This window comes from Dokdonella sp. (assembly GCF_044227025.1).
Lineage (GTDB): Bacteria > Pseudomonadota > Gammaproteobacteria > Xanthomonadales > Rhodanobacteraceae > Dokdonella_A.
Genome location: NZ_JBGAFX010000006.1, coordinates 282,391 through 340,061, shown reverse-complemented (window position 1 = coordinate 340,061; position 57,671 = coordinate 282,391). Strand labels below are relative to the sequence as shown.

Sequence of the window (57,671 nt, the reverse complement as noted above, 5' to 3'; positions counted from 1 at the left end):
GCACATCGACCTCGATCGGCGCTGAGCCAAAGCCGTGGTTGCCGGCAGCATCGCTCGCCCGCGCACTGAACAAGTTCGTTCCCCCACTCAGCGGTACCTGGGACGCGCAGAACCAGCCAGGCAGATAGGCCAGATACAGCTCGTAACTGCTGCCGGCGGCAATGCGCCCCGAAGCGGACCAGCTCAATGTCGTCCAACCCATGTAGCCGACCCGCAGCGGTAGCGAAGCGGCGCTGGCCGGATCGACGACATCAAGGCCGTGCGCGTCGAGCACGGCGATGCCTTCGCCGGCGGGCGACCACGCCAAGGCGAACACGGAGTCACGACCGTCCTGCAACGTGGTGTCCGTACTGCCCGCAATATCGAATACGCGCAACTCGTCACTGCCGGTGCCGCTTGCAAGCGCATGGGCGACGCGCTGGCCGTCCGGACTCCATGTCGCGGCGGCAGCAGGCGTGACTGGCAGCACCGCCTGGACCTGCGCGGTTAGCGTGTCGACCAGGTGAATCGCTGCGCTTTCGATGACGAGCAGGTGGGTGCCATCCGGCGACCAACGCAATGGTTGCTGCTGGCTCAACGTGACCGAAGCGATATCGCCGATGCGCCGCGGCGCACCGCCTACCGCGTCGAACAACCACACGCCATCCGTCGGCGTGCTGCCCACAACGACCGTACCGGCAGCCGCATAGGCCGAGCCGCGCGTGTTCGGCGCAAACGCGGTGATGGCGGCGATCGGCGGAATGAACGGCTCGGGAGCGCGACCCAGCTCCCACCGATAGAGCGTGTCGGAGCCTTCCAGGCTGTAGTAAAGCACCTCGCCATGCGCCGCCCAGGTTGCCAGGCGCGTCGCCGGCGGCGAAACGAACGCCGCGACCGCGTCGTCGATGTCGGTCACCACGATGACCCCGTCGTAGTTGACCGTTGCGATACGCGTACCCGACGGCGCGACCAGCGGCGGCGTGCCGTAGTTGGTGATTTGCGCGGTCCTTGCTTCGTACCCGGTGCGCGCGGGGAAGGTTCCCACCGCGGTACCGCTGCGATCGAGATCGACGATCGTGCCGGCCTCAGCCAAGCCGCAGACATCGGTCGCTGCGGAAGACATTGCGATCGGCTCGCCGGCGACCGTCGGATAGGTCAGCACGGGTTGACCCGGCGCAACGTGATCGCGCGGTGTGCCGCTGGCCGGCGCACTCTGGCCGCTGGCGTCGCCGGCAGCATCGAACGCTTCAACGGTGTAGAAATAGGTGTTGCCATTCGCCAACGGAAGATCGCGATAGGTCGTGACGAGCAGATCATCGGCGACGACCGCGAACGGCCCGATCGCAGAGGTCGCACGACGCAACGCATAGCGCACGGACGCAGCGCCGCTGCCGGGCTGCCAGGAGATGTCGAGTTCGGCGCCTTGCGCGGGCGCGGTGACGACCAGGCCGACCGGCACGCCCGGACCATCGCCCGTTACAGTCAGCGTGACGGTGTTCGACGGCGGACCCTCGTTGTCGAATGCGTCGTATGCACGCACGACATACGCGTATGTGCCGAGCATCAAACCCGCATCAACGTAGTTCAGGGGTGCACCCGCAGCGATTGTTGCGGTGGGTTGACCGTCGCGCTGGAGTTCGTAACGGGCGACATCGCTGGCGGCGCTCGCGCTCCAGCTGAGCGTCGCCGAATTGCCGATCAGCTCACCGCTGAGGACGACCGCATCCGGGCCCTGCGTGTCGCCGATGCCGGCATTGACCGGATCGGAAGGCGCACTCTCGAATGCGTACGCATTTACTGCCGTGACCTGATAGTGCCAACTGCCATCCAGCACGGTCTCGGCCAGGCTGGTCGCGCTCTGCAGCGGGCGCTCGTTCAGGCGCACGTCGGTCAGCTGATACGTGCGATAGCTGCCGGTGTCCGTGCCTTCCGAGCGCAAGATCAGCCGCACACGCGTCGTACGATACGCTTGGCTGAACGTGATCGTCGAAGTCAATTGCGCGGTGCCACGCACCTGCGCAACCCGCACCCATGCATGGCCCGACCAAGCCTCGATGTCGAAGCGGCCATCGGCCAGGCCGAGCGACGACCATGCGAGGTTCGCGCCGACGACGATGCGCGGCTCGACCCAGGCGAGTTCAAGCGCAGGGTCGGTGTCCGAATCCGCCGAGCGGTCGTACACGCCGGCCTCCCAGTAACTCTGAGGATCTGCATCGACCGCCGCCGCGGCATTGCTGCCACTGGCGCTGCTCGCGACCGTCAACTCGCCGAGCAGATGATCGGCGGAAAGAGGCTGGCCGTTGCGGAACACTCGATAGCCAAGCAGATCCGGTTCACTGTTCGGATCCCAGCCGAGCGTTACCAGGTGATCGTCGATGCTCGCGGCGAGACCCGTCGGCGTTGCAGGCAATGCGCCGCGATCGACCCACCACTCGGCCGGACGACTGATGTCGCCGGCGGCGTCGGTGACGCGCAGGGTGAAATGGTTGCTGCGCATGGCGAGCGCCTGCGCGGACAGTGCGATCGCCCCGTCGGCCGACGTCGTTCCCGCAGAAGCATCCGCTGCACCGGACTCCGTCTCGACATGCAAGGCGATGCTGCCGGCACGCGCGCTGTGTCCGAACAAATCGACGCTCGCTTGCGCCGACGGTGTGAACGGCTGCTGCATCGAGACACTGAACACGGTGGCGTCGGCGACGTTGGACGGCGACGCATGTCCGGCGCCGTCGATGGCCGACACGGTGTAGGTGTAATGGCCATCACCGGCGGGTACGTCATCGCTGGTCACCGCCGTTGCCGGCAGGGTTGCCAGTGACGATCCGTTGCGGGCAAGCAGGTATCCGGTGACATCCACTGCACTGCTCGCGTTCCACGTCAGATGCACCGTGTCGCCATCGGCATGCGCGTGCAGATTGGTCGGCGCATCCGGCGCCGTGAGATCCACGCGCACGACACGCACACTGGGCGGCGCCGGGTCGTAGCGACCGCCCGCATCGCGCGCGAGCGCCCGGATCTCGTAGGTTCCGTACGCGATGTCGGAGGCCGGGGTCCATGTGACGCGGTAAGGCGCACTTGTCAGGGCTGGACCGAAATCGGTCCAAGACGACACGCCTTGTGCCCGATAGGCAAACTGGACTTGCGCGATATCGGAATCGCGGCTTGTCGCAAGTACAGTGATACTGCTCTCGAAGCGCGCGTCCTCGGCCGGCGACTCGATCGTCATCGACGGCGGCGTGTTGTCGAGCGGATCGAGCGACGCCGGATCGGAAGCGAGGCTGACATTGCCAGCCTGATCGATCGCATACACCACGTAGGTGTGCTGGCCATCGGGCACGTGCGCATCGAGGTACTGCACGTCGGTCAGCGCGAACGGGCGCAGGTCGGCAGGCAGGTTCGGTCCGGTTGCATTCACCAAGCCGTTGTCGCGATACAGCAGGTAGCCGAGCAGGTCCGCCTCACTGTTTGCATTCCAGTGTACCTGCGCGTCCGCGCCCACGAGAATCGCGACCAGACCTTCGGGCTTTGCCGGTGGCGCATTGTCGATGACGACATCGACGTCAGTCTGCGCGACGTTGCCGTGGGTGTCTTCCGCTTCCAGATGCAGGCGCACACTCGCGTCCTGCTCAAGCGTGCTCGTGTCCCACGCTGCCAGCGTATGTCCCTGCAGCGCGAGCGTGCCGTTGGCGAGCACCTGTGCATCGTGCGGCGGAACGATCGCCTGTGCCGCCAGCGTGTAGCGTTTGAAATCGTCGCTGCTGTAGGCGGTACCCACGATGTCGTAGGTGCCATGCACACGCTCGCCCGCACGCGGCCGGAGAATCTGCACCGTCGGCGGCGTGTGGTCGATCAGCAAGGTCACCGTATTGCTCGGCGCACTCTCGTTGCCGGCCTGATCGACCGCACGGACGCGGTACGGCCAGTTGCCTTCCGGCGCGTCCTGATCGACGTAGTGGGTCGTCGCAACCGCTGTCGGCGTGATGCGCTCGTCGCCGCGATAGACCACATAACCGGCAAGATCGCCGGCAACGACCGCGCTCCAGTCGAGCAGCGCATCGCGATGATTGCCCACCTGTCCACTGAGCCCGATCGGCGCCGGCGGCGGCTGCGAATCGATGCGCACCCGTACCTGGCTGCTGCTGCTGAGACCGACCCGATCGGTAACCGTCAGACGCAGCAGATAGTCGTTCTCGGTCAAGCCGAGGTTGATCGCCGCCAGTCGCCCTGCATCGACCGGCTCGGTGCCAGCATAGATGTCAGACCACTGCCCGCTGCCCACCTGCGCAGCAACGATCACGCTGAGTCGATAGCCGGCAAAATGCGCGTCCGTGGCGGTGCCGTCGACGTTGCTGGCGCCGCGAATGTAGCTCCCATCCGCCGGCGCGCTGATCAGCGCGGTCGGCACGGTGCCGTCGATGTCGATCACATGCACGACCTCGGTCGCACTGCCGGCCTGGTCGGTTGCACGCAGACGCAAGCGATAGCGACCATCCGGCAGGTTTGGCGTCCACGCCAGCAGTTCACCGGAGGGCATACTCGCACTGCCCGCCTTCAAGTCGGTCCAGATGTCTTCGTTTTCGGACGCGACCGCCAGCGTCCACGTCGCCAGATGCGGGTCATCGACGCTGCCGACGACCGATGTCGCCGAGGCGGATGCGATCAATGCCCCATCTGCTGGCGTCTCCAGCGCGACGACCGGTGCCGTCGCGTCGATCTCGAATTCACTGTCGCGAACCGTCTTGTTGCCGGCGCCATCGCGCGCTTCGACATGCAGGGCGTAACGACCTTCCGCAACGCCAGCCAGCGTGGCGAGCACGACGTCGCCGGCTTGCGTGCCGCTCTGCGTCGCAATCTGCACACCGTCGGAGACACGCGTCAGACGTGCTTCGTAACCCGCAAAGTGAAGGTCGTCGAAGTGCAGCTCCACCGACGACGTAGACGATGCGAACGCGCCGGCGGGTCGTCGGACCTCGGCCAGCGGCGGTGTCGAGTCGACGATGACACCGAGGTCAACGGTTTCAGCCGGGGCCGTTCCGTCCTGCGCCTGGATGCGCACCTTGTACGGCCCATCGGACACGATCTGTCCCTGACTGCCAGCGCCATTCCATGCGTAGCCAGCTGCTCCGGCTGGTTGCGGACCTACATACAGAGTTGACAGCAGGCCACCGCCCGCATCGAGCACGCGCAGATCGACGGTCGCACCATGCAGCAGGTTCAACTGCACGCGCGCCGCGTCGAGTACGCCATCCGCATTGGGCGAGAACAGCATCGGCTGTACGTCGGCGCCACCGATCAACACGGAGGGCTCGGCGAGGAGCAAGGGCAGATGGGCTTCGGAGCGGTTGCCCATCGCGTCCGTTGCCGTCAGTCGAATATCGACCGCTCCGGACAGCGAACCTCGCGACCAGTTCCTGAGCACCTCCGGCACGGGCACCGGTGAAGTACCCGTCGCGATGTTCTGCCAATTGTCCGGGGATGCAGCGGTCGCGAAATCGAGCTGCCAGCCGGTCAGGATCACGTTGTCCTGCACGCTGCCGGCGATTGGCACCGCCGCCGTGACAACCGTGCTTCCGGCGGCAGGCGACGTCAGCTGCACCACTGGCGGCGTGGAATCGACCAAGGCGCCGTACACGATGCGGCGCGTGTGGGTGCAGTCGTCACCGCCGTCGATCGCGATGCCGTACAAACCATCGGCGGCGGACTGGCTGTTCAAGTTGCCGTCCCACGCAATGTTGATGTCGCCGCTGGCAGCGTTCCGGGGCACCAATGTCGCGAGACTCTCGCTGTCGAGCTGGAGTTCGCGATCCTCCCCGACGATGTGTGCCCGGTGCAGCGTCGCCTCCACGCTCACCGGCTCGTCCGCGCGCAGGAAGAACAACCCCTGTGCATGCGTGGAGTCCCCATGAGTCGAGATGCCGACAATCGGTGCGTCCGCCCGCAATATCGGCACCACGGTCCGTGGTGGCTGGCGTTCGGCAAGTTCGACGAGGGAATCGAGCACGAACGTCCGCTGCTCGCAGACCGTGCCTCCGGACCAGCCGAGGCCCTTCATCTGCAGCGTCGCGACCCCGTTCAACGATTCGAAGTGACCCGCGAGCCTGCTCGTCAGGCCATCCAGGCCTTGCAGACTGAAGCCTGCAATCTCGCTGTATGAAGGGCACGGGATGACCTGCGGCAGCGTATAGCGCTCTCCCACTGCCAGCTCACAGGCGAAGCGCGTGGGCGCGGGACCAGCGCCAATACCCAGTCGATAACTGGCTTGTGTCGCGCTGTGAAGATCAATGCTGGCCGGAAACTGTTGCTCGTCACCCGTCGGCAAGGCACAAACGCGTTCGCCCGTGCGCGGCAATTCGATGGCGATCGTCGGCGCCTGCCGCGTTACCGGCAGGGGGGCCGGAAACGATTGATGACGCCCATCGGGGTATTCGACGTCCAACGCGGCGGCATATTGGCCTTCCGGCCATCCTTCGGTCGAAACCTCGTACCTTTGGCTCACTTCGTCCGGATTGTCGCCCTCGGCGAGTACGACCGGTGATCCGGAGATTCCGTCTGTGTAGCTGAGGCGGTAGTGCCTTGGAACCGGATACTTCGGTGCCGCAGGCCCCGGCACGACAATATCGAAGCCGAGCGCAATGCGTCCGGTCGGCTGGCCATCACACTGATCCCGAATGACTGGTGCAACGTAAGCTCCGATATAGCGGAAATCGGGGTAGGTGGGAGGCTGTGGACAGGACATCGCCACGTCTTTGGATCGATACGTCCTGCCCGCAGCATCCGTTGCAGTGACCCATGCATTGGGTTGCCCACCAATCCAGGGCGCGCGAAAGAACATCTGATCGTCGGCAAACCGGTCGGCCTCGACCGTGTGCACTCCGTCGTCCTGCATATAGTGCAATGTCGCATGCGCCACTCCGTCCAGGTATTCGAGCGCGTTCACGCTTGCGTATCCATGATCGACGGATGTACACACCGGTTGATCAATGCCGCCGATACGAAGGTAGCCCTGATTTGAATAGAACCTGCGACCGTCGGAATGCTCTCCGCGCAACCGCACCAGCGCGAGCCCACCCGCCGGCAGATCGTGCACATCGAGTGGAATGCGCAGATCACCGGGCACGCGGTGCAAGCAGGGTCCGAGCGGCGCACATGGCACATCCTCGAGCACATGCATCGCGCGTTCGGTCCATTGCTGCGGCGACTGGGGATCGGCGATCTCGACCGCGACGCGAACGAGTCCGGTCACGACATTCGCGGCCGCCAGGTAGTCACCGTCGGCATCGCGGTCGACCGGGATCGCTTGCCAGTCGTGCGTGTCCGGCGCTCCGTCGAATGGCGGCGCCTGGTAGGGAAAGGAAGGCCGGCTGTCCGCCCCGGAATCCGGGCCACGGTCTTCACTCACCCTTTCCAGGGCAAGAACGTCCTCGGCGTTGCCAATGGCGAGTCCGCGCGTATTGCCGGCAGCATCCGTCGCAACCAGACGGAACTGCCGCGTGGCGTAGCTTGAAGCCGGAAGCGGGAGTTGGAGCCAGTAACGAGGATCCGCCGGATCCCCTGACCGACCCATGGAGGTATCTTCGCGACTGTACGCCTCGGACCAATCGCCACTGCCGATGGGCGACGATTGCAAGGACAAATGGACGACGTTCGGGTCCCGGCTCGCAAAGCGCACCTGCGGGCGGACCTCAACTCGAGGTGGGCAATGATCGCCATGATCATTCGGATCGCAGGGCAGCTGACGGACATACGCCGGCGGCACGTCTCCGCCAAGCTCCGGTGCCACGCTGTCGATCGTCACCCATGCCGCGAAGCCATCAATGCTGAGGCGATAGCGGGCATCGGGCACGCGCTGTCCGTTGTCGTTGCGTCCGTCCCAGCTGAATTCCTGTGCCCCAATGTCCGCGGCGCCGTACGTCAGGTCGACCGACCGGACCTGCGCTCCGCTGGCGTCGGTAATGCGGATGGCAAGGGTTGCCGGCAGGCGCACGCGGTACTTCGCGACTACGACGTCCTTGATGCCGTCGCCGTTGGGGGAAAAATAGCGTGGCGCGAGCGAAAAATTGTCGATCACCGAACTGTCGAACGATGATGCGGTAGCCTGTACCGACGTGCGGTTGCCGGCCTTGTCGACAACGGTGAGGCGAATGACAAAGGTACCGGGCTGTGGCGGCACCCACGTCATGAACTCGTCCATCACGACTTCGTCTGGTGTCGATGGCAACAACGCCTGCCAGGCGCTCGGACCCTGATTTTCGATCGGCGCCCAGTCGATGTGGTAGCTGGCGAAGTTGCGGTCCGCGGCGATTCCGCTGAGCTCGATGCCACGCCCAAGCGTGCGTGCATGGAGCACCGCATGCAGGTTCTGCAGCGTCGTGAACATCTTCCCGTTGCTGAGCAGGGTGCGGGCATCGTCGGGCCAGATCTGCTGGATCTGCGCTCCCTGCTGCGGCCACGATTCCGGTAGCACCCCTCTATCGATCGACTGAATACGTCCGTCTGTACGGATGGTTGCACCATCACGCAGGATCAGTTGCGGCCAACTCGCCGCTGGCGATCCGAGGCATGGTTCAAGCAGCGGATAGACCATCTGGTCCGCTTCCGATTGCAGAGGCAGCAATGTCCCTTGCTGGATCACTTCCGCCCCGCCATCGTCCGCATCGAAGCTGAAGTAGGTGCGAATGCCGGGATCGAGAACCAGATTCCAGCCCTCGTTGAACACGTCATGCGCAACGTCCTCACCCAAACCGAGCAGCAGTTGGTTGCGTGCGGGATCGAAGATCCTGCGCTCGACTCCTGCATCGCCGAACGGGCCCGTGCAAGGCTCGCCAGCGAGTCCCGCGAAGGTCGTGGCAAAGATGCTGGCGGGATCGGTCGGGATCGGTGGCTGGCGGTCTTGCAGCCAATATGCGCCGATGCGATGCATCGACGGCAACTCGCGTTGCGACAAACGCTGCCCGCTCTCGGAATGAATCGTCAGCAGTTGCGAAGCCGCATCCATGACCAGCAGTTGGTTTCGGCTGGACAACCAGCCCATGCCAAGGTGCCCGACACTGAGTACGTTCCCGGACAACTCGCCATGGGCGATGCTGGATGGCAAGCTCGCGAGCATCGAGCGCGTTCCGCGGGCGAGATCGACCAGTTCGATGGTTTCGCGCTCTGAGTTGCGCCTGTAGACCGCGACAGCGGCCCCCGATGGGGATACTTGCGCATCGTAGATTTCACCCGCCTCCACCGACTCAGGCTGCAGCCGAATCAGCGGCTTCGCAGGATCACGCGGCAGGAACGCAACCGGGGAATCGGATGTCGCATGCAATATGCCGAGCGGAACGATCGTGTTCACGCCACCGCTTCTGAATTCCTGCTCCAATGGGCGCAGCGGCGAGACGACGTGGCTTGTCACGTCGATTGCATCCAGCATTCCATCGCGATCGGGACCGGCGAGGACCGTGGTTGCATCCGCGAAACCCAGCACCGGCAAGTCTTCGACACCGTCAAATTCTGCAAGAATGATCGGCGCGTCGATCTGATCCACGGCCGTTTTCGCGATCCATATTCCCGGCTCCCAGCCCCTTGTTCCGCGCAGAGCCGCGACGAGATTACTGCCGTCGTGGCTGAATGCAATTGCCTGCGCCTGCAGAACACCGGCGTTGTTCGCGGTACCGTAGGCATCCAGCCAGAAAATGGAAATCAGCGGAATCAGGCGTGGGTAAACGGTATCGGTCCGGTACACGCCACTCGGTCCGCCATTCAGGCCCCATCGACCAAAGATCTGATCGCGCAACGCGCCAGACGCGGGCGGAATGCGCGGATCCACCAGACCGGTCGGCAACTCGCCGTAAACGCCGTGTGGCGTACCCACGGCCTCAAGCAGCGACGAGTGATTGTTGTCGACCGTCACGTGCACATCGCTCAAATGCCCGTCGCCGCCTGCAGCGACGATGCGATAGTCTCCGTCGGGCACGATCCGTCCGCGATCGTCACGACCATCCCACAGCACCTGTCCACGCAGATCGCCGTTCAACGCAATGTCGGAGAAGTGACGCACCGTGTAGAGTGCGCCATTGATGACATCCACCTCGACAGGGTCTGCTTGCTGCATGCGAAACACGATCGCCGCAGCGTCCTGTACGCCGTCTCCGTTTGGTGAGATGTAGCGTTCGCTGGTGAAGAAGTCGCTGTCCTGCACGTCGTACGGCAGGCTGGCGACATTGTTGTCTGCGCTGCCTTCGCGCACGATGTCTTCGGGATCGACGATCGCGCTGACGCTGCGCGAGTTCGCGTTGAGTCCGAGCGTCCAGTTCCACACCAGGGTCGTCGACGCGCCGGCTGGCAGCGTGCCGGCGTCAATATCAGCCCCTGCGGGCACGCCGCTCGCGACATCACCTTCGAGGAGGCGCACCTTCACGCCTTGCGCATCCTGGCCGCCGAGGTTGCGTACGGTCACCCTTGCCTGCACCGACTGGCCCGGCGCCGGCAATGGCGGCGACAGCACCACGTCGGCGACGCTGATGGCGAGATCGGGCAGCGCTAGTACACGCAGGGGCTGCACCACCGTATTGTTGCCCTCGTCGCCCTCGGCGATCTGGTCGTCGGCGTCGATCTGAGCGAACAAGCGCTGGTCGCCGCGCAACGGCATATCCGGCACGCTGATCGACACGCTGGTCTGGCTCGATCCGGCCAGCGATGCAACCGTGCTGCTGCCGATCGCCACCGCGCCGGTGTGCGGATCGGCGGCGTACAGCGCAACGCGGAACGCGCCGGTTGCGACCGAACTCAGGTTGCGCACCCCGAGGGTCGCCGTGAAAGGCTGTCCTTCGAGCGCGGGCGTCGGCAAAAAGACCAGACTCTCGCTGATGAAGGTCAGATCGGCCTGTGTTGGTGCGTCTACTGTGAAGTCGAGTACGCCGACGTTGTTGCCTTCGTCCGTCTCGGCCACCTGGTTCGCAGGATCGAGCACGACGCGCAACTGCACCGGACCCGGCTGCAACGGACGCCAGGTGAAACGACGCCGGCTGTTCTGGCCAGCGGTTACCTGTATCGCCCCATCGAAGATCGGCGTGGCCACACCGTCCTGCACGACTTCAGCGTGCAGCGTGACCGGCGGTGAATCGACCGTGCCGCGGTTCCGCACCGTGCCTTCGAAATCAAGGCTGCGACCGACCAGTGCCGGCGTCGTGAGCAACGCGAGATCGGCATTCGTGGTTTCCAGGTCGAGCGACTCGCCGAATCGCAAGGTCAACTCCGCGTCGTTGTTTGCCTCACTGCCTTCCGCGATCGCTCCGTCGGGATCGGCGCGCACCAGCAGATTCAGCGTCGCCGCCTGCGTCGCGGTGAACGCGAGCTCGATGGGTACGCTGCCGCGCGCCGGTACATCCACGCTCGCTTCTGCCAGTGCGTGACTGAGGTCCGGTTGCGCATACAACCGCAGCACGGCGCCACTGGCACCCTGTGCGCCAATGTTGCGCAGCGTGCCAGTTACGTGGATCGCACTTGGCAACGTCGATACCGACGCCGGAACGAGGCTGAAGTCGGCTGCGGTAAGCGCGAGATCCGGCTGCGTCGACGGCGGCAGCACGGTCGCGCTCAGCTGGCCGCGATTGTCGATCTCGCTCGCTTCCACCACCGCGCCAGCTGCGTCCAGCACGAGCCACAGCTCATGCGTACCGGCCAGGCCCGTCGTGTCCCAGTACTGTTTGACGTTCGCACTGGAACCCGCCGCGAGATCGGGCACGACGACGTCGCCGCCGATCCGCACGCCGCCCAGATCGGGATCGCCGTCGTACCAGCGCAAGGCCGTCGCAGCGATCGGTACATTGCCACTGTTGGCGACGACGGCGGAGAGGGTCGCGCGCTCGCCGTCCTGCAGGGGCACCGGCGCGATTGTCGGCGCTGTCGCCAGCGTGAGGTTTGGGCGCTGGTCGTGCGCGTAGGCGAGCATGGCGGTTGCGGTAAGGTAGGTGCTGCCACCCCAGTCGCCGCTCACCTGTTGCTGCTGTCGCACGAAGTTGCGCACGCCGATCGTGAGTTCCGACGCCAACGTGAGTCGACCGAACAACGCGTAGGTATCCACCGTCGATGCGAGCGCGCTCTGCAGCGGCGTACCGACACCACCGTCAGCGGCTTGGCGCGTCTGCATCCACCCGCTTACCTGCGCCAGACGTTGCGTACTGTCGCTGTCCGACTGTCTGGCAAGCAAGCTGGCGACGCGCAAGGTCGGCAACAGATGGCCGCGCCCGCCGGGCGCGACGCCGAAACTGCCATCCACATTCTGCTGTGAGCCGAGCGCCTGCAACGCGGCGTTGAGGCCCGGCGCGTCGCGACCATGATCGGTCAGCGCCGCAGCGACCAGCGCGGTGTCGACACTGCTCGCATTCCAGCCGGATTCAAGTGCGAAGCCACCGTGGCTGTCCTGCGCGGCGGCGAGTGCCGTGGCATCGCTGTCGCCCTGCGCCCCGATCAGCCTCCAACTGCGCTGGTCGATATTTGCGACCGGGTGATCGGCCAGCCACGCGCGCGCCAAGGCGAGGCCTGGGTAGGCAGGGTCGAGCTCCTCCAGCGCACGCACCACCGCGACCGTATCGCGCAATGCAGTCGCAGGGCGGTCCTGCCAATGGCCATCGGCAGCCTGTTGCGATTCCAGCCAGACGATCGCGGCGGGCACCCCGCCGGGAGCGGCGGTGCTGCCGCTGCCATGCAGGATCGTTGGCGGCGCCGCTGCTGCGCCGCGCGCCTGCGTGTAAATGTGGATCGCCGCGCGGCCGTCGGTCATCTCCGTCAGCTGTTGCTGGAAGCGCACCCTGAAGCGCTCAAGCTGCAGCAGGCGTTCCGTCGCTACGTTCTCGCCCGGACGCTTGAGCAGGATCAGCGCGGCGTTGAAATCTCTCTGCGCATTCGCCGCCGAGGGCACGCGTGCTCCCGATGCCGCAATGATCTGATCGATGGTGATCGTCTCGGCTACGCCATGGATGCTCGCGCCGAGTTCCGGAAGGTCGGTCGCCGCACCCGCGTTGGCATTGCGGATCAGGGTGAAAGGCGGCACTTCCTCGCGCGATGCGAAACCGGCCAGGTACAGATCGAGCGGGCTGTAACGATGGCGGATGTCGACGCTGCGGAACGAGCCATCGGCCTGCGCTTGCCAGTCGCTGCCGTACATGACGGAGGCATCGGTATCGACAAAGTAGCTCCAGTGTGATGCTTGCTGACCAATCAGGTCGGCACTGTCCTGACCGGAGGCATCGATGAAATGGACGGCGACGCCCCAGCGATGCATGAGTTCGTGAGCGAGGGTATCGACTGACTTGTGATAATCGGGAGCTATGGAGTTGAAGCTGTAACGGCTCATCGCCGCCATGTCGATGTAGCCCTGCAACCGGCTTGGGCTGCCGAAATCGGCGCCAAGGTCGAGCATCGGCTGGCCAAGACCTGCCGTGTCATTGCGCACGAGATTGTGAAACGCAAGTGCGGCGCCGGTATCGAATTCAAAGGTCGTGAACACGACGAGGAAGTCGTAACGATCTTCGTGCGTCTGGTAGAAGCGTGTCGCCGCCTGCCTGCGCGGCTCGTTGAAGCCCTTGCGGTAGTCGCCACTGACTTCCATCACGCTGACGTTGCCGATGTCCTCGGCCGCGCCGATCAGAGGCGTACCGGCAGCCGCCTTGCCGGAACGCGGCTCGACCGTCTGCACGCAATCCTGCAACTCGCGCGGCGCTTCATCCGCTCGCGCGTGCACCAATGCGAGCCCGGCACAGACAGCCCATATGAAACGCGACAACGTCGCCGAAAGGTACGTGCGCATGATCCCTCCCTGGAGTCTTGGCTATTTCATTCCCTGACGTACCGTTGGCAAAATGCGCGCGCTGCCTAGGGGTGCCGCCACAGATTCGTGCGTGGTGAGTGGCACGTGTGGATCAAACCGCTCACCAACGTTCACGCGCAGCTCGACCTTGGCACCGGCCTGCCGCTGCACCCCTTCCAGCGTCGCCGAACCACCGCGCACGTTCACCACGCGCCACTCCGTGCCAGCTACGACATCACCCCTGGCACAAGACACCAGTCGTCCTTCGCTATCGCGGACGACCATCGTCTGCACATCTGCCGCCATCGCAACGACAGCATATGAGCGCGCCGATTCGGCGCCCGCCGTCGCCGCAGCAACGCTGAGCACGGCCAGCACGAAGCGGCAGCATCTGAAAAACTTCAAGATCAACCCCAGCACCCGATTGGCGAATGCACGCAACGCGCAGAGTCGGTCTGCATGCACAATCCGCGCAAACTCGGCAGACCATGCATCTCCCCGCAAACCGTTGAAGATGGTTGCACGCTGTCGACATGCCGGCAAGTAGGAATTTCGCTACTTCTTCGACTTTAGCGCGGCTGCAATTCAAGGAAAAAGATAGATCGGTTTTCCTGTGTAACCTCTCAAACATCAGAGTTCGCCATCCGATGGATTGCCACAAAAATGGGTGGTCAAGTGGGAGGCGCCTGAAACAGAAGGCTGGCCATCCTTTTGCCGCGTAGCACACGCGGGGTGCCGCCGAGCGCTTCGAGCCCGGCGGCACCGGCTGTTCAATTGCGCGTATCACGACGACCGGCGGCGAGACGGCGCTTGCCGCCAGACTCTCAAGTCGCACGCTCCGATTCGGCCTCGAAGCGAGGGGAGCGTCAGGCTGTGTACATCGCCACCCACAACGTGACGACGAACTGCACCGGCCTGTAGATGTAGAGGTTGACCGCGATCATCGCCGCGATGAGCGCGGCAGCCGATGCGACGGCGCGCACCCATCCGGTGCGGTAGGCGCGATGCAGCATGAGCACCGCGTAGAGCGCGTAGAGGAAGCGCGCGACCCAGTCGAGCGCGGACATCGGAACGATCGCGTCAAATGACGGGACCAGCGATTGCAGCACGGTGATGACGTGCACGAGCGTCGTCACCATGAGCAGCGCGAACGCGAAGTAGTGCAGCGTCACCACGAAGTGTTCGGCGTAGTAGTGGCGCCGGTCGGCGTAGAGCAGCGCGAGGACGAGCGCGACGAACGGCAGGTGCAGGATGACGAGCGCCTTGCTCACGTCGTCCGCGCGCGCGTCGTAGCGTTCACGCAACTTGCGGTAACCGTCGCCGTGGTGGTCGGGATCGAGCCGGGCGGCTTCGCGGTCGACCCAGGATTCCGTCAATGCACTGTGCGCCTGCGCGTTGCGCGCATACATGCTCGTGTCCGTGCCGGGGTCGGCCGCCGCGATCGCGATGCGCGGCGTGACCTGGCGGCTGAACTGCATCGCGTAGTCGCCGTGCAACGGCAGGATGAAGTAGACCACGTTGACCGCGAGGAACAGCGTCACCGGCGACAGCCAGCGCGCGCGGCGGCCCTCGTTGTAGTCGAGCGACAGCAGGCCGGGACGGAACAGCAGCGCGAGCAGCGAGCGCCATACGCGCCCATCGAGGTCGGTCAGCCCGTGCACGAACTCGCCGAGCAGATGGCCGAAGCGCCGGTCCGCGGCTTCGAAACGCTTCTGCCCGCAGCTCGCGCAGTAGCGGCCTTCGAGGGGCACGGAGCAGTTGGTGCAGGACACGGTCATCGGCGATCGCGCGGATGCGGGCGGGGAGCGCATCCTAACGCGAGGGGTGCGGCGTCACGACCCCACTTTTCCTCGACCCGCTGGCGGCGCAACATGCCGTCGATGGATGCATGCGCTACCCTGCCCGCACGCAGCTCGCCAGGGAGCCCTAGTGAACACGGAACTGCTCTCCATCGACGACGCCGTCGCACGCATCCTCCAGCGCGGGGGTGACGCGGTCGCAGTCGCCGCGCCGCTTGGGCTCGGCAAGCCGAACCACCTGCTCAATGCGCTGTATGCGCGCTTCAAGGCGGAGCCGGCGCGGCGGCTGACCTTGTACACGGCGCTCTCGCTCGACCTGCCGGCGGCGGCAAGCGATCTCGAGCGGCGGTTCCTCGGGCCGTTCCTCGCGCGCCAGTTCGGCGCCGACTATCCGCGCCTCGATTATGCGGTCGACATGAAGGCGAACCGCGTGCCGGCGAACGTGCACGTGGAGGAGTTCTACTTCATGTCGGGCGCGATGATGCATGCGGAGCGCGCGCAGCGCGAGTACGCGAGCATCAACTACACCTCGGTCGCGCGCGACCTGGCCGAACACGCGAACCTGCACGCGATCGTGCAGCTGGTCGCCACGCGCGGCAGCGGGCCCTCGGCGCGCTACAGCCTGTCGTGCAATCCGGATGTGACGCTCGACGTGATCAAGGCGATCGCCGCGAACGGCGGGCAGCGCCCATTGATCATCGGCGTGGTGCACCCGGACCTGCCGTTCCTCAGTGGCGCGGCGGAGGTGGGGCCGGAGTTCTTCGATGCCCTCGTCGACGGCAGCCTGCCGCGGCAGGAGTTGTTCGCGCTGCCGCGCAATGCGGTGGACCTGACCGAATACGCGATCGGCCTGCACGCGAGTTCGCTCGTGCGCGACGGCGGCACGCTGCAGATCGGCATCGGCGCATTGTCGGATGCGATCGTGCACGCGCTGCTGCTGCGGCACCAGCGCAATGCCGACTACCTCGCCACGCTCGCGGCACTGCGCGGCGGCACCCAGGCGCACCCGTTGCCCGGCCGCTGGGGTGGCACGGGAGCGTTCGTGCACGGCCTGTACGGCGCGAGCGAGATGATCATGGACGGCTTCATGCACCTGCGCCGCGCGGGCATCCTCAAGCGCACGGTGTACGACGACATGGAGGTGGAACACGCGCTCGCCACCGGCGCCGCGGTCGATCCGTCGAAACTGCGCAACGGCCATTACCTCAAGGGCGCGTTCTACCTCGGTTCGAAGGAGTTCTACGCGTGGCTGCGCGAACTCCAAGGCGAGGACTACAGCGGGCTGGCGATGAGCGCGGTGTCCGACGTCAACCAGCTCTACGGCGGACGCGAGCAGCTCGATGCGTTGCAACGCCGCGATGCGCGCTTCTTCAACACCTGCATGATGGCGACCCTGCTCGGCGCGGCGACGTCGGATGCGCTCGAGGACGGGCGCGTCGTCAGCGGCGTCGGCGGGCAGTACAACTTCGTCGCGATGGCGCATGCGCTGGCGGGTGGACGGTCGGTGCTGCTGCTGCGCGCAACGCGCAAGAGCGGGCGCAAGGTCGAGTCGAACATCCGCTGGAACTACGGCTACACGACGATCCCGCGCCACCTGCGCGATGTCTACATCACTGAATACGGCATCGCGGACCTGCGCGGGCGCTCGGACGAAGCCTGCGTGCAGGCGATGCTCGCGATCAGCGATGCGCGCTTCGTCGACGAGCTCGCGGCCACGGCGATCCGCAATGGCAAGCTCGCGCGCGATTTCCGCGTGCCGGATGCGTGGCGTGCGAACACGCCCGAAGCACTTGCCGAGCGCCTGCGCCCGCAAGTGAGCGCAGGCCTGCTGCCGACCTTCCCGTTCGGCAGCGATTTCGACGCGACCGAGCGGCGCATCCTGCCGGCGCTGTTGTGGCTCAAGGCACACGTCGCCGAACCCCGCCGCTGGCCGGCGTTGCTGGGTGCGTTGCTGGCGCCGGGCGGTCGTGCGGAAGACACACCGCTACTCGCGCGGCTTGCGCTGGCGCAGCCGCAGTCAGTGGGCGAGCGGGTGTTGGCGCGGTTGGTGCGGGGGGCGATTGCGCGGGCGAAATAGGCGCTACCGGGCCGCGGTCAATTGGCGCGCGTCTTCGCAATCGTTTCCAGGCGATGATCGAAACAGAACGGGGCGATGCGCACATCCGTGATCTGCGATGCGCCTGGCCTTCCGACGACACCCAAATTGCTATCGGCCTTCGCGGTATCGGACCCCGAGCATCGTTAGGCCAAGGATCGCCGCGACGACCGAGATAGATGGACAATCGAACGCAAACCCCGCTCCGCAAGCCAAGCACAGCAGTCCCATCGTCGCGCTATATGTTCGGCTCATCGGGCGCACTCCATCCGCGAGGATTGTCCTCGCTTTGTGGCGTACGAAAAATCAGAGGTGGTCCACTCCGTCCCCTTTTGTCCCCTTTTGTCTTTTAGCTGCTGCTATCAGCAACGACGTTTACCGCGAAGCAGGAACAAGACCGGCGGAAGCGTGACGGCCATTAAGAGAACCCAATTGGGCCTTACAGGCTCCGGCAAGAATTGCCCGACAGGCAAGGCGCACCAAGCGCCATAGCAAAAGACACCGAGCAGAGTGGGCTTCAATGTGACAAATTTCTGAACTAGGACAATACCCAACAACCCGAGCGCGTACGCGCATCCTGCAACTATCGGCGTCAGAACAAGTCCGGTTGTCGGATGCGTATTGTAGTGCCCGATGTGCATTGAATAGAGCTGGATGCGCGCAAGAACTACTACTAGATAGACTGCCACCGCCCCAGAAAAGAATGATACAACAGCCTTTTTGTTCATCATTTGCAAGCATAAACCGAAAATTTCTCGATACAAGAAAGACCAAACCAGAAAGGAATTCCTACATCTGCAGCCCATGCGGGCAAATGCCAAAATTGGCGAAGGTCAAGTGGGTCTTTGAACAAGTCTTTTGTCGAATGTTGGAGCGCGCATATACCAGTAACGCAACATCCATTTCCTGAAAAGATGCATGCGACGTCTGACTTTCTTGAGCCATTTCCAAATGAATAGATCGACGTTATCCAAAGCTCGTTGGTTTCTTCGTAGCTCCATACTTCAGCGCCACTGAACCCTGCGTTGGCAAGTGTTTTCGCATGCGCGTACGCTTTCAGCTTCAGTCGAGCAGTTACTGCCTGTACAACGGGATCCGCCAAATAGTCACCACACCATGCAGAAATGTCTACGAATTGTCCATCGCCATGTAAATACCAATCGACCAAGAGTGCATCGGCGGAGGAGAACAGGCCCGAATGATCTACGCGCCGCACTGGATTCGAGCGGACGTATGCAAAAGTATTCGCGCCACCCAGAAGGCCAATCGCATCACTCTCAACATACCGGCCAGTCCCGGCCTCGTAATCCCGGAAATAGTTGTAGCCTAGTCCCGTCTCCGCATCGAAGTATTGCCCCGGAAACCTCAACCCCAGCACGAACTGCACCGAGTCCCCATCCGGATCCTGATTCGGCGTGCTGTTGCCAAACGTGTTCTGCAGGAAGTCCCACTTCCACACCACGACATTGCCGGTCGGCTTCACCACCTGCCTCGGCGTCCCGAGGTGATCGGTTTCGATGTAATACAGCACCCCGCCCTTCACCACGCCGACCGGGGTCGAGTCGAGATAAATGTATTCCGCCTGCGCGACACCGGTGCCGCTGTATTCGCCAATCAGCCGCCCGCCCTCGTCATAGGCGAACAAGGTCGTGGTCGGCGTGCCGCTCACCGTCACCGTCTTGCCGACGCGTTCGCCGCGACCGCTGATCGCGTAGCTCGCACTCATGGTGCCGTTGACCGCGCTGGTGAGGCGGTTGCGGTTGTCGTAGCCGAGGGTGAGCCCTGTTGCCGTACCGGTCTGCGTGTTGCCGTTGAGGTCGTAGGTGCGCGCGACGCCGCCGACGCTGGCAAGGTGGTGCGTGCCGGCGGCGTAGGAATAGGCCGTCGGTGACGCGCCATTGAGGCTCGCGCTCAGGCGATCGCCGGTCTTGTTGTAGGTGTAGCTTTCCACCGGGCCGCCGACACCGGTCTGCGCATCGGTCAGGCGGTATAGCGGGTCGTAACCGTAGACGCGGTCCGGGTGGATGCTCAGCGTTTCCTTCGCGCTCACGATGTCGCCCATCACGTCCACGCCGAGGTACAGCGTCAACGCGTTGCCGGGCGATGGCGTGCCGCTGATCGTGCTGATCGCGTAGTCCTGGTCGTAGTTCTTGGCCAGCGTGCGGCCGTTTCCGAAGGTCAGCACATTGAGGGGACCAAACGGGAAGTAGGTTGCATTGCTGATGACGTTCGTATTCTTGGCGCCCGTGGTGGTCGACCACTGCACCACGTTGACGCGACCGAGCGCATCGCGCGTGTAGGTTGCGACTCCCCCACTCGGATAGGTGACCGTCGCCAGCCGATCCGCAACCGTGTAGGTGTACTGCGTGACGAGGCTGACGCCATTGGCGACCTGCGTCTTCTTCAGCACATTGCCGCGACGGTCGTAGCAATACGTCGTGCTGCCCGAGGAATCGGTCATCCGGGTCAGGCGACCGAGCGGGAACGAGCCGCTGCAGCCGGTGGTGCCGTCGGCCTGGTCGTAGGCATAGGTGACGTTGAGGCTGGTGGTCGGATAGCCGATCGCGGTCAGCCGGTTCAAGCGGTCGTAGGTGTAGGTGCTGGTGACCCCGCGGTTGTCGGTCTGGCTGATGCGGTTGCCGGCGGCGTCGTAGGTGTAGCCGGTGTGGCCGGTGTCGGGGCTGTCGAGCGCGGTGAGGTTGTTGAGGCCGTCGTAGGTGTAGTTGGTGTTGAGGCCATCCGGATCGGTGACCTGGCGCAGGTTGTCGCGCGTGTCGTAGGTGTAGCCGGTGGTCGCGTTCTGCGTCGCCGGATCTGTACCAGCCAGGTTCTGGATCGTCGTCTTGAGGCGATTGAGCGGGTCGACGTCCTGCTCCGTGCGGATGCCGAGGCCGTCGTCCTTGAGGATGCGGTTGCCGTTGCCGTCGTAGCCATCGGCGATGCCGGATCCACCGATGCCGGCGGAGGTCTCGACCGGCACATTCGCCGCGTTGAGCACCTGGGTCAACTGGCCGAGCTGGTTGTAGACGCGATGCAGCTGGCGCTTGACCGCATTGGACGGATCCTTGACCTGCTCGACCTTGCGGTGGCCGGCAGCGTCGAGGCAGTCCGCGTTGCCGACGCCACCCGGGCAGTAGTCGATCGTGTTGGCGAGGTTGTCGTTGATCTTCAGCAATCGATGGGCGTCATCGTAGGTGTATTGCAGGTACGCGCCATCCGGCTGGGTCACCTTCGTGACATTGCCGACCGCGTCGTAGTCGATGTGCATCGTCGCGTCGCCCGCGCCGGGGGTTCCACTCGCACTCGCGCGCACGATGCGGTCGGTGAGCCAGCCACGCGCGTGGTAGGTGAAGTCGGTGTAGGTGCCGTTCGCGTCCTTCGTGCGCGCGACGCGGCCGTTCTTGTCGTAGCTGACGTATTCGGTGACCTGTCCGAGCGCGTTGGTGACTTTCCAGAGGTCGCCCTTGCGGTAGGTGCAGGCGCCGTTCGTGGCGCAGGTCGAATCGTCGGCCATGCGGTAGGTGTAGGTCGTGGTGTCATCGAGACCGCCCATGCCGGCATTCGTGGTCAGGCGCGCGCCATTGGTGGAGGTGACGAGGCCGACGAGTGGGCAAGCGCCTGCGGTGACGTCGGAGGCTTCGCAGTAGGTCGTTTTCGTCTGGCGCACGCCGGCGGGCGCATTCGTGGACGAGCCGCAGGTGTAGCTGTTGGCGCCGCTGACGGCGTTGTCGATCCCGCAGCGCGCGGTCGCCTGGCCGCGCGTGTTGTAGGTCCATTTCGTCAAGGATTCGATCGTTCCGAGATAGTTCTTGACAGTTCGCAGTGTCGGAACGCGGAAGCTCGAATCCCATGTGGTTTCCGTCGTTCGCTTGACGCCTGCATCTGGGCCGGATGCATTCGAGGCGTCAATCCGAGATGTCACGACCCCGCGGCTGTCGTAGGTGTAGTCGGTCTGGTTTCCACCTTCGACTCGTGTTTGCAAAAGTCCCGCGGAATCGTAGCTGTACGTTTTCTGCTGCGTCTGACAGCCGGTGCAGCTCGTCGTCACGACACGAGGACGAACCACTCCGGCCACGAGCACGTACTTCGTTTCCTGCGTGGCGCCCAACGGTTGCGTGACATTTGATCTGTTGTAGTCGCCTACAGCATCCGGCGGCAAGTAGGAGATTCCGTACGAATCGACGGATCCCGCCAGAGACGTTGCCGTTGCGCGCATGCTCGAGTCGTACCACGTCGTCGAGTGGCGCACATTGAGTTCGTCAATCTCCCCAGTCAGCAAACCCGCTGGCGACGCACCACTGTATGGCGACTCGTCATACAGATACTGCCGTGTCGAACCGCCGGGATAGGTCACAGTCGACAAGTCGGAGGACGTCGTGTATGCGAAACCGATCTGGTTTCCATCGGGTGTCTGCAGCGTTGAAAGCAAGCCCGCGGAGTTGTACGAGAATGTCAGCACGCGTCCATTGGGATCCGTGACGGTCGCGAGGCGCCCCGAGACGTCATAGGTGACCGACTGTTTCTTACCGGCGACGTCGAAGAGGCTGAGAAGGCGTCCATTGCTGTCAAACCACTCGCGACCACCCCATTCATCCTCTACTTGCCAAGCGGCGGAAGGATCGGGATTGACCGTAAGCTTGGTCTTCGATTCTCCGTCAGCGACCCATGGACCGCCTGGTAAAGCTTGCGTGAAATACACCCCCTTGCCGTCGGGCAGATGCACCGTGGCTACGGGCTTGAGCAATCCCTGGCTATGCAACTCGATCGACCACGAATATGTATGTGCGCGATGGCGGCCAACGATCGAGATGGGATAGTTGCCGGGCCACGAGTCGAGGCTGTTGTACGTCCATGAAAATCTCAGAGGAAAGATGCCAGTGCCCGCGAATTCCACCCTCGTTTCCGTCTTGTTGCCGACGCCCGGGTTCACCGGGTCCGCTACACACGGATCGGGACAGGAATGACCCGAGTTCTTGTCTGGAATCACTACCGACGGAATCAAGAAATGCTCTAGGGCAAACGGAACGGCCGTGTCCGGATAGTGAAAATAGAGGTTGCCCGCGTGATATCCAGGACCCCAGCCCCAGATGCAGAACTCATTAGGTGTATATCCGTGAAGTGTCGTGAAGGCACTGCATGCGTCCAACGCATCCTGCTGGTTACTGCAGCCGGAGTAGATCACCTGGTGGGTCGGATACGGCGCCCAGAACGAGTACTCGATGGAACAGCCCGCGAAAGACTGCTTTGACAGCAGCACGAATGCAGCCAACATGACCAGCTTCAATGCGGCTTTCACGGTTCACCCCGAGGCACGACGCGGACAAGAAGCATCGTATACGGGCAAATAAGTTATATATGTAGGACATTTGCTATCGACTTTCGAATCGTGACGGCGATCACACAACGCTCATCGTTCGCGTGCGGGACGCGTCCGCCGGCAATGAAGCACATGACGCCTTCAGAAATTCTCGTCAATCGAACCCATCGGCGAAGATCGTATCCCCCGCTCCGATCAACACGCAGTTGGAGAACTCCGAGGTCATCAGCGCAGGGATCACGGCCGTGGTCGAGAACGCGCGCGCGAGTGCGGTGAGGTGGCGGCCTGCGGGCAGGAACTGCGCCGCCTGGTTGAAGGCGGCATGGCCGGTCGCGTCGGTGGTCAAGCTTGCGAACGTGGACGGAAACAGGGTCTGGCCGCCGCCGGAGCCGCCTGCGTCGCAACTGTCGTTGAGATAGAAATGGATTTCGTAGGTGCTGTTCGGCACCGCGTCGATCGAGCCGGCGACGTGGCCGACCTGGCTGCCTGCGTCCGGCACGGCCGCGGTGAGGAATGGACGGTTGAGCAATTCGTTCGGCCCGGTGTCGGCGTCGCCCGCGTCGTTGGCATTCACGCCGACCGGTGCGAGGTCGAGTGCGAGGCCGCCGTTGTGGGCGCTCGACAGGTTGCCTGCATCGACGATCGCGGCGTCGTCGACGAACAGGCCGGCGCCGCCGTTGTTGGAAATCGCGGCGGCAGTCGGCGCGAACAGCAGGCGGCCGCCGACGGTGACGCCGGTGGCGTCGTTTGCGACGAGCACGCCATGTCCGCCATTGCCGAGCGGCTGGCCCGCGATGCCGATGCCGATGCCATTGCCGATCACCGCGGTGCCCGGAAACGGACTGTCGAGCACGGCGACGCCGTCGCCGAGATTGGCGCTGATCAGGTTGTCCTGGATCTGCGCGCCCGAGCTGTTCGCCGCCATCGTGATGCCGCGACCGGCGTTGGGCAGCGCGGCCGAACCGGTCGCATCCACGCCGATGTAGTTGTTGCGGATCGTGTGCGACTGCGACAGGCCGCTGCCGGAATCGGCCGAGATCGAGAACATGAGGATCGCGTCGTCGCCGTTGCCGGAGATCACGTTGCGCGACTGCGGACGCGGTGAACTTGGGCCGCCGTTCTGCAGCGTCTGGTCGCCGACCACGTTGACCACGCTGCTGGTGCCGAACACCAGCGCCGGGCGCGCGAGCGCGATGCCGTTGCCGCGCGCGTGCGTGCCGGTGACGTCGGTACCGATGTAGTTGCCCTGGATGAGCACGCCGCCGCTGTTGCAGAACTGTCCGACCGGGCACGTCTCTTCGCCCATCGAGATCGCGGCGCCCGCGAAGCGGTTGATCACGAGTCCGCTGAAGCGGCTGGTGTTGCCGGGACACAGGCCGGACCCGGGTATCGCCGCGCCGACGACGAACGCGTCGGTGTTGCCGGCGAAACTTCCGTCGAGTTCGATCGCGATCACGGCATTGCTGCCGGTGAACGCGGTGTTCTCGCTCGATCCCGGCTGCGAGTAGCCGTCGAACGTGATCGGGATCCGGATCGTCGGCAATGGCGACAGGGGCTGGATCGTGTGTGGCGCCGCGCCGGCGATGTTGAACGTGATCGTGTGCCGCGCGCACTGGCTGCCCGCGGTGACCTGGTGCGCGTTGGCGTCGAGGATCGCCTGGCGCAGGCTGCCGGCACCGCTGTCGGCGGTGTTGGTGACGACGTATGTATCCGCCATCGCGGACATGCAGCCGATGCCCAGCAGCGCGGCGGCGACATGGCGCGTGAAGGTACGGGGTGCACGGCGTGTCGTCGCGCGAACGCGTGACGCAGGAAATGGACAATCACTCATCGGGATGTTCCGTGCAGCGGTACGAAGTGGATTCGCGCGGGAGCCGTCGAAGCACCGGTCCCGGCACGCTTGCAGGCAGGGATGACCTGCAAGCGCGCCGGTGCTGCGCTCAGCGCAGCATGACCAGCATCTCGATCTCGCCGGTGGCGCTGTCGAGTTTCTGCATCGCCTTGCCGATCACGGTGCCGGGTGCCGGCATCGCGGGTGCGCGCATCGCGCGACCCGGCCGCGACGAGGAGACGAGCAGGTCGCCGGCGCGGATCGGGCCGTTCTCCGACGTCACCTTCACCGGCACGCGGCCACTCAGCGCGAGCCGCGGCATGCCCTTAGCGGCGGATTCTTCCGCGGTCGTCGTGTTGAGCGACACGCCGGGCCTGGTCGAAATCACGCCGCCGACGGAATGGCTGTTCGGGCGCGACGACAGGCGGAACGATTGGCCGTCGTCTTCGTCGATCTCGACGACGTCGCCGGGTTCCAGCTTCTCGCTGAAGGGCACGTACTCGGCGACGTCGGCGCCACCGGCGTTGTAGTCGCCGTTGGCGAACACCGAACCGTTGCCGTTGACGCGGAACACGTCGGTCGAGGGCGTGCCGGAACTCGCGATGATGAGGTTGCCGATCGTGTCGTTGCGGATGTTCATCACGCTCTGGCATGCGCCGGCGCTGTTGCACGAGATGCTGTCGGTCGCGAGCAGGCCGCCTTCGGCCCACACGCCGGTGCTGCCGACGCCATGCACGCCGATGTTGCCGAGGCCGCGCACGCCGTCGCTGTTGGTGCTGGTGCCGCGCACGCCCGCGCTGCTGGTGCTTTCACCGTTGACGCCGGGGCCGCCGGGCGAGCTGCCGGCGACCGCCGAGAAGCCGGAGTTGCTCGTGATGACGCCCTTGATCGCACTGCCGCCATCGGCATTCTCGATCTGGAACGACGGCGCGGAACCGGTGTTGACGACGCGCGCGAACGGCATCGGCAGGCCCATCGCGTACGGTGCCGCGGTCAGCGCCTGGCGCGGCGCGAGCGTGGTGTAGCTGCCGCCGCCGGCATGGCGCACGTGCACCTCGATCCATTTGACCTGGCCGTTGTAGGTGGCCGCGCCGAAGTCGACGAGCGTGTTGACGAGGCCGCCATTCACGACCACGCCGGTCTTGGTGACGGTCTGCACCGCGCTGCCGCCGGAGGCGACCGTGAACAGCGCGAACTCGAAATCATACGCGCCGCTGGCGGGCACGCCGGCATCGGCGAACGTGCCCTGGTAGGTGATGGCGGAACCGAGCGTCTGCGCGGACGCGCTGCCGGCGGCGGCGAGGAACATGCAGGCGACGAGCGTCGCGCGGACAAGTGGGGAAACACGCATGGTGCACTCCTTGGAAAAGGTCGAAAGGGTGTAATCAGAAGGAATCGAAACCGTTGGCGAATATGACGTCGCCGAGCAGGCCGCCGACCGGTGCCCAGAACCCGTCGACGATGACGAAGCCCGCGCCGGACAAGGTCGACGTGGCGGCCTGTCCGATCGTGCTGCTGATCTGGAAATTTCCGCCGGCGATGGGGCTGCCGCCGCCCGCGATGACGACGGCCTTGATGTCGTAGGGGCCGCCGCTCGACTGCGCATGCGCCTGCAATGCGAACGCACTGCCGAGTGACCATGCGACCAGGGCCGCCCACGTACTCATTTGCTTCATTGCCGATCTCCTCTCGATGCGCTTCCTGCAAGCCGCGTTGGGGGCCGTCCGGGCGCCGGGGGAAGCGCATCGGAACGGTCTACCCTGTTGGAACCGCAAAGCGCGCCGGATCCGGCCATCGGCGCAGCCGACGGCAGCGGGGGCACGGCGGGTTGGGTATCATCCGGGCATGACTGGAGTGGACCCCGCGGTTCCGAGCGATCCGGTGCACTGGGATGCGACGCTGTCGCCGGACGTGTGCGTGCTCGCCGATCGCCTGATGCCGCTGTTCCACGCCGACCTCAAGCGGCTCGCGCATCGCGAGCGTGGCCGGGTCAGTGCCGGTGCGACGCTGCAGACGACGGCGCTCGTGAACGAGGCCTACCTCAAGTTGCGCGGGAGCAAGGGCTGGAACACCGACGAACATTTCCTGCGCGCGGCCGCGCTCGCGATGCGCCATGCGCTGGTCAGCCACGCCGTCGCGAAGCTGGCGGAGAAACGTGGCGACGGCGCCGTGCACGTGCCGATCACCGCGGCCCTCGACGTCGCCGCCGACGACGACGCGACCCTGGTCGCGCTGAACGATGCGCTCGCCCGACTCGCCAAGGATTCGCTGCGCCTGGCGCAGGTGGTCGAATGCCGCTACTTCGCCGGTTACGACGACGCCGAAACGGCGCGCGCGCTCGACATCTCCGAACGAACGGTGCGGCGCGACTGGACGCTCGCGCGCGCCTGGCTGCACCGCGAACTCGCGGATGCGGGCTAGCCGACGCCTGCGGCGATCGATTCAGCCCCGACGTTGCGCCAGCGCCATCTGCAGGTCGCGCAGCGGTGCGCGGTACTGCTCGCCGAGGTCCTTGTGCGACGCGTGGATCGCCGCCGCGGCGGCGGCCAGCGCCTGCGCGGGCGCCACGTCGCCGAGCGCGAGATCGCAGCGCGCCAGCGCGATCTCGGCCTCGGCAATCTTCGGGCTTGCCGGCGCGAACAGTTTCTCGCGCGCCGCCAATGCGCTTTGCAGATGCGGCGCCGCGGATGCGGCCTGGTCCTGGGCCAGCAGCGCGGCGCCTTCGATGAATTCGCTGCGCAGCAAGTACAGGCCGAGCCACTCGGCGAGGCCGCTGCGTTCGATGCGCTCGCGCACGCCGCGCGCGAGCGCCGCCGCTGCCGCGTTTCCACCCGCCGCCAGCTCCACTTCGGCGGCGGCGAGGTCGTGGTCCATCGCGGTGAACGAGACCGCGGACTTTTCCGCGGGATCGACGAAGACGTCGTCGAGCAACGAACGCGCCGTTTCGAGCTGGCCTTGGGCGAGCGCAAGGCGCAGGCGCACGAGGACGTTGTAGTTGGTGCGCGTCGTGCGCGGCTTCACGCCGTTGGCGGTCTTGATCCGGCTCGCTTCATCGAGCGACGCGGCGGCTTCGTCGTAGCGGCCAAGCTCGATCGCACCCGCTGCATTCGTTTCGAGCACGGTGGCGAGATAGGTCGTCGCCGCACGGTGTGCGCGTCGGTTTGCGAGCGCCGCCGCGAGGTCGGTCATGCCGGCCTCGGGCAGGCCGAAGCGCACCAGCGCCGACCCGTGTTCCATCAACGCGAGCGGCACGTGGTCGGGGTCTTCCGCGCCGCGGATCGCGAGTGCGCGGTTCTTCGCGCTGAGCAGCAGCGCGAGCCCTTCCTGCGTCTTGCCCGAATCGAACAGCAGGCGGCCGAGGCGCAACTCCGTTTCGAGCGTGTCGACGTGGTTGTCGCCATTCACCGCGACGGCCATCTGCAGCGCGAGCCGCGTGCTCGCTTCGGCCGCCGCGATGTCCTGGCTGCGGTACTGGTATTGGCCAAGATAGGCGTAGTAGCGCGGCAGGCTCGGGTTGGGCGATCCATCGACGCTGCGCGACACCTCGATCGCGCGCGACAGCGACGCGATCGCCTCGTGGTCCTGGCCGACGGCGTGCTCGCCGAGGCCGCGCACGAACAGCGACTCGGCCAGGTTTGCCGACGGTGGTCGTGCTTCGAACAGGCGTACCGCTTCCTGCGCGGACGCGAGCGCCTTGCCCGGATCGCTGCCGTAGTAGTGTTCGGACAGTTTCTGCAGCAGCAAGCCGCGCACGACCGAGGAATGGTCGCCGGCGCGATCGAGGATCGCGCTCGCCTGCGCGAGCAGCTTCTCGCGTTCGCCAGTATCGCTCTTCGTGTAGTGCATCGAGCCGGCGAGTTCGAGCAGCGCGCCCGCGACGTCGGGCGAATCGTCCCCATGCAGGCTGCGCGCGAGGTCGACCGCCTGGCGGCGCAGGCGCACCGACTCGTCGTCGAGCGCGAGGTCGTCGTACAGCTGCCCGAGCAACTTGAGTACGCCGAGCTTCGCGGCCGGCGCATCGCCCATCGACGTCTCGATCTTCTTCGCGCCGAGGTCGAGCAGCTCGCGCGCGGTCGTCATGCGCGCCTTGACCGGATCGTCCTGGCGGCTCGTGTTGGCGCGGAACAGGTCGCCGATGAAGGTCTGCACCGCGGCGGACGTGCGCGCCTGCGTTTCCGCGCGCCGCGCCTGCCAGAGCGTTCCCGCGAGCCCCGCGCCGAGCGCAAGCACGAGGGCGGCGGTCGCCGCGACGGCCCATCGGAAACGATGCAGCAGGCGGCCCGCGACGTACAGGCGCGCGCCTTCGCGCGCGGCCACGGGTTCGTTGCGCAGGTGCCTATCGATGTCGCGCGCCAAGCCGACCACGGTTTCGTAGCGATGCGCCGGTTCCTTGCGCAGGCATTTGGCCACGATCGCATCGAGATCGCCGGCAATCTGCGCCGCCGGCACCGGCGAGGCCGGGTTGTCACGTGCGACCTGGCTCGGCGCCGGCGCGGTGCGATCGAGCAACACCTTGAGCACCTGCGTCGACGGCAGTCCGCGCGTGCGCAGCGGCAAGGTGTCGGTGAGGAGTTCGAACAGGACGACGCCGAGCGCGTACACATCCGTCGCCGTCGTGACCGCCTCGCCGACCAGTTGTTCCGGTGCGGCGTAGTCGGGCGTGAACGGCGCGACCGTCAGGTCGGCGTCGGCATTCGTCGCGCTCGCGTCGAGCAACTTGGCGATGCCGAAGTCGAGCAGCTTCACGTTGCCGCCCGCATCGACGAGGATGTTCGCCGGCTTCAGGTCGCGATGGACGACGAGGTTGCGGTGCGCGTAGGCGACCGCGGCGCAGACCTGCGTGAACAATGCCAGGCGTTCGCGCAATGACGGCCTGCGTGCGCGGCAGTAGTCGGCGAGCGACTGTCCGGCGACGTGCTCCATCACCGTATAGGGGCGGCCATCCGGCGCGACCCCGCCATCCAGCAGCCGCGCGATGCCCGGATGCTCGAGCTGCGCGAGGATGCTCCGTTCCGAATGAAAGCGTTGCAGCTCGCCCGCAGCTTCGAAGCGCAGCAGTTTCAGCGCGGCGCGCTGCTCGAAGCCGCCGTCCGCGCGAGTCGCCGCATAGACCTCACCCATGCCGCCGCGACCGATCAGATTGCCGATCCGCCAGCCGCCGACGCGCGTGCCGTCGGCCAGCGAAGGATGCACCGCCGCTCCGGCGGCCATGCGCGGCGCGAAATCCAGCGGCCCGGGCGAATCATGGGCACGCAGCAGCGCCTCGACTTCGGCGCGGAGTCCGGCGTCGTCGCAGGCGGCCGCGAGGAATGCATTCCGCTGGTCCGTCGCGATGTCCAGAGCCCGCGCGAACAGCTCTTCTACCCGGCTCCATCGATCCTGGTGCAAGGGCCTCTCCGGCCAAGGCGGTGACGTCGATTGTGCACCGGTTTGCAGCGGGCCGGCCGCGACGTCATCGATTCAGGATCGAGGCATTGCCAGCGACTCTGGCCGCGTTGCGGGCCATGTCGACTATGATCGGCGTCTCTTCTAGGGAGGATCGGACATGGGTGTGGACGGCAAGCGCATCGCCATCACGGGTGGATTCGGCACGCTCGGTGCGAGCGTCGTACAGGTCGCGCGCGCGGCCGGCGCGCATGTCGTCGCGATCGACCGCGCCGACGCCGCGCCGCAGGCGCTCAAGGATGCCGGCGTGCATGCCGTCGGTGGCGTCGACCTGTCCGATGCGGACGGCGCGCGCAAGGCGATCGATGCGGCCGTGCAGGCGCTCGGCGGACTCGACGCACTCGTCAACATCGCCGGCGCGTTCCGCTGGGAGACACTCGCCGGCGGCAGCGTCGATACCTGGGACCTGCTCTACCGCATCAACGTGCGCACCGCCGTCTGTGCGAGCAAGGCGGCGCTGCCGCACCTGCGCCAGAGCAAGGCCGGTCGCATCGTGAACATCGGCGCGAATGCGGCGAGCAAGGCCGCCGCCGGCATGGGTGCGTACGCCGCGTCGAAGGCCGGCGTGATGCGTTTGACCGAAGCGCTCGCGGAAGAACTCAAGGACGCGAACATCACCGTCAACGCGATCCTGCCGAGCATCATCGACACGCCGCCGAATCGCGCCGACATGCCGAAGGCGGACTTCGACAAATGGGTGAAGCCGGAGCAGCTGGCGGACGTGATCCTGTTCCTCGTCTCCGATCGGGCATCCGCAATCACGGGCGCGCTGCTGCCGGTTACCGGCCGCGTGTGACGACCGGCGGCTTGCCTGCAGGGACACCGTCGCCGACCGGCACATGAACGCACCGGGAAATGCGCGTTTACCGTCGGCGCCGGCATGACGTATCGTTTGCGCGACTGGATGACGCGGAGTGCCCATGCGCAATACCGATGAAGCGGAACGCCAACGCGTGCTCGACATGTACCGCATCGTCGACACGCTGCCCGAGTCCGCGTACCAGGACATCGTGCAGCTTGCCTCGACGCTGTGCGACACGCCGATCGCGCTGCTCACGCTCATCGACCGCGACCGCCAGTGGTTCAAGGCGAGTCACGGCCTCGAAGGGACGCAGACGCGACGCGAGGACGCGTTCTGCGCGCGTGCGATCGAGGCACCGTCGGACCTGATGGAGGTGCCGGACGCGCAGCAGGATCCGCGCTTCCTCGCCAACCCGTACGTGACCGGCGCCCCTCATGTGCGCTTCTACGCCGGCATGCCGTTGGTGGCTCCGGGTGGCGAAGCGATGGGGACGGTGTGCGTGATCGACGAGGTGCCGCGCCGGCTCGACGAGCGGCAGCGCAAGGGCCTCGCGGCGCTGTCTCGCCTGACCATGACGCTGCTCGACGCGCGCCTGCACGAACGCGAACTCGAACGCGCGGTGGCATTCGCCGAATCCGCCGCGGCGCATCCGGGCGAGCCGTTCACGGTGATGATCCTGCAGGTCCAGGGCATGCCGGAGGCGGTGGCGCGCATGGGCGACCGCGCGGTCGAACGCCAGCTGCAGGCGCTCGAACAGCGCTTCGGCGCCGTGCTCAAGGCCCGCAGCGGCGACAGCGTGAACCGGACCACGGACAGCCCCGATTTCATCGCGGTGCTGCATGCGGGCGCGCAGGAGACGGAGCGTCGCCTGCGCGAGTGCGCCGAGACCTTCACGCGCGAGGGCGGCATGACCGTGTTGTGCGCGAGTGTGACGGCGGAAGCGCCCGACGATCGCATCGAGCGGGTGTATCTGCGCGCGGACGAAGCGCTCACGCGCCTCAAGGACGAAGCCGCAGCGGCGGCGGCCTAGGCCACGCGATCGCGCGAGCCTGTACCGCGGATGTCCGTAAACCGGCGCCACTAATACGCCGTTCAATGCGGGAAGCCTCCAATCGGCTCCTTCGATCGGAGGAGTACGTCATGAGCAAGACACCGCAGGAACTCGAAACCCGCTTGTGGAAAGCGCTGCAGTCCGACCGCACCGTGATGCTCGGGCTCTCGGCTGCCGAAGATGGCCACACGCGCCCGATGACCGCGATCATCGAGGACGGTCACGGTCCCGTGTGGTTCTTCACGAGCCGCGACAACGCGATGGTCAACGCACTCGGCGGCGGCGCGCGCGCAGTCGCCGCCTTCTCGTCCAAGGGCCATGACCTGTTCGCGAGCATGCAGGGAACGCTTTCGATCGACCAGGATCGCGCCGTGATCGACCGCCTGTGGAACCCGTTCATCGCCGCATGGTTCGAAGGCAAGGATGACCCGCGACTGGTCCTGCTGCGACTCGACGCCGACCAGGCGGAAGTCTGGCTCAACGAGAACAACCTCGTCGCCGGCGTGAAGATGCTGTTCGGCGTCGACCCGCGCAAGGACTATGCGGACAAGGTTGCGAAGGTCGACTTGCACCACCATTGATCGCAGGCGTGCGCGACGCGACGCGTCGTACGACTTCAGGCTTGCATAGCGCCGGACGCCGGTTGTGTGGGCGTCCGGCTGTGTGTAGCGTGACCGCATTGGAGCCGCAGCGGCTTCGATGATCGTCTGCGCCCGTGCCCGATCCCCGCGACTACCAACGCTTCCTGAAGGCCGCCGCATCGGACAAGACGACGATGCGCGGCCTGCAGCACCTGCTGCCGGCACCACCCCCCGCGGCGCGCTTGTGGAGCCAGGCCGCGCTGATCGTCGCGAGCAGCGTGGTGCCGCTGGTGCTGTGGCTCGCGGGTCGGCTCGCGCCGGTCGACGTGATCCTGCTGTACCTCGCCGAAGGCTGCGCGTACGGCCTCGCCGTGATCGCGCGCGTGCTCGTGACGGCGGCAGCGCCGACGGACGGCAAACGACCGCGCGTGCTCACTGCGCTGCGCTACGCGATCCACCTCGCGCTGCTGTGGGGCGGGCTCGGGCTCGGCCTGCTCGAATGCATCGCGCCGAAACCGGATGCGTCGTCGATGCACGACTGGCTGGCGGCACTGCTGCTGCGGTTCGCGCAGGCGCCGATGGCGCTCGCCGCGCTGGGCACGACCGCGTTCCTGCTGCTCGATGTCGTGCGGCGCGGCGACTACATCGATGCCTATCTCGACTTCGGTCCACGCGAGACCGCTCGCTACGGATTCACCTACCCGTTCGCGCTGATCTTCCTGCTCGGCAGCGCGCTGCTCGTCGGCGTGTTCGTGCTGCACACCGATGACGCGTTCGTGCAGCACGGCACGCCGCTCGTCGCACCCGCATTCTTCGCGTTTTGGTTGATCGGCTGGCGCCTCTTCATGCAACTCTCGAACCTCACCTTGCCGGTCTGGGGTCGCGGCCTTGGCCGTTTCGAGGAACGCGTCGCGCGCGCGGTCGGCGAGCCGCCGGCGAACGAGGACGGCGGCTGAGTCCTGCCGCAACCCCGCGCCGCGCCCTGCCGCGTTACTTCTCCGCACACCACCGGAGGAGGTACGACCATGGCGACCCGCGCAGCCGACCATCATCCGCAACCCGACTGGCAGCGCATCGCGGCGCTGAGCACGAGTTTCCTGATGCACGCGGCGGCGGCGCTCGTGCTGGCGATTCCGCTGGCGATGCAGGCCCAGCGACCTGCGGCGACGATCGTCGAGGCGACCATGCACAGCGAGCCGCTGCCGTTGCCGCCGATTCCGCCGGAGCAGAAGCCGTTGCCGCGCACGACGCCGGCGCATCGCGCGGCGCAGCGCCCGACGCCGGTGCCCACGGTGCCGCAGCGGAGCGAGGTGCAGGCTCCCGCCACGCCGTCGCCCCCGGTCGACATCACGCCGGTCGCGAGCACGCCGATCGACGCACCCGTTGCCGGCATCGGCGGCGGTGCCGGCGAAACGCGCCAGCTCGCCTACGACGGCGCGCTGAAACTGCGCTACCCGGTGGCGTCGCTGCGCCAGCGCGAGCAGGGTCGCGTGCTGCTGAGCGTGCTCGTCGATGCAAACGGCAACGTGCAGCGCATCGAGATCGCGCGCAGCTCGGGCCATGCGGGCCTCGACGCAGCGGCGCGCGACGCGGTGCGCAACGCACATTTCAAGCCGGTACTGGAGAACGGCAAGGCGACCGCGGCGTGGGGGCTGGTGCCGATCGAGTTCCGCCTTGAGTGCGTGTAGGCCAAGAGCATCGCGGCTTCCGCCGCTCCCACAACAGCACGCCGATGCGACGCTGCAGCCCGCCGCTTCGCTGTGGGAGCGCCGGAAGGCGCGATGCTCTCCCTGATGGCCAAAGCATTGCGGCTTCCGCCGCTTCCACAACAGCACGCCGATGCGACACTGCAGCCCGCCGCCATGCTGTGGGAGCGCCGGAAGGCGCGATGCTCTCCTTGATGGCCAAGGCATTGCGGCTTCCGGCGCTCCCACAACAACGCGCCGATGCGACGCTGCAGCCCGCCGCTTCGCTGTGGGAGCGCCCCGAGGCGCGATGCTCTCCTTGATGGCAAAGGCATTGCGGCTTCCGCCGCTTCCATGACAGCGCGGGCGTTGCCGCAAACGGCTAGAGTGCGGGATCCCGGAACACGGAACGGCACCCAATGGATCTGCATCAACTCTGGTACGTCGTCGCCACGATCCTCGTCGTCGTCGGCCTGATCGGCACGGTACTGCCGGCGCTGCCCGGTGTACCGCTGCTGTTCTGCGGCCTGCTGCTCGCAGCATGGACGGACGGCTTCGCGCACGTCGGCGCGTTCACGCTGTTCGTGCTCGGCGTGCTGACGGTGATCGCGATCGGCATCGACTTCATCGCCGGCGTGCTCGGCGCGAAGAAAGTCGGTGCGAGCCGCTACGCGGTGATCGGCGCCGCGCTCGGCACCCTGCTCGGCCTGTTCTTCGGCCTGCCCGGCCTGCTGCTCGGGCCGTTCGTCGGCGCGCTCGTCGGCGAACTCGTCGCCGGCGGAACCCTGCGCAAGGCGACCGGGGTCGGGGTCGGCGCGTGGCTCGGCTTCCTGCTCGGGGCGGTCGCCAAGCTCGCGATCTGCTTCGCGATGCTCGGCCTGTTCGCGTTCGCGTTCTTCACCTGACGGAAGAGCGGAACGAGGGCTCCGGGTGGACTCTCAGCCGAGCGAGAGATGCGCGATCGCCGCTTCGCTTTCTTCGCGGCGGGTATCGTCGAAGGCGGTGACGTCGATGCGCTCGATCGTGGCCGGATCCAGACAGTGCACGTTGACGTCGAACCCGTCCGGGTTCGAGCGCGGCACGTAGAAACTCTTGATGCCGCAATGGCGGCAGAAGCGGTGCCTGGCGGTACCGGTGTTGAACGTGTATTCGGTCAGCGCATCGGCACCGGCGAGCAGGTGGAAACGCGTGGCCGGAACGATCAGGTGCAGGAATCCGCTCATGCGGCAGATCGAGCAGTTGCAATCGAGCGCCTCGATCACCGCCGGGGCCTCGACTTCGAAGCGCACCCGGCCGCAGTGGCAGCCGCCGCGATGCACGACGAAGGCGGCATCGCTCATGCGCGCGGCAACACGTAGAAAAGCACTGCGAAGAACTGCAGCACGCTGCCGAGCAGCACGAACGCATGCCACAGCGCGTGGTTGAACGGCAGGCGCCTGCTCAGGTAGAACGGCACGCCGAGCGTGTAGGCAGCGCCGCCGCCGAACAGCAGCCACAACCCCGCGGGCGCGATGCTCGCGACCAGCGGCTTGAGTGCGATCAGGCCGACCCAGCCGAGACCGACGTACAGCGACGCCATGATCTTGCGGCTCTTCACGCCGGCGAATTCGAGCGCGATGCCGGCGAACGCAAGCGTCCACACGATCGCGAACAGCGACCAGCCCCACGCGCCACGCAGGCTGATCAGCGCGAACGGCGTGTAGGTGCCTGCGATGAGCAGGAAGATCGCGGCGTGATCGAGCACGCGCAGCACCGGCTTCGCGCGTTCGTGCGGAATGCCGTGGTACAGCGTCGAAGCGGTGTAGAGCAGGATCAGGCTGGCGCCATACACGCACACGCTCGCGACATGGCGTGCATCGCCTGCACGCGCGGCGACCGCGACGAGCGCCGCGAGTCCGGCGATGCTCAGCACGATGCCGAGCCCGTGGATCAGGCTCGAGGCGAGTTCCTCGCTGGCGCTGTAGCGCGGCGCGATCGACGCGGTCATCACGGACTCCGACGGTGCATGGCGCACCGCAACATGAGCCACCGTACCGCAACCCGCCGCGCGTGCCAACCGTCGCCGCTCAGCGGCGCCGGATCGTGAACTTGCCGAACGCGACGCCGATGTCCCAGCCGGTGCCCTTGCCCGACAGCGCGAGCGAAACCGGCCCCTTGGTCAGCGCCTGCGCTTCGGCCGATTTCGCCGCGCCCGCGTGCGCACCGGCGCTCGCATAGGCGCCGAGCACGTCCTCGATGTCGTAGACCTCGGTGAACTTGCCGAGGCCATCGTGGATTTCCGATTTGCCGAACGTGAGCCCGCCGCCCTTCGCCTCGATCGTCACGCGCATCGTGTCGCCGTTGCTGCAGGTGATCGTGCCTTCGCCGGAGGCTTCCTTGTAGAACACCGACCAGCCGGACAGCGAGAAACGCATCCGGCAATCCAGGTCTTTCGCCGCCTGCGCCGGCGCCGACACGGCGACCAACAGCAGCAAGGCGACGGCGATGCGGGCATGGGCGTGCATGGGAGCCTCCAGCGGATTCGGAATGAAGCGATTGTCGCGAATCAGGCGCGACAAAGCACGCGACGCCGTAAGCTATGGCTTCCGCACTACCGGAGCATGTCATGTCGAATGCAGCGAATTGCCCGTTCGACCTGCTCGTCCACCTGCGACGCACCGATGCGCTCGGCGCGGCCGGTGCGGTCGGTCTGGCGCTGGCGCGGCGACTCGACGCGTGGACGACCGGTCTGCACGTGGTGCCGATGGCGCCGGTCGCATTCGCCTCGCCGGAGGCGGTCGCGCTGTACGTGAACGAGGCGGATGCGGCGTACCGCGACGCCCTGCAGCGCACGCCGTTCTGGCAGGCCGCGCTCGATGCGCACGGCGTGCACGGCGAGTGGCAGGTCGGACAGGGCGACGTGGTCGAGTCGTTGTGCCATGCCTCGCGCTGGAACGACCTCGTGGTGGTCGAGCGGCCGCAGCTCAATCCGGACGCGCCGATCGGCTGGGGCACGGTGTCGCGCACGGTGTTCGGCGCGACAGCGTCGGTCGTGGTGGTGCCGGACAGCGCGATGGCGACGACGGTCGGCCAGCGCATCGCGGTGGCGTGGAATCGCAGCCGCGAAGCCGCGCTGGCGATCCGCGGTGCGCTGCCGTTGCTCGCGCGCGCGGAATCGGTACAGGTGTTCGAGGGCGAACCGAGCGAGAATCCGCTCGGCCTGCGCAACCTGCCGAACGTCGACCTGCGCGCATGGCTGGCACGGCGCGGCATCGATGCCACCATGGTCCCGTTCGGCGCACGCAGCGCTATCGGCGCCGCCTTGCTCGACGCCGCGCACAAGATGGACGCGGACCTGATCGTGATGGGCGCATGGGGCCACTCGCGCATCACCGAGCTCGTGCTTGGCGGCACCACCCGGCATCTTTTCCAGCACAGCGACCTGCCACTGCTGGTCGCGCATTGACGGCGACATGAGTGCGACCATTCCACCCATACCCGAACTCGTTGGCGCACGGGTGCGCCTGCGCGCACTCGCTGCGCACGACGCAAACGCGTTGTTCGCGCTGCATTCCGATGAGCGCGTGATGAAGTACTGGAGTTTTCCCGCCTGGACAGAGCGCACGCAGGCGGTCGCGCACATCGAGCGGATGGCACGCGAGCGCACGCAGACGGAGTTCTATCCGTGGGTCGCGACGCTGCCGGGCGACGACAACCTTGTCGGCACCTGTTCGCTGTTCGGTGTGGATCGCGAACACCTGCGCGGCGTGATCGGCTACGCCCTTTCGCCGGCGCTGTGGGGACGCGGACTCGCCAGCGACATGCTCGCGCTCGCGCTCGACCACGCGTTCGACGGCATCGGACTCAATCGCATCGAGGCCGACATCGATCCGGAAAACGTCGCCTCGTGCAGGCTGGTCGAACGCGCCGGCTTCCAGCGCGAGGGCTACCTGCGCGAACGCTGGCGCGTCGGCGGCGGCGTGCAGGACACCGCGTTGTATGGCTTGTTGCGCAGCGATCGAAGCGTGTAGGCCGGTCGAGCGCCAGGCGCGAGTGCCGCCGCACGTCGCGACACATCCTTTGCGGCGGCAAGCGCCTTGCGCGTACCGCCCTGCGTCGTTCGCGAGGGTCAGGCAGATGATGCCGATCACGTAGGGCGGGTCGAGCGCGAAGCGCGAGTCCCGCCGCACGTCGCGACGCATCCTTTGCGGCGGCACGCGCCCTGCGCGTACCGCCCTACTTCACTTTGCGTTCGCGAGCGTCAGCGTCATGTCGAGCATGCGGTTGGAGAAGCCCCACTCGTTGTCGTACCACGACAGCACCTTGACGAGGGTGCCCTCCATCACGCGCGTCTGGGTCGAGTCGTAGATCGACGACAGCGGGTTGTGGTTGAAGTCGACCGACACGAGCGGTTTGGTGTTCACGCCGAGGATGCCCTTGAGCTTGCCGTTCGCGGCTTCGTTGACCGCGGCGTCGATCTCGTCCTTGCTGGTCGCGCGCCTGGCGACGAACGAGAGATCGACCACCGAGACGTTGATCGTCGGCACGCGCATCGCGAAGCCGTCGAGCTTGCCGTTGAGTTCCGGCAGCACGAGGCCGACCGCGGCGGCGGCGCCGGTCTTGGTCGGGATCTGCGACATCGTCGCCGAGCGCGCGCGGCGCAGGTCGGAGTGGTAGACGTCGGTGAGCACCTGGTCATTGGTGTAGGCGTGGATCGTGGTCATGAGTCCATGCACGATGCCGATCTTCTCGTGCAGCACCTTGGCCAGCGGCGCGAGGCAGTTGGTCGTGCACGACGCGTTCGAGATGACTTCGTGGCTCGCCTTGATCTGTTCGTGGTTGACGCCGTAGACGAAGGTGCCGTCCACGTCCTTGTCGCCGGGTGCCGAGATGATGACCTTCTTCGCGCCGGCGGCGATGTGCGCGCCCGCCTTCGCCTTGCTGGTGAACAGGCCGGTGCACTCGAGCACGATGTCGACGCCGAGCTCCTTCCACGGCAGCTTCGAAGGATCGCGCTCGGCGCAGACCTTGATGCGATCGCCGTTGACGACGAGGTCGCCGCCGTCGACCGACACGTCGCCCGGGAACTTGCCGTGCGCGGTGTCGTACTGGGTCAGGTGCGCATTCGTTTCCGCATTGCCGAGGTCGTTGATCGCAACGATGCGGATCTCGTTCGTGCGCTTGCCTTCGTACAGCGCGCGCAGCACGTTGCGGCCGATGCGGCCATAGCCATTGATCGCGACTTTCACAGCCATGAAACAGCTCCTTCGGGAGGGTGCGGAATGCGGAACGCGCATTCTAGCGGCCCTGCGCCATCAGCGAACAGGGCCGCTTCCCGGGAGCCAATCCGCGGTTCAGTCGTCGTCGCTGAAGCGGTAGTCGATCGGCACGAGGATCGTCGAGGCAGTCGCTCGGCCATCGACAAGCGCCGGATTGAACGACCATTTTCGGACCGCGGCGATCGCCGACTCGCCAAGCGCCGCCTCCGCTTCGGGCGGGTCGGCCTTTGCGACCGCGACGTCGCGCGGCTGGCCCTGCTCGTCCACTTCGACGCGCAGGTCTAGGTGGCCTTGCTGGTGCGCTGCGATCGCCTCGGGCGGATAGGCCGGCGGGAACATCGTGCGGAACGTTACGTCCTCGCTGGCCGGGCGCGTGGCACCGGACTGCGCGGAGATGCGCCAGTCGGCGGGATGCAGGAACAGCGTCGAGTCCAGGCGCAGGTAGTCCGGCGAACCGCGCTCGCCGATCTCGATGAAGCTCGGCTCGCCCTCGGCGAGGACGAGCGACGGGCGCGCGACGATGCGGCCGCCGCGCGTGAAGGTCGCGACGAGTGCAATGCCTTTCGGGTCGCGGGCCGCGACGAAATCTCCGTGCCATGCATTGGCATCGTTGCCACTGTCGACGGAGAAGACTTCGCCAAGCCGGGCGACGAAGCGCAGGTTCGACACCTCGCTGTCGCCGATGGCGACGGTAAGACGAGCATCTATCTGTTCCGCGCCGGGATCGGACGATCCTGCGGTGCGTGGTGCCTGTGCGGCCCAGGCCGCGTAGCCTCCGCCGCACCCGAATGCGGCGACGAGGATGATGCCGAGCGCGCGCACTGCGCGTGACGGCTTGGTCTGTTTCAACATGAGGAGTCGCTCCTTGAAGGGATGTCGTGAGGGCCAACGACAACCGACGGGCAGGCGAAACTCCTGTCGCGCCTGTACCGCCAGTTGCGTCTTCAACATTGCGCCGGCGTAGGCCGCGCGCGCTTCCGGAAAGTGGTCGATCACCGCCGCGTCGCACGCGAGTTCCTGGTCGTAGCGGAACCGCGCGGCAGCGAAATGGACGATCGGGTTGAACCAGTGCAGGCAACGCAAGGCCGCGACGACGGCGTTCACGATCGCGTCGCCACGCGCGAGGTGCTGGCGTTCATGGGCAAGGATCAGCCGGCGTTCGCGCGCATCGTAGCGATTGACGAAATCCGCCGGCACGACGATGCGCGCGCGCCAGGCGCCGACCAGCGCGGGTCCGGCGTCGCCACTTGCCGCGCGCATGACGCGCGCGCCGGCGCGGCGGAGGTCGCCGAGCGATCGCAGGTAGCGAAGCTGCTGCGCGGCGAACGTCGCTGCAGCGACGACGACGCCGACAAGCCAGGCCGCGAGCAGCCACGGGCGCGGATCGAATGCCGCGATGGCCGGCGCGGACAACGGTGCGGCAGCGAGCGCGACTGCGCGCAACGCCGGTGCCGGCGGCGCGATCGGCGCGATCGGCGCGGGCAGCAGCGCGGCGAGCACGATCGCGGGAACCACGACCCATGCCGCGTAGGCGATGCGCGCGCCAAACGCGTTTCGCAACGGCACGCGCAGCAGGAGAACGAGTGCGCACGCGAACGTCGCGACGAGCGCGAGCCTCATGCCGACCATCCATGCCTCAGCGATCACGTTCGAGCTCCTCGATCAGCGCGCGGATTTCCGCAATGTCCTTCCGGCTGAGCTTGCTGCGCTCGGAAAAGTGCGCGACGAGGGGGGCGATGCGCCCGCCGTAGAGGCGATCGAGCAGGCTCTTGCTTTCGACGTGCACGTAATCGGCACGCTTGAGCAGTGCGCGATAGAGGTAGCGGCGGCCGTCACGCTCGGCGGCGATCGCGCGCTTCTTCAGCAACCGGTTGAGCAGGGTCTTGACCGTCGCCTCCTGCCAGCCCTGCGCCTGCGCGGTCGCGGCGACGATGTCCTCGGCGCTTTGCGCGCCCTCGCGTCGCCAGAACGCCTCCATCACGATGCTTTCCGCTTCACTGATACGCATTCGATTACATCCATAAACGATTGGATGAATTTACACCCGTAATCGCCAAAGTCAAGCGTTCCTCCACCGCGCGCCGGCGTTGCAAGGCCCGCGCACGCCGGATGCGCTACGCTGCTCCTTCACCGCGCGGACCGCCCGATGTCGAACACGCCTGTCGTCCACAGCATCCATCACCCGACCAGCGGCACGTGGACGCACGTGATCGCCGATCCCGCGACCGCCAGGGCGGCGCTCGTCGATCCGGTACTCGACTTCGACGCGGCCTCGGGCCGCATCGGCACGCAACCGGCGGCGGAGCTGCTCAAGCGCATCGGTGAACTTGGCCTCGAGGTCGAGCTGATTCTCGAGACGCACGCGCATGCCGATCACCTCAGCGCCGGTGCGTGGCTGCGGGAGCGCTGCGGCGCACCGCTCGCGATCGGCGCCGGCATCGTCGAGGTGCAGCGCACGTTCCAACGCCGGCTCGCGCTCGATGACGGCTTCGTCGCCGATGGTTCGCAGTTCGATCGCCTGCTGCGCGATGGCGACCGCTTGCGCATAGGCTCACTGGATCTGCATGTGATCGCCACGCCGGGGCATACGCCCGACAGCCTCAGCTACCTGGTCGGCGACGCCCTGTTCGTCGGCGACACGCTGTTTGCCCCGGCGGCCGGAACCGCGCGCTGCGATTTCCCCGGCGGCAGCGCGGCGACGTTGTATCGCTCGATCCGCCGCCTGTACGCGTTGCCCGACACCACGCGCGTGTTCCTGTGCCACGACTATCCGGCAAGCGGCAACGCGGCGCTTGCGCAGTCCAGCATCGCGGACGAGAAGAGCGGCAACACGCAGTTGCGCGCGGACACCGCGGTCGCTGCCTATGTCGAAGTACGCGAACGGCGCGACGCCACCTTGCCGGTGCCGAAGCTGTTGTGGCCGGCAATCCAGTTCAACATCCGTGGTGGCCGCCTGCCTGCAGCCGACACCGATGGCCGTGTGTTCTTCAAACTGCCGATCGACTTCGATGCGGAGTAATCGCCGGGGCGCGCTGTGGTTCGTACTCTGCGTCGGATGCGTAATGCCGTCTTTCGCGCAAGCCTGGGGACCGGCCGGGCATCGCATGGTTGCCGCGCTGGCCGAGCGCGAACTGACGCCGGGCGCGCGCGCCGAAGTGCGCACGCTCCTCGCGATCACGCACGCCGACGAACTCGCCGACGTCGCGGACTGGGCGGACGGGCTGCGCGACGACCCGCGTCAGCGCGCGCTCTGGCGCAAGACCTCGGCCCTTCACTTCGTGAATTTCGGCGACGCATCCTGCCGCTACGTCGCGCTGCTCGATTGCCCGGGCGGACGCTGCGCGGTCGGCGCGATCGAACGCCATGCGCATGTGCTCGCTGATCGCACGCGCCCGGGCGACGAGCGCGCCGAAGCGCTGCGCTTCCTCGTGCACTTCGTCGCCGACGTGCACCAGCCGCTGCACGCAGGTTATCGCCGCGACGGCGGTGGCAACGGTTATCAGGTGCGCTTCAATGGGCGCGGCACCCATCTGCATGCGCTGTGGGACACGCCCGTGTTGCAGGCGCGCGGCGAGGGTTGGCGCCGCCACGCCGCGCGGCTCGCGCGTACGCCGTTGCCGTTGGCGCACGGAGAAGCGGCGCAATGGGCGGAGGAATCGTGCCGCATGACGCGTGACGCCGGCATCTACCCGCGTGCGCATCGGCTCGACGAAACCTACCTCGAACGCATGCGCCCGCTCGCCGAACAGCGCGTGCGTGAAGCCGCGGCACGCCTGGCCGCATTGCTGGACCGCGCGCTCGCCAGACCCCGCTGAACACCTCGAAACCGCGCGGGAGCGCCGTTTCCCGTCGCCTGAACAATTTCTAAACCGTACGGTGTTGAAATAGCGGACCTGAATCCCATCTTGATGGGGGTCGCCGAGGGATGAAACCCGATGGCGAAGACAAGCATCCAAGCCCTGGTGACCTGCGTCCCGCGCCGGCACCTTCCCCCAAAAGTTGGAGTTCATCATGAAGAACACCTTGCTCGCTCTTGCCCTCGCGACCGCTGGCTTCGTCGCACTGCCCGCCGCCCACGCCGCCGACACCAGCGGCTTCTTCATCAACGGCAACGTCGGCCAGTCCAATCTCAGCAAGGGCGCGTACGACGACAGCGACACCGGCTACGGCATGAACCTCGGTTATCGCTGGGCGGTCGCGCCGAATGTCCTGCTCGGCGTCGAGGGTGGTTATACCGATCTCGGCACCGTCTCGCCGAAGTCCGGCTATCCCGGCTTCGCCGATGCGGAAATCAGCGGCTGGAATGTCGGCGCGAACGCGCATTTCAACCTCAACGAGAACTGGTACATCAGCGGTCGCGCCGGCCTGTTCCGCGCCGACGTGAAGGGCAGCTACGGTCCGCTCGCGACACCGGTGCTTGTCGATGACAGCAGCAACAAGTGGTACGCAGGCGCAGGCTTCGGCTACGACTTCAGCAACAACTTCAGCGTCGGCCTGAACTACGACTACTACAAGGCCGAGAAGAACGGCCTCAAGTTCGACCCGGACCTGGTCTCGGTGAGCGCCGAATACCGGTTCTGACCTTCTCTCCGACCGGAGCACCAGAGGCAAGGACGCCATGAAGGAATCGGCCCGCACGCGCGGGCCGATTTTTTTGTACCTCTCATTGCCAGCGCGCGAGCTGCTGCCGCACCGGTGCGGCGGCGGCGAATGTCGACTCGATCATCGCGCGCAACGGCGCGACCAGCGCGCGCGCATCGGCGTCGTGGCCCGCGTCGGACAATGCAGCGGCGTAGGCCAGTGCGAATTCTGCGACGAGCGGATGCTGCGCACCGAACTTCGCACGCATGCTCTCGAAGGCGCGGAGCCGCAGGCGCAGCACGGAGGCCTTGTCTCCTTTCGCATGGGCGATCCGCGCGGAAATCGAATCGCGACGTGCCTGCATGAGCGGCGTGAATGGCGCGTGCGACGCCGCCAGGATCGCGTCCGTATCGATCGCCTCGTCGATCCGGTTCGAACGAAGCTGCCAGTCCGCCAGCAGCAGCTCGCACTTCACGGTGTTCGCATCGTCAGCGCCGAAATGCGAGCGCATGCCGGCCAGCGCGAGATCGAGGTGCGGCTTCGCCGCCGCCAGCCGATCGGCTTCGGTCAGCACGCGTGCCAGGTTGTAGCGCGCTCGCAATACGGACCCGCTGTCGTCGGCCAGGGTCTTGCGGCGGGTCTCGAGCGACCGCTCGTACAACGGGGTCGCGGCCGCATAGTCGCCGATGTCTTCGTACGCGTACGCCAGATTGTTGAGCGGGATCGCGTAGGCCGCGCTGTCCTCGCCGGAGACGTCGGCATGGATGCGCATCGCCTCGCGATAGTTTTCGATCGCCTGCGTGAACCGGCCCAGGTCATGCAACGTGTAGGCGAGTCCATTGTGTGCGGCGGCGACCTTGGCGCTGCGCTCGCCGTAAAGCTCGCGGCAAAGCTCGACATTGTGCTCGAGCAGCGGTCGCGCCTGCTCCGCGTCGCCCGAATCCGACAGCGCCTTTGCATATTCCTGCAAGGTGCTCTGGTAGTCCGGGTGGTGTTCGCCGTATTGCGCACGCTTGAGCTCAAGCGATTGCCGGTAGAAGTCCAGTGCATGGGTATAGTCGCCGCGCTTGGAAGCAACCAGACCGAGATTGTGCAGGGAGGATGCAATGTCTTGCGGCCTGTCCATGCCGCGCCGCAGATCGAGCGCTTTGCGCAAAGCGGAATCCGCCTCCGGATAGCGATCCTGTGCCTCGAACACGAGCCCGAGCGTATTCCATGAATCCGCCATCCCGGCTGCATCGTCCGGCGAATGCGCCTGGCGCAGCGCCAGCGAGCGGCGAGCGGCGTCTTCGGCATCCGCGTTCGGATACGTGTTGTTCGCGTACACCACGGCGAGCTGGCTCAGAACTTCGGCCGCCTTCAGCGGTTCGTCGACGCTTGGATCGAGATAGAGGTCCGCTGCCTTGCGGAACAGCCCGACGCTTTCCTTCGGCTGGCCAAGATGGCGATATGCAGTGGCCAGCACGTCGAGCAGATGGGCCTTCACCCGCGGTGTCCCGGTCAATTCGCGGTCGATGCGCGCGGCGCCCTCGTCGAGCACCTCGCGTGCACTGATGTCGCGATGGCCGCTGTTGAGCCGCGGGTTGGACACATCGAACACCGAAACGAGGAAATCGCTGACCCGCTCGGCGGTCGCCGCCTGTTGCTTCGCTTCGCGCTCGGCCGAGCGCGCCCGCTCGCCCTCGACCGCGAGGCGCCAGGTGAACGCGGTGAGCAGCAGCAGCGCGACTGCGGCGGCCAGCGCAACCGGCCAGCGTCGGCGCAGCAGGCGCGCGCTGCGATAGCGCAGGGTCTGCGCTCGCGCCAGCACCGGCCGATGCTCGAGCAGCCGCTGCACGTCGTCGGCGAGTGCCTGCGCCGCCGCGTAACGCCGCGCCGGCTCCTCCGCGGTCGCGCGCAGGACGATCGCGTCGAGGTCGCCGGCGACACGACCACGCCACGGCACGTCGTTGGCGAGTTCACTGGGCCGCACTTCCGCGCGACCGAGGCGGCTGATCGTGCGGTCGGCGGCATCGAGCCGTGCCTTGCGTCCCGTGACCAGCTCGAACAGGATCAGGCCCAGTGCGTAGACATCGCTCGCGGTCGTGACCGACTCCCCGCGCAGCTGTTCGGGACTGGCGTAGCCGGGTGTGAAGTAGCGCGCATCGGGCCGGTCATCGGTCATGCGCGGACGATCGAGCGCGCGTGCGATGCCGAAATCGAGCAGCACCGGCGTGCCATCCCCCTTCACCAGCACGTTCGATGGCTTCAGGTCGCAATGCACGATCAGGCGCTGGTGCGCGAACTGCACGGCCGCGCAGACGATGCGGAACAATTCCAGCCGCGCGCGCAGGTCGAGCCTGCGTTCGCTGCAGTACTCGTCGATCGGCACACCCTCGACGTACTCCATCACCAGGTACGGCTGTCCGCCCGGCGTCGCGCCGCCATCGAGCAGGCGCGCAATGCCCGGGTGCTGCAGGGTTGCGAGGATCTGCCGCTCGCGCGCAAACAGCGCGAATGTGTCCGCATCGGCGACGCCGCGAATGAGCTTGACCGCCGCGACCTGCTCGAAGTGGCCGTCGGCGCGTTCGGCGAGATGGACCGCGCCCATGCCGCCACTGCCGAGGCACCGCAGCAGGCGCCATGCGCCGAGACGGTCGCCCTCCGCCAGCTCGGTTTCCGGCAGCGCGCCGAGTGCGCGCCGCACCGGCGCGTGCAACGCGGTGTCGCCCCGCTCGCACTCGAGCAGCGATTCGACCTCCGCGATCGTCGCCGCGTCGACGCCTTCGTCGGCATACAGACGCCTGCGTGCGTCCGGCGCCAGCTCGCAGGCGAGATCGAACACGCGCCGCACTTCGTTGAAGGCGGGGCTCGTCGACTCGTTCACGCCAGGAGCTCACGGCTCAGCCACGCGCGTGCGAAGCGCATGTCGCGAGCGACCGTCGGAACCGAAACTCCCATCACGGCAGCGATTTCCTGCTGGTCCATGCCGGAGAAGCAGCTCATTTCCACGACGCGCGCCGCGCGCTCGTCATGATCTGCGAATCGCGTGAGCGCCTGGTCGAGGGCCAGCAGGTCGAGCATGTTGCCGGCATCGGCGATCGGCGCCGCGTCGGTCGCGCCGAGGGTCACGTGCAGCGCGCCGCCGCCCCGCTTGGCCGCCTGGCGTGCGCGCGCATGGTCGACGAGGATCGAGCGCATGTGCAGCGCGGCGATGCCGAGGAAATGCGCGCGACTGGCGAAATCGGTGTCGTTGCCGAGCATGCGCAACAGCGCCTCGTGCACGAGCGCCGTCGGATTGAGCGTCTGTTCGCGTTCGCCGCGCAACCGCTGCGCGGCGCTGCGGCGCAGCGCGTCGTAGATGCGTGGCATGGCGATCGCGAGGGCAGCGCGGTCGCCCATGTGCCAGGCATGCAGCAGTTGCGTGATGTCCTGTTCCACCCACCCTCGCCGCGCCGCGCCGTAGAGGCAGGCAATGTAGGCAGCGGATCGGCGTCTTGCAACCTCGATGCGACGCGCGATCGCCCCGGTGTGCAGCAGCACGCCGGGGCGATGCGAAGGTGCTACGGGCGCCGGCGTTCGTTGCCGGCGGGCGTCAGGGCACGCAGTCGATTGCCTGGATCGGCAGGACGAGCGGGGCGTTCAGCACGAGGTCCCAGCGCCCGGCACCTCCATTCCATTGGTAGTACGAACCGGAGGAACCGGCAACGCCGACGAAGCCGAAGCCGGACTGGCCGATCATGCTGCACAGGCGGGCCCGGCTGCCGAGATCCGAATTGATCGGCATGCCGTTCAGGCGTGCGTTGAAGCACTGGTTGTCGCCCGCGATGTGCCCGGCATCGCAGCTGAGGATCACGCCATCGATGTACTGCATCGCGGTGAAGTTGCCGTTCGGCGGCAGCGTCGGCGCCGCGGCGCCGTTGCAGACGTAGCGATTTTGCGCTGCGTTGACCTCGCCTGCGTCGAGCACGCCGTTGCGATTGGCGTCGAGGCCCACACGCACGAGCGTGCCGCCCGCGCTGCAGTTGGAGCCGGCGGGCTCGGCCGTGGTTGCGAGCAGCGTGTCGAACCCGTTGCTGCCGTTCGCCCCGGCCGGACCGGTCGCGCCGGGTGCGCCCTGCATGCCCTGCGGCCCTTGTTCGCCTTGTGGCCCTTGTATACCTTGCGTGCCCTGTGGCCCAGGCGGGCCGGGCTGCCCCTGTGGACCTGTCGCGCCGGTCGCACCGGCAGGGCCCTCGGCGCCCGTCGCTCCAGGGGGTCCCGCAGGCCCCGCGGGTCCGGGCGCCCCTTGCGGACCGGCGGGACCTGGATTCCCGTCCAGCGCGTACTGTGCAACCGGCGCGGTGGAGACTGCCTGGCGCGGCACCAGCGCCTGCCCGTTGACGCTGACTTCGAGCCAGGTCTGGTTTCCGGTGAACACGCCCGGGAACGCGAGCGAAATCGTGAAGAGTCCATCGACGACCGGAAACTGTGGTTCCAGCTGCGACGCGCCGAGTGCATTGCCACCACTCGCCGCGTCATACAGCGTGAACGCGAGGTCGTAGGCGCCATTGGCCGGGTGGCCGTCCTGCGCGAGCCGCCCCTGATAGGTGAAATCGGGCAGTTGCGCGATCTGTGCGAGCGCCTTGCCAGTGACGAGCGCCGCGAGCAGCACCGCCATGCATCGTGCCGTCGCGGTGTTCATGCCGAGCACCTCTCGAACGAGGAACGGAACAGTTCGTCCGTCTGCGCGACGGGTGCGGCCCAGAAGCCCGAGACGAGCGTGATGTTGTTGCCATGCATGGCGCCGGCAGCCGGTTCCCCGGCGGTCGCCGACACGGTGAAACAGGCGCTCTGCAAACGAGTCGCGCCACCCGCGGCGATCACGGCCCGCTGTAACGAGAAGTTGCCACTCGGCGCCGCCAGGACGGTCGATGCCGCCGCGACCAACACGATCGCCAACGCAGGCCGCGAATGCCTGCACGCATGAATTTGGATGTCCATCAACCCTCCTGACCCCGAATCGGGGAACGGCCCCTTGCCGCTCCGCTCCCGGTCAGTCAGGTAAGCGTGGAATCGTCGCGTCGGATATCACGCTCGCGCGACGCGGGTGCGCGTCCTCGCGTCGCTGCCGGTCGACGATGGCATGCGCTGCGTGCGGCGAGGGCGCGTCGAATCCGTCCGTGAAGATCCGGTCCTTCCATCCCCCGCGAAGTTCCCACCGCGCCTCGCTGAACGTGGTCGCGTAGGTCTGGAAATCGGGAACGACCCCGATGTCCAGATCGGTCGTGCCGGGCGCGACGTCGAGCAGCGCTTCCTGCTGCTGCCAGCGGCGCAGCGGATTCGCCGCCACCGGCGGAAAGGCGCCGGCGGCGATACCGTTGACGAAGATCGTCGCGGCGGCCGAGCCGGCCGTCTCGCCAGGCACTCCGGCGCCGGCGTCGAAGGTTCGGCGCAGCCGCAACGGCACGATCGCATCGGCGACATGGAAACGGAAATGACTCGCGCCGGAAGCGAAGCGGCAGGCGCGCGCGCTGCGCGAGGTCGGCGGCTCATCCTCGAACTGCGCGGCGAGCATCGCGCAGGACGATGCCGGCGCCGGCTGAAACTCGTGCGCGGCCGCAGCGGCCGCGTCGCCGATCTCGAAACCGTCGTAACCGACCAGCGAAGGTTGCGGTCGCCGATAGGCATGGACGACGGCGCGCACGCAAGTCGGCACCGGCATGTCCGGCGCGTAGCCGGCTTCCTGCACCAGGCGCAGCGCGCTGGTCCAGCTGATCGGATCGGTCGGCATCAGGCGCCAGACGCTCGTGCTGCCGCTGCCGTCCACGTCGACCGTGCTCGCGCCGGAAAGCGGTCCGGTGTACGCGCCTTGGTCGAAGTAGAAGCCGCCGTCGTGGAAGTCCTCGACGCCGGTGCCGTACCACGCCGGAGCGGTCGCGCCATCGACGCTCGCGCGTTCATCGCCTTCAAGATAGCCGCGTGTGACGACGCCGTCCGCGCGGAAGCGGGCGGCAACGCCGACGACCTTGCCGGCACCGCCCGCGGCGTCGAGCACCAGCGCTGCACCCGAACTGCAGGTGTCGACGAGATGCGCATCAAAGGTACCGGCATCGACAGGCACTGCTTCGCCGTCGAAGCTGAGCGCGCTTTCGATGTTGATCGACGTCGATGATTCGCTGACGAGCTCAACCTCGGCCGTCGCAGCGAACGGCTGCGGAAACCACGCGTACAACCATCCCGACGCGTCCTCGCCGAGCAGCACGCCGCGCGGCGGCACGACGGCATCGACGGGCGTCGCGAAGTACTCCGAGAGCAGCAAGTCGATCGTGGTGATGCCGTCGACATGCACGCGCAGGCGGACCTGCGCATACGCGGGGCGCGGCAGGCGCAGGCGGATGCCGCGCAGCCAGCCGGGACCGCTGCGCGTCGCCAGCGTCGCGCTGGCACCTGCTGCGAGATCGGTCGTCGCAGTCTCGGGCAGCAGCATCGCGTTCCACGGATCGTCGCCCGCATGCGCGAGGAAGCTGCGCCATGCCGGCTCGTCGTGTCCGGCCGTGAAGCTCGCCACCGGCGTGCCGGGTTCAAGCTGGTGGTGCTGCAACTGGAACCAGAGCAGGCGTTGCAGCGTGCCGGTACAGGGATTGCTGCCGCCGTTGTCGGCACCAACCAGTGCGACGCGCAACGACTGCGCATACGCGATCGGCACGCGACTGGCGTAACCGCCGCTCGACTGCACGCGGTCGGCGACCAATGGCGGCGTGAACGGGGCAGTCGAGCCGTCGAACAGCGCGGCCAGCGGCAGATCAAGCACCGGCACCGGCGCAGCATCGACGTGCACGCGGACGTGCACCGCGGGATCGATGCAGGTCGAGGTGCCGAAGCCGGTGGTCAACCACAGGCGCGTCAGCGCGCCCGGGCCGCGTTCGTCGAGCAACACGGCTTCGTCGCCGTCGCGATACAGCCAGCGCAGCGGATACGGATTGCCCGCCGCGCTTTCGCCACCGGCATTGCTGCGGTCGTAGCGGCAGGCGCCGGAGCAATGGCTGGAGCGTTCGAGCACGCGGTCGCGCGCATCGAGGATGGCGATGCGTGCCGGGGCTTCCCACACTTCCCACGGCAACCCGCTCGCACGCGCGGCAGTCGCGGCGAGCAGCAGCAACGTCAGGCGATGCGCGCTCGCCACGTACGCGGCTCAGTCGCGCGTCGGATACAACGGCGGCAGCGGGTCCGTCGTGCTGGCGGCGCGCGCCGGTGCATCGACCCATGCGATGCCCGCGCCGAACGCCTTTTGCAGGCGCGCGGCGAGGCCATCGCTGGATTCGCCGGCATAGCGCGCACGCTGCAACGCCGAGGTCGCGTTGCGTTGCGCGTCATCGGCGAGTCGTGCGCACAACTCGCCGAGGTTGCGCACTTCGGCGCGCTCGTTGCGCGCCCACGCGACCAGCGCACGCTCGGCGCCGGCGAGATCGCCGAGCGCACACGCGCGCAGGAATGCCGCGCGTTGCGAGTTTGAGTCCAGTTTCGGCACGCGCACCGGCGCCAGCGGTCGCAGGCCCGCGACGCGGCGCGACGCCCACCACGCGAGCAGCGTCGCGACCCACAGCATGAAACCGATCACCGCGATCATCTTCCACAGCCCGATGCGACTTGCGTCATTGAAGGTCGACGCCCCAGCCGGCAGGCCATTCACGTTCGCCGGCAGCGGCGCCACCGCTCCGCCGGCAGTGGGCGCGGCCTGTGACGCCGCGCCGGCGGCCGGCAGCACCTTGATCGTGCGTGCGGGCAGCTCCGCCGTCTCGAGCCGATCGTGCGTGGTGTCCCACCACGTCACGGTCACACCCGGCACGCTCAAGGTGCCAGCGCGATCGGGCACGAAAGCGAACTTGCGCACGCGCTCGCCATACAGCCATTCGCCGTCGTCGCGCGTGCGCGTCTCAGCCTTGTCCGGATAGATCTTGGCCCCCTCGGGCGCGGACAGCTGGAGTTCGGGCAGCTGTTCGTAGCCGAGTCCCTGCGCCTGCATGCGGATCGTGCGCGTGACCGGTTCGCCGACATGCACCTCGGTCGGCAGCTCGCCCTGGTCCTGCAGCAGCAGCGACGCCGCCGGCAACCAGGTCGGTTGCGTCCACGCGGCCGGCTTCGGCTTCACCTCCAGCTTCAGCGCATCCGATCGCGCGCTGACGCTGCGCCCGCGCCCGAAGAACGCGGCCGGATCGCTCGCGTCGAGCACGCTGCCGCGGAACGCGAGCGCGGGGATCCCGATCGTGCCGCTGCGCTCGGGCGTCAGCGCATAGTGGCGTTCGAGTACATGGTAGCGGCGCGTGCCGACGGTCGCGATGTACTGCTTGTCCTGGCCAATGCGCTGCGTGGCGAGGCCGTCCGCCTTCGGCTCGCCGAGATTGCCGTCGGTGAGATCGAACGCGTAATACAGCTTGACCGTGTAGCGCACCTGCTGCTGCACATACGGATCGAGTGGCTCTGCACTTGCTTCGAGGAACAGGTCGCCGCCGGCCTGCTGCGCGGCACTCGCCGCGGGCAACACGCTGAGGTGGATCGGCGCGGTCTGCGCCTGGCCGAGCGAGATCGGCGCGATCGTGATCGAACCTTCACGCTTCGGTTCGAGGCCGACCGCCCACAGCGTCTTCGCGCTGCGCGTACCGTTGACGATGCTGACCTGCTGGCTCGACTGCGTGCCGAGCACGTTGAAATCCGCTGCGAGCGCGGAGAAATCCGGTTGCCCGCCGGCGGTGCCGTCCGCTTCGACATTGAGCGTGACCGTCTCGCCAAGATGCATGCTGTCGCGATCGAGCCAGGCGCGCACGCCCGCCTTGTCGTCGGCGAAGGCCAGCAGCGTAACGAACATGCCAACAGCGGCGATCCAGCCGCGCAGGTCGGGCCATCCACGAATCATCCGCCGTCTCCTCCGCGTTGCTGGCGCCGCTGGTATTCGAGCTGGAACTTGCGCCGCAACAAGCCGCCCGGATCATCCGGCACGCGCTCGAGCCAGTGCTCCAGCGCCTGGCGCTTCTCGCGCGTCGCATCGTCCTCGGCGGCCTGTGCCGCCACCGGCTTGCCGTCGTGATCGTCCGACTTTTCCGGCTTGCCGGCGAGCGCACGATCGACATCCTGCTTCAAGGCCTGCTGCTGCGCGGCGTCCGGCTTGCCCGATGGCTTGCCGTCCCGCGCATTTGCGTCGGCGGCGGCGTCCTTGTGCGCGCCGTCCTTGTCGTCGCCCGGTTTGCCTGCCTGCTCGTCCTGCGCATTCTTGTCCTGCGCATCCTTCGATGCATGCTCGGGCTTGCCCTGCCCGTTCTCGCCGTCCTGCGTCTGCTGCTGCGACGGCTGCTGTTGCTGCTCGTGGGCGGCATCCTTGGATGCGTCCTTCGACTCGCCTTGCTGGCCTTGTTGCTGCTGATTCTGCTGGCCTTGCTGGTTCTGCGGATCCTGCTGCTTGCGCTGCTGCATGAAGTCCTCGACCGCCTTGCGGTTCGCCAGCGCATCGTCCATCCCGGGCGCTTGCCTGAGCGCCTCGTCGTACGCGGCGATCGCCTCCTCGTAGCGGCCGAGTTTCGCCAGCGCGTTGCCACGGTTGTAGGCGCCATCCGCCCCAATCGCCTGCGCGTACGCGGATTCGGCCGCGCCGAAATCCCCACCGCGATACGCAGCCCCACCCCGCCATTCGGCAGTCGGCGCCACCGCGGCGGCGGCCTTCGCGTCACCCGCGGCGAGTGCCGCAGCCGCCTGCTGGTCCGGGCGTTGCCACAGATCCTTGAGCGATGCCGCCTGCGCGTCGACGCGCGGCAACGACAACGCAAGCAGCAACGTCATCAGCCAGCCGCGCCGGAACCCGATCAGCGCCAGCGGCAGCAGCGCAAGCACCAGCCACGGGCCGCGATCCTTCCAGCGCGCACTGTCGACCTCGGCGCCATCGGTGCGCGCGTTGCGTGAGCGGATATCGGCTTGCGCGGAAAGCAGGCTGTCGATATCCGCCGCATCGGCGCGCAGCGTTGCGTAACGTCCGCCCCCCGCGGCGGCGACAGCGCGCAGCGCGGATTCTTCGAGTCGCGAGACGACGAGGTTGCCGGCGTCGTCCTTGAGGAAGTCGCCCTGCGCAAGTGCGACCGGTGCGCCGGCATCGGTGCCGAGACCAAGTATCGACACCTCGAACCCGCGCGCACGCGCCTTGCGCGCGGCGCTGGTAGCGTCGCGGCTCGCGCTGTCGGCGAGCACGATGATCTCGCCGCGATGCAGACCCGCCTGTTCGATCAGGTCGGCGGCGGACTCGATCGCGCGCGCGGTCGAGTTGCCCGGCGCCGGCATCGTCGACGGGTCGAGCGACTCGACCAGGTTCTTCACGGTTTCCACGTCGTCGGTCAGCGGCGCCGCGACGAAGGCATCGCCGGCGTAGCCGATCAGCGCGGTCTGGTAGTCGCGGCTGCGCGCGAGGATGTCGTCGATCTTGTAGCGCGCGCGTTCGAGCCGGCTTGGCTTGACGTCCTGCGCGAGCATGCTCGGCGCGAGTTCCAGCGCCAGCACGCGCGCGGCCTGGTTGCGATACAGCGGCATCGGCTCGCGCTCCCACGCGGGACCGGCGAGCGCGATGCAGGCGAGCGTCCACAGCGTCGCCGCGAGCACGAGGCCACCACGCCCGCTGCCGCCGTCGATGCGCTCGATCAGGTGCGGCAGCAGGTGCGCATCGACGACGCTACGCCACGCGCCGGCGTCACTGCGTCCGTGTCGCCAGGCGTACCAGCACAGCGGCACCGCCAGCAACAGCAGCAGGGCGAGTGGCCGCAGGAAATGGAAGTCGCCCAGCGCGTTCATGCCGGCGCGATCCCGGGGCGCGCGCGCACCCGCAACGCCGGCACGCCGAACGCGAGCGCGGCCGCGGCGAGCGCCATGGCGAGTGGCATCCAGTACCACTCTTCGATTGGGCGCAGGCTCTGTTTGGCGTCCGCGGCCGGCTCCAGCGTGTCGATCACGCGGTAGATGCCGGCGAGCTCCTCACTGTTGCGCGCGCGGAAGTAGCGCCCTCCGGTCTTGTCCGCCATCGCGGTGAGCATGGGCTCGTCGAGGTCGGCGGACGGATTGACGGTGCGGCTGCCGAACAGGCTGTCGACGCGCATGCGGTCCGCACCGACGCCGATCGTGTAGATCCGGACGTGGTTGGCGGCAGCAAGGTCGGTCGCCTTGGCCGGGTCGAGTTCACCGGACGTGTTGACGCCGTCAGTCAGCAGGACCAGCACGCGTTGTTCCTGCGGACGATCGCGCAGGCGCTTGACCGCGAGACCGACCGCGTCGCCGATCGCGGTCTCGCGCCCGGCGAGGCCGATGGTCGAATCGAGCAGTTGCTTGCCCACGGTCTTGAGGTCGAACGTCAGCGGCACCAGCAGGTAGGCGCGCGTGCCGAACAGGATCAGGCCGACCCGATCGCCCTTGCGGCGCTCGATGAAGTCGCTCGCGATCGCCTGGATCGCCGCGAAGCGCGGCACGGCGCCGCCGCCGAGCTGCATGTCCTCGATGCTCATGCTGCCGGAGGTGTCGACCGCGAGCAGCAGGTCGCGACCCGTGCGCGCGACGTCTTCGGGTGGGCCCAGCCACTGCGGACGCGCGGCCGCGGCGACCAGCAGGCACCAGGCGAGCAGCGCGAACAGGCGCCGCGTATTCGGCACCGCCGATGTGTCGGCCTGCTGCGGCAGCTGTACGCCGAGGTGAGGCAGGTGCAGTGCGCTTCCGAACAGGCCACGCGCGCGCGGCAGCAGCAGCATCGCCAGCAGCGGCAGCGGCAGCAACGCGAACATCCACGGCCAGGCCAGCTCAAGCATGCGCAGGCTCCTCGCGCAGTGCGTGTGCGAGCCAGCGGCGCGCGAGAGCGATCAGCGCGGCGCCATCGACGTTCGCATGCTCGTCGCCGGGTCGGCGAAACGGCGCATCGACGAGCATTTTTCCGTCGCCACGGAACGTCGTGCTTCCCGCGGGCAGGCGGGCATCGAGAAAATCCAGCCAGTCCTCGCCACGCAACGCCGCGGCGCGTGGATCGAGCAGCAGGCTCGCACGACGCAAGAGCTGCGACAGGTCCGTTGCGAGACGCAGCGTGTCGGCAGTGTGCGTATGCGCCGCCGCGATGCGCTCCAGCTCCGCGCGCACGCGACGGCGCCAGCGACGCCGTTGTTCGCGCCGCCACAACCAGCGCACACCGCAGGCGAGCGCGACCAGTGCGAGCAGCGCAAGAATCCACCATCCGGGCGCTGGTGGCCACCATCCCGGTTGCGGTGGCAAGTGGATGTCGCGCAATTCGGGGCCGGTCGGATTCATGCGACCACCGACGAGTGGCGGCTGCGTGCGAGCAGCGGCGCCAGCGCACGCCGCAGGTCCGCGTGCGCGTCGAGCTCGATCGTGCGCAGGCCGAGCTTGCGCGCCTGTTCGAGCAGGCGTGCGCGCGAAGCGGAAAAGCGCTCGGTCCAGCTGCCGCGCACGCGCTCGTCGGAAAAATCGAGGATGCGCCGCGCAGCTCCGAGATGCAGCGCGTAGCGCCCGGGGGGCGGCGGGGCGATCTCGAGCGCGTCGCGCAGCACGACCAGCGTGATCTCGTGTCGCGCCGCGAGTTGCGGCAACAGCAAGGCGGCTTCCGCGTCTGTGCTGAAACCATCGCTGAGCAGGACCAGGCGCATGCCGGGGCGCAGCAGGCGGCGCACGCGAACCAGTGCGCGTGACAGCGGAGATTGGATCGAGGTGTCCGCGACCGAATCCCAGTCGCGCAGCGCGCGCAGTACCTGCAGCACGCCTCGGCGTCCGCCGGCGGGCTTTACCTCGCCGTCGATGCCGCCGCCAAAACCGAGCGCGCCGACGCGATCGCCGGCCGCTGCGGCCATCCACGCGAGCAGCGCCGCCGCGCGCGCCGCCTGCACGCTCTTGAAGCGCACGCGGGTGCCGAAGCGCATGCCGGGATTGAGATCGAGCGCGAGCAGCAGTCCCTGTTCGCGTTCCTCCTCGAACAGTTTCGTGTGGGGCTTGCCGCTGCGAGCGGTGACGCGCCAATCCATGTGGCGGATCTCGTCACCGGCCTGGTAGATGCGCGACTCGCGGAAATCCACCCCTCGACCGCGCCAGCGCGAGGTGCTGGTGCCGCTGCGCAACGCCGCCGTGCGGCGCCGCGCCAGACTCGTGCCGTGCGCGAGCGCCGACAGCGCGATCAGCTCGTCGAGCGCGACGCGTGTGCCGGTGTTGGGTGTGGGCGCGGGCATGGTGCGGGGAACGAGTGGGGAAAAGAGGGAAATGAGTGATGGATGAAGAACGAGTGCAGAGGAGTGGGGAACGAGTGGTGGAAACGCGTCAGGGTGAACTCACTTCTCGGTTCCCGGTTCTCGGTTCCCCGACCTTCAAGGCAGCGGCACACGCTCGAGCAGCATTGCGACGACGCGGTCGGCGCTGACGCCCTCCGCTTCCGCCTCGTAGCTCAGCAGCACGCGATGGCGCAGCACGTCGGCGGCGATTGCG

General features: G+C 67.0%; 38 protein-coding genes and 1 pseudogene (2 of these 39 only partly in view). 13 read left to right on the top strand and 26 right to left on the bottom strand.

What is annotated here, in order from left to right; genetic code table 11:
- From ACILRJ_RS15635 to ACILRJ_RS15625, 3 genes are all read right to left on the bottom strand, one after another.
- A protein-coding gene (locus ACILRJ_RS15635) for a CARDB domain-containing protein (protein WP_395684130.1) crosses the window boundary here: on the bottom strand, window positions 1–13,768 show its 5' portion. It extends 3,980 nt beyond the left edge of the window; only the first 13,768 of its 17,748 coding nucleotides appear in the window; it begins with the start codon at window positions 13,766–13,768; its stop codon lies off the left edge, out of view.
- Window positions 13,769–13,789: 21 nt separating this feature from the next.
- The gene (locus ACILRJ_RS15630) at window positions 13,790–14,311 is read right to left on the bottom strand and encodes a hypothetical protein (protein ID WP_395684129.1); all 522 of its coding nucleotides are present in this window, start codon (window positions 14,309–14,311) and stop codon (window positions 13,790–13,792) included.
- A gap of 323 nt (window positions 14,312–14,634) precedes the next feature.
- Complete coding sequence (locus ACILRJ_RS15625) at window positions 14,635–15,546, bottom strand: DUF3667 domain-containing protein (protein WP_395684128.1); 912 nt, start codon at window positions 15,544–15,546, stop codon at window positions 14,635–14,637.
- A gap of 151 nt (window positions 15,547–15,697) precedes the next feature.
- Between ACILRJ_RS15625 and ACILRJ_RS15620 the strand changes: the two genes are divergently transcribed.
- The gene (locus ACILRJ_RS15620; protein WP_395684127.1) at window positions 15,698–17,644 is read left to right on the top strand and encodes an acetyl-CoA hydrolase/transferase C-terminal domain-containing protein; all 1,947 of its coding nucleotides are present in this window, start codon (window positions 15,698–15,700) and stop codon (window positions 17,642–17,644) included.
- A 745-nt stretch (window positions 17,645–18,389) separates the two neighbouring features.
- Here ACILRJ_RS15620 and ACILRJ_RS15615 read toward each other — a convergent pair.
- The 5 genes and pseudogenes from ACILRJ_RS15615 to ACILRJ_RS15595 form a co-directional block, all read right to left on the bottom strand.
- Complete coding sequence (locus ACILRJ_RS15615; protein ID WP_395684150.1) at window positions 18,390–21,446, bottom strand: RHS repeat-associated core domain-containing protein; 3,057 nt, start codon at window positions 21,444–21,446, stop codon at window positions 18,390–18,392.
- A gap of 918 nt (window positions 21,447–22,364) precedes the next feature.
- A pseudogene (locus tag ACILRJ_RS15610) lies at window positions 22,365–22,934 on the bottom strand (DUF6531 domain-containing protein); the annotation flags it as partial.
- Between the two features lie 199 nt (window positions 22,935–23,133).
- Window positions 23,134–24,810 carry a right-handed parallel beta-helix repeat-containing protein gene (locus ACILRJ_RS15605; protein WP_395684126.1) on the bottom strand — a complete coding sequence of 559 codons (1,677 nt, stop codon included), beginning with the start codon at window positions 24,808–24,810 and terminating at the stop codon, window positions 23,134–23,136.
- Between the two features lie 109 nt (window positions 24,811–24,919).
- Complete coding sequence (locus tag ACILRJ_RS15600; RefSeq protein ID WP_395684125.1) at window positions 24,920–26,161, bottom strand: hypothetical protein; 1,242 nt, start codon at window positions 26,159–26,161, stop codon at window positions 24,920–24,922.
- A 34-nt stretch (window positions 26,162–26,195) separates the two neighbouring features.
- Window positions 26,196–26,486, bottom strand: a complete 291-nt coding sequence (locus tag ACILRJ_RS15595; protein ID WP_395684124.1) for a hypothetical protein — start codon at window positions 26,484–26,486, stop codon at window positions 26,196–26,198.
- A 169-nt stretch (window positions 26,487–26,655) separates the two neighbouring features.
- Here ACILRJ_RS15595 and ACILRJ_RS15590 point away from each other — a divergent pair, with 169 nt between their 5' ends.
- On the top strand, window positions 26,656–27,231 hold the full coding sequence (locus tag ACILRJ_RS15590; protein ID WP_395684123.1) for an ECF-type sigma factor: 576 nt from the start codon (window positions 26,656–26,658) through the stop codon (window positions 27,229–27,231).
- A gap of 21 nt (window positions 27,232–27,252) precedes the next feature.
- Here the strand turns inward: ACILRJ_RS15590 and ACILRJ_RS15585 are convergent, their stop codons facing one another.
- Window positions 27,253–30,198: a protein kinase domain-containing protein gene (locus tag ACILRJ_RS15585; RefSeq protein ID WP_395684122.1), complete on the bottom strand. Its 2,946-nt coding sequence runs from the start codon at window positions 30,196–30,198 to the stop codon at window positions 27,253–27,255.
- A gap of 157 nt (window positions 30,199–30,355) precedes the next feature.
- On the opposite strand from ACILRJ_RS15585, the gene ACILRJ_RS15580 reads away from it, so the two are divergent.
- From ACILRJ_RS15580 to ACILRJ_RS15555, 6 genes are all read left to right on the top strand, one after another.
- Window positions 30,356–31,051 carry an SDR family NAD(P)-dependent oxidoreductase gene (locus ACILRJ_RS15580; protein ID WP_395684121.1) on the top strand — a complete coding sequence of 232 codons (696 nt, stop codon included), beginning with the start codon at window positions 30,356–30,358 and terminating at the stop codon, window positions 31,049–31,051.
- A 124-nt stretch (window positions 31,052–31,175) separates the two neighbouring features.
- The gene (locus tag ACILRJ_RS15575) at window positions 31,176–32,087 is read left to right on the top strand and encodes a GAF domain-containing protein (RefSeq protein ID WP_395684120.1); all 912 of its coding nucleotides are present in this window, start codon (window positions 31,176–31,178) and stop codon (window positions 32,085–32,087) included.
- A 110-nt stretch (window positions 32,088–32,197) separates the two neighbouring features.
- On the top strand, window positions 32,198–32,689 hold the full coding sequence (locus tag ACILRJ_RS15570; RefSeq protein ID WP_395684119.1) for a pyridoxamine 5'-phosphate oxidase family protein: 492 nt from the start codon (window positions 32,198–32,200) through the stop codon (window positions 32,687–32,689).
- Window positions 32,690–32,823: 134 nt separating this feature from the next.
- Window positions 32,824–33,645, top strand: a complete 822-nt coding sequence (locus ACILRJ_RS15565; protein WP_395684118.1) for a DUF6498-containing protein — start codon at window positions 32,824–32,826, stop codon at window positions 33,643–33,645.
- 69 nt (window positions 33,646–33,714) lie between these two features.
- Window positions 33,715–34,377 (top strand): TonB family protein, encoded by a 663-nt coding sequence (locus ACILRJ_RS15560; protein ID WP_395684117.1) that lies wholly within the window; start codon window positions 33,715–33,717, stop codon window positions 34,375–34,377.
- Between the two features lie 416 nt (window positions 34,378–34,793).
- Window positions 34,794–35,279, top strand: a complete 486-nt coding sequence (locus ACILRJ_RS15555; protein WP_395684116.1) for a DUF456 domain-containing protein — start codon at window positions 34,794–34,796, stop codon at window positions 35,277–35,279.
- Window positions 35,280–35,312: 33 nt separating this feature from the next.
- Here the strand turns inward: ACILRJ_RS15555 and ACILRJ_RS15550 are convergent, their stop codons facing one another.
- The 3 genes from ACILRJ_RS15550 to ACILRJ_RS15540 form a co-directional block, all read right to left on the bottom strand.
- The gene (locus tag ACILRJ_RS15550) at window positions 35,313–35,714 is read right to left on the bottom strand and encodes a GFA family protein (protein WP_395684115.1); all 402 of its coding nucleotides are present in this window, start codon (window positions 35,712–35,714) and stop codon (window positions 35,313–35,315) included.
- Window positions 35,711–36,361 carry a hemolysin III family protein gene (locus tag ACILRJ_RS15545; protein WP_395684114.1) on the bottom strand — a complete coding sequence of 217 codons (651 nt, stop codon included), beginning with the start codon at window positions 36,359–36,361 and terminating at the stop codon, window positions 35,711–35,713. The genes ACILRJ_RS15550 and ACILRJ_RS15545 overlap by 4 nt, the downstream gene beginning before the upstream one ends.
- A 79-nt stretch (window positions 36,362–36,440) precedes the next feature.
- Window positions 36,441–36,878, bottom strand: coding sequence for a hypothetical protein (locus ACILRJ_RS15540; RefSeq protein ID WP_395684113.1), 438 nt, complete (start codon window positions 36,876–36,878; stop codon window positions 36,441–36,443).
- 101 nt (window positions 36,879–36,979) lie between these two features.
- On the opposite strand from ACILRJ_RS15540, the gene ACILRJ_RS15535 reads away from it, so the two are divergent.
- Together ACILRJ_RS15535 and ACILRJ_RS15530 are read left to right on the top strand one after the other, a co-directional pair.
- Window positions 36,980–37,819, top strand: coding sequence for a universal stress protein (locus ACILRJ_RS15535; protein WP_395684112.1), 840 nt, complete (start codon window positions 36,980–36,982; stop codon window positions 37,817–37,819).
- Window positions 37,820–37,826: 7 nt separating this feature from the next.
- A complete protein-coding gene (locus ACILRJ_RS15530) occupies window positions 37,827–38,384 on the top strand; it encodes a GNAT family N-acetyltransferase (protein ID WP_395684111.1) in 558 nt (185 codons plus the stop codon).
- Window positions 38,385–38,594: 210 nt separating this feature from the next.
- Here the strand turns inward: ACILRJ_RS15530 and gap are convergent, their stop codons facing one another.
- From gap to ACILRJ_RS15515, 3 genes are all read right to left on the bottom strand, one after another.
- The gene (gene gap, locus ACILRJ_RS15525; RefSeq protein ID WP_395684110.1) at window positions 38,595–39,608 is read right to left on the bottom strand and encodes a type I glyceraldehyde-3-phosphate dehydrogenase; all 1,014 of its coding nucleotides are present in this window, start codon (window positions 39,606–39,608) and stop codon (window positions 38,595–38,597) included.
- A 99-nt stretch (window positions 39,609–39,707) separates the two neighbouring features.
- Window positions 39,708–41,279: a TonB family protein gene (locus tag ACILRJ_RS15520; RefSeq protein WP_395684109.1), complete on the bottom strand. Its 1,572-nt coding sequence runs from the start codon at window positions 41,277–41,279 to the stop codon at window positions 39,708–39,710.
- Complete coding sequence (locus tag ACILRJ_RS15515; protein WP_395684108.1) at window positions 41,269–41,640, bottom strand: BlaI/MecI/CopY family transcriptional regulator; 372 nt, start codon at window positions 41,638–41,640, stop codon at window positions 41,269–41,271. The genes ACILRJ_RS15520 and ACILRJ_RS15515 overlap by 11 nt, the downstream gene beginning before the upstream one ends.
- 138 nt (window positions 41,641–41,778) lie before the next feature.
- Here ACILRJ_RS15515 and ACILRJ_RS15510 point away from each other — a divergent pair, with 138 nt between their 5' ends.
- The 3 genes from ACILRJ_RS15510 (at window position 41,779) to ACILRJ_RS15500 (ending at window position 44,213) form a co-directional block, all read left to right on the top strand.
- On the top strand, window positions 41,779–42,651 hold the full coding sequence (locus ACILRJ_RS15510) for an MBL fold metallo-hydrolase (protein WP_395684107.1): 873 nt from the start codon (window positions 41,779–41,781) through the stop codon (window positions 42,649–42,651).
- A 43-nt stretch (window positions 42,652–42,694) separates the two neighbouring features.
- Window positions 42,695–43,447: a S1/P1 nuclease gene (locus ACILRJ_RS15505; RefSeq protein WP_395684106.1), complete on the top strand. Its 753-nt coding sequence runs from the start codon at window positions 42,695–42,697 to the stop codon at window positions 43,445–43,447.
- 196 nt (window positions 43,448–43,643) lie between these two features.
- Window positions 43,644–44,213, top strand: coding sequence for a porin family protein (locus ACILRJ_RS15500; RefSeq protein ID WP_395684105.1), 570 nt, complete (start codon window positions 43,644–43,646; stop codon window positions 44,211–44,213).
- An 82-nt stretch (window positions 44,214–44,295) separates the two neighbouring features.
- Here the strand turns inward: ACILRJ_RS15500 and ACILRJ_RS15495 are convergent, their stop codons facing one another.
- The 11 genes from ACILRJ_RS15495 to ACILRJ_RS15445 all read right to left on the bottom strand — a co-directional run.
- Entirely contained in the window at window positions 44,296–47,079 is a 2,784-nt protein-coding gene (locus tag ACILRJ_RS15495) for a tetratricopeptide repeat protein (RefSeq protein WP_395684104.1), read from the bottom strand.
- Window positions 47,076–47,633 (bottom strand): ECF-type sigma factor, encoded by a 558-nt coding sequence (locus ACILRJ_RS15490; RefSeq protein WP_395684103.1) that lies wholly within the window; start codon window positions 47,631–47,633, stop codon window positions 47,076–47,078. The genes ACILRJ_RS15495 and ACILRJ_RS15490 overlap by 4 nt, the downstream gene beginning before the upstream one ends.
- Window positions 47,634–47,787: 154 nt before the next feature.
- Entirely contained in the window at window positions 47,788–48,876 is a 1,089-nt protein-coding gene (locus ACILRJ_RS15485; protein WP_395684102.1) for a hypothetical protein, read from the bottom strand.
- A complete protein-coding gene (locus tag ACILRJ_RS15480) occupies window positions 48,873–49,175 on the bottom strand; it encodes a hypothetical protein (protein WP_395684101.1) in 303 nt (100 codons plus the stop codon). Before ACILRJ_RS15480 ends, ACILRJ_RS15485 begins: the two co-directional genes overlap by 4 nt.
- Window positions 49,176–49,227: 52 nt before the next feature.
- Window positions 49,228–51,357, bottom strand: a complete 2,130-nt coding sequence (locus tag ACILRJ_RS15475; RefSeq protein ID WP_395684100.1) for a DUF2961 domain-containing protein — start codon at window positions 51,355–51,357, stop codon at window positions 49,228–49,230.
- 9 nt (window positions 51,358–51,366) lie between these two features.
- The gene (locus ACILRJ_RS15470; RefSeq protein WP_395684099.1) at window positions 51,367–53,085 is read right to left on the bottom strand and encodes a BatD family protein; all 1,719 of its coding nucleotides are present in this window, start codon (window positions 53,083–53,085) and stop codon (window positions 51,367–51,369) included.
- The gene (locus ACILRJ_RS15465) at window positions 53,082–54,998 is read right to left on the bottom strand and encodes a VWA domain-containing protein (RefSeq protein ID WP_395684098.1); all 1,917 of its coding nucleotides are present in this window, start codon (window positions 54,996–54,998) and stop codon (window positions 53,082–53,084) included. The genes ACILRJ_RS15470 and ACILRJ_RS15465 overlap by 4 nt, the downstream gene beginning before the upstream one ends.
- Complete coding sequence (locus ACILRJ_RS15460; RefSeq protein WP_395684097.1) at window positions 54,995–55,999, bottom strand: vWA domain-containing protein; 1,005 nt, start codon at window positions 55,997–55,999, stop codon at window positions 54,995–54,997. Before ACILRJ_RS15460 ends, ACILRJ_RS15465 begins: the two co-directional genes overlap by 4 nt.
- Window positions 55,992–56,489 (bottom strand): DUF4381 domain-containing protein, encoded by a 498-nt coding sequence (locus tag ACILRJ_RS15455; RefSeq protein ID WP_395684096.1) that lies wholly within the window; start codon window positions 56,487–56,489, stop codon window positions 55,992–55,994. The genes ACILRJ_RS15460 and ACILRJ_RS15455 overlap by 8 nt, the downstream gene beginning before the upstream one ends.
- Complete coding sequence (locus ACILRJ_RS15450) at window positions 56,486–57,418, bottom strand: DUF58 domain-containing protein (RefSeq protein ID WP_395684095.1); 933 nt, start codon at window positions 57,416–57,418, stop codon at window positions 56,486–56,488. Before ACILRJ_RS15450 ends, ACILRJ_RS15455 begins: the two co-directional genes overlap by 4 nt.
- A gap of 135 nt (window positions 57,419–57,553) precedes the next feature.
- Window positions 57,554–57,671 carry the end of an AAA family ATPase gene (locus tag ACILRJ_RS15445; RefSeq protein ID WP_395684094.1) on the bottom strand. It continues 869 nt past the right edge of the window, so 118 of the gene's 987 nt are visible here — the last part of the coding sequence; the start codon falls outside the window, past its right edge; it ends in the stop codon at window positions 57,554–57,556.

Coding starts and splice junctions, on each gene's coding strand:
- ACILRJ_RS15560 (WP_395684117.1), top strand. CDS start 33,715: ATGGCGACCCGCGCAGCCGACCATCATCCGCAACCCGACTGGCAGCGC.
- ACILRJ_RS15540 (WP_395684113.1), bottom strand. CDS start 36,878: ATGCACGCCCATGCCCGCATCGCCGTCGCCTTGCTGCTGTTGGTCGCC.
- ACILRJ_RS15555 (WP_395684116.1), top strand. CDS start 34,794: ATGGATCTGCATCAACTCTGGTACGTCGTCGCCACGATCCTCGTCGTC.
- ACILRJ_RS15570 (WP_395684119.1), top strand. CDS start 32,198: ATGAGCAAGACACCGCAGGAACTCGAAACCCGCTTGTGGAAAGCGCTG.
- ACILRJ_RS15590 (WP_395684123.1), top strand. CDS start 26,656: ATGACTGGAGTGGACCCCGCGGTTCCGAGCGATCCGGTGCACTGGGAT.
- ACILRJ_RS15600 (WP_395684125.1), bottom strand. CDS start 26,161: ATGCGTGTTTCCCCACTTGTCCGCGCGACGCTCGTCGCCTGCATGTTC.
- ACILRJ_RS15580 (WP_395684121.1), top strand. CDS start 30,356: ATGGGTGTGGACGGCAAGCGCATCGCCATCACGGGTGGATTCGGCACG.
- ACILRJ_RS15500 (WP_395684105.1), top strand. CDS start 43,644: ATGAAGAACACCTTGCTCGCTCTTGCCCTCGCGACCGCTGGCTTCGTC.
- ACILRJ_RS15505 (WP_395684106.1), top strand. CDS start 42,695: ATGCCGTCTTTCGCGCAAGCCTGGGGACCGGCCGGGCATCGCATGGTT.
- ACILRJ_RS15510 (WP_395684107.1), top strand. CDS start 41,779: ATGTCGAACACGCCTGTCGTCCACAGCATCCATCACCCGACCAGCGGC.
- ACILRJ_RS15465 (WP_395684098.1), bottom strand. CDS start 54,998: ATGAACGCGCTGGGCGACTTCCATTTCCTGCGGCCACTCGCCCTGCTG.
- ACILRJ_RS15515 (WP_395684108.1), bottom strand. CDS start 41,640: ATGCGTATCAGTGAAGCGGAAAGCATCGTGATGGAGGCGTTCTGGCGA.
- ACILRJ_RS15485 (WP_395684102.1), bottom strand. CDS start 48,876: ATGAACACCGCGACGGCACGATGCATGGCGGTGCTGCTCGCGGCGCTC.
- ACILRJ_RS15625 (WP_395684128.1), bottom strand. CDS start 15,546: ATGACCGTGTCCTGCACCAACTGCTCCGTGCCCCTCGAAGGCCGCTAC.
- ACILRJ_RS15535 (WP_395684112.1), top strand. CDS start 36,980: ATGTCGAATGCAGCGAATTGCCCGTTCGACCTGCTCGTCCACCTGCGA.
- ACILRJ_RS15455 (WP_395684096.1), bottom strand. CDS start 56,489: ATGAATCCGACCGGCCCCGAATTGCGCGACATCCACTTGCCACCGCAA.
- ACILRJ_RS15595 (WP_395684124.1), bottom strand. CDS start 26,486: ATGAAGCAAATGAGTACGTGGGCGGCCCTGGTCGCATGGTCACTCGGC.
- ACILRJ_RS15605 (WP_395684126.1), bottom strand. CDS start 24,810: ATGAGTGATTGTCCATTTCCTGCGTCACGCGTTCGCGCGACGACACGC.
- ACILRJ_RS15575 (WP_395684120.1), top strand. CDS start 31,176: ATGCGCAATACCGATGAAGCGGAACGCCAACGCGTGCTCGACATGTAC.
- ACILRJ_RS15545 (WP_395684114.1), bottom strand. CDS start 36,361: ATGACCGCGTCGATCGCGCCGCGCTACAGCGCCAGCGAGGAACTCGCC.
- gap (WP_395684110.1), bottom strand. CDS start 39,608: ATGGCTGTGAAAGTCGCGATCAATGGCTATGGCCGCATCGGCCGCAAC.
- ACILRJ_RS15550 (WP_395684115.1), bottom strand. CDS start 35,714: ATGAGCGATGCCGCCTTCGTCGTGCATCGCGGCGGCTGCCACTGCGGC.
- ACILRJ_RS15480 (WP_395684101.1), bottom strand. CDS start 49,175: ATGGACATCCAAATTCATGCGTGCAGGCATTCGCGGCCTGCGTTGGCG.
- ACILRJ_RS15450 (WP_395684095.1), bottom strand. CDS start 57,418: ATGCCCGCGCCCACACCCAACACCGGCACACGCGTCGCGCTCGACGAG.
- ACILRJ_RS15460 (WP_395684097.1), bottom strand. CDS start 55,999: ATGCTTGAGCTGGCCTGGCCGTGGATGTTCGCGTTGCTGCCGCTGCCG.
- ACILRJ_RS15530 (WP_395684111.1), top strand. CDS start 37,827: ATGAGTGCGACCATTCCACCCATACCCGAACTCGTTGGCGCACGGGTG.
- ACILRJ_RS15470 (WP_395684099.1), bottom strand. CDS start 53,085: ATGATTCGTGGATGGCCCGACCTGCGCGGCTGGATCGCCGCTGTTGGC.